At 46.8% G+C, this 43,488-nt stretch carries 36 protein-coding genes and 1 riboswitch; of the genes, 18 read left to right on the top strand and 18 right to left on the bottom strand.

Going from position 1 to position 43,488, the window contains the following annotated elements; all coding sequences use genetic code 11:
- Positions 1-271: 271 nt before the first annotated feature.
- Positions 272-1,357, bottom strand: coding sequence for a 3-isopropylmalate dehydrogenase (gene leuB / locus QUB37_RS23265; protein WP_333145250.1), 1,086 nt, complete (start codon positions 1,355-1,357; stop codon positions 272-274).
- A 119-nt stretch (positions 1,358-1,476) separates the two neighbouring features.
- Between leuB and QUB37_RS23260 the strand changes: the two genes are divergently transcribed.
- The 3 genes from QUB37_RS23260 to QUB37_RS23250 all read left to right on the top strand — a co-directional run bounded on the left by QUB37_RS23260 (position 1,477) and on the right by QUB37_RS23250 (position 4,500).
- A complete protein-coding gene (locus tag QUB37_RS23260) occupies positions 1,477-2,319 on the top strand; it encodes a Uma2 family endonuclease (protein WP_242716859.1) in 843 nt (280 codons plus the stop codon).
- A 126-nt stretch (positions 2,320-2,445) separates the two neighbouring features.
- Positions 2,446-3,651: a DUF4336 domain-containing protein gene (locus QUB37_RS23255; protein WP_333166628.1), complete on the top strand. Its 1,206-nt coding sequence runs from the start codon at positions 2,446-2,448 to the stop codon at positions 3,649-3,651.
- A gap of 198 nt (positions 3,652-3,849) precedes the next feature.
- Positions 3,850-4,500, top strand: coding sequence for a hypothetical protein (locus tag QUB37_RS23250; protein WP_333166626.1), 651 nt, complete (start codon positions 3,850-3,852; stop codon positions 4,498-4,500).
- Between the two features lie 148 nt (positions 4,501-4,648).
- On the opposite strand, the gene QUB37_RS23245 is transcribed toward QUB37_RS23250, so the two are convergent.
- Complete coding sequence (locus QUB37_RS23245; RefSeq protein WP_333166624.1) at positions 4,649-4,804, bottom strand: transposase; 156 nt, start codon at positions 4,802-4,804, stop codon at positions 4,649-4,651.
- Positions 4,805-5,009: 205 nt separating this feature from the next.
- Complete coding sequence (locus tag QUB37_RS23240) at positions 5,010-6,803, bottom strand: metallophosphoesterase family protein (RefSeq protein WP_333166621.1); 1,794 nt, start codon at positions 6,801-6,803, stop codon at positions 5,010-5,012.
- Positions 6,804-7,127: 324 nt separating this feature from the next.
- On the opposite strand from QUB37_RS23240, the gene QUB37_RS23235 reads away from it, so the two are divergent.
- Positions 7,128-8,105 carry an acetamidase/formamidase family protein gene (locus tag QUB37_RS23235; protein WP_333166619.1) on the top strand — a complete coding sequence of 326 codons (978 nt, stop codon included), beginning with the start codon at positions 7,128-7,130 and terminating at the stop codon, positions 8,103-8,105.
- A gap of 156 nt (positions 8,106-8,261) precedes the next feature.
- Positions 8,262-8,546, top strand: a complete 285-nt coding sequence (locus QUB37_RS23230; protein WP_333166617.1) for a hypothetical protein — start codon at positions 8,262-8,264, stop codon at positions 8,544-8,546.
- A 253-nt stretch (positions 8,547-8,799) separates the two neighbouring features.
- Here the strand turns inward: QUB37_RS23230 and galT are convergent, their stop codons facing one another.
- Together galT and QUB37_RS23220 are read right to left on the bottom strand one after the other, a co-directional pair.
- A complete protein-coding gene (galT, locus tag QUB37_RS23225) occupies positions 8,800-9,846 on the bottom strand; it encodes a galactose-1-phosphate uridylyltransferase (RefSeq protein WP_333166615.1) in 1,047 nt (348 codons plus the stop codon).
- Between the two features lie 243 nt (positions 9,847-10,089).
- Positions 10,090-10,749, bottom strand: coding sequence for a restriction endonuclease subunit R (locus tag QUB37_RS23220; protein ID WP_333166612.1), 660 nt, complete (start codon positions 10,747-10,749; stop codon positions 10,090-10,092).
- 284 nt (positions 10,750-11,033) lie between these two features.
- On the opposite strand from QUB37_RS23220, the gene acs reads away from it, so the two are divergent.
- Positions 11,034-13,004: an acetate--CoA ligase gene (gene acs, locus QUB37_RS23215; RefSeq protein WP_333166610.1), complete on the top strand. Its 1,971-nt coding sequence runs from the start codon at positions 11,034-11,036 to the stop codon at positions 13,002-13,004.
- A gap of 110 nt (positions 13,005-13,114) precedes the next feature.
- Here the strand turns inward: acs and QUB37_RS23210 are convergent, their stop codons facing one another.
- Entirely contained in the window at positions 13,115-13,402 is a 288-nt protein-coding gene (locus QUB37_RS23210) for a hypothetical protein (protein ID WP_333145265.1), read from the bottom strand.
- A 43-nt stretch (positions 13,403-13,445) separates the two neighbouring features.
- On the opposite strand from QUB37_RS23210, the gene QUB37_RS23205 reads away from it, so the two are divergent.
- The 3 genes from QUB37_RS23205 (at position 13,446) to QUB37_RS23195 (ending at position 16,099) form a co-directional block, all read left to right on the top strand.
- A complete protein-coding gene (locus QUB37_RS23205) occupies positions 13,446-14,024 on the top strand; it encodes an ACP phosphodiesterase (RefSeq protein ID WP_333166608.1) in 579 nt (192 codons plus the stop codon).
- Between the two features lie 96 nt (positions 14,025-14,120).
- Positions 14,121-15,017 (top strand): thermonuclease family protein, encoded by an 897-nt coding sequence (locus QUB37_RS23200; RefSeq protein ID WP_333166606.1) that lies wholly within the window; start codon positions 14,121-14,123, stop codon positions 15,015-15,017.
- Positions 15,018-15,310: 293 nt separating this feature from the next.
- Positions 15,311-16,099 carry a class II glutamine amidotransferase gene (locus QUB37_RS23195; protein WP_333166604.1) on the top strand — a complete coding sequence of 263 codons (789 nt, stop codon included), beginning with the start codon at positions 15,311-15,313 and terminating at the stop codon, positions 16,097-16,099.
- Positions 16,100-16,143: 44 nt separating this feature from the next.
- Here QUB37_RS23195 and QUB37_RS23190 read toward each other — a convergent pair whose 3' ends face one another.
- The 7 genes from QUB37_RS23190 to QUB37_RS23160 form a co-directional block, all read right to left on the bottom strand.
- The gene (locus QUB37_RS23190) at positions 16,144-16,257 is read right to left on the bottom strand and encodes a WG repeat-containing protein (RefSeq protein ID WP_333166602.1); all 114 of its coding nucleotides are present in this window, start codon (positions 16,255-16,257) and stop codon (positions 16,144-16,146) included.
- Between the two features lie 224 nt (positions 16,258-16,481).
- Complete coding sequence (uca, locus tag QUB37_RS23185; RefSeq protein WP_333166600.1) at positions 16,482-20,099, bottom strand: urea carboxylase; 3,618 nt, start codon at positions 20,097-20,099, stop codon at positions 16,482-16,484.
- Positions 20,100-20,383: 284 nt separating this feature from the next.
- Complete coding sequence (locus tag QUB37_RS23180) at positions 20,384-21,025, bottom strand: urea amidolyase associated protein UAAP2 (protein WP_333100284.1); 642 nt, start codon at positions 21,023-21,025, stop codon at positions 20,384-20,386.
- 77 nt (positions 21,026-21,102) lie between these two features.
- Complete coding sequence (locus QUB37_RS23175) at positions 21,103-21,834, bottom strand: urea amidolyase associated protein UAAP1 (RefSeq protein WP_333100286.1); 732 nt, start codon at positions 21,832-21,834, stop codon at positions 21,103-21,105.
- Positions 21,835-22,277: 443 nt separating this feature from the next.
- Positions 22,278-23,054: an ABC transporter ATP-binding protein gene (locus QUB37_RS23170; RefSeq protein WP_006630934.1), complete on the bottom strand. Its 777-nt coding sequence runs from the start codon at positions 23,052-23,054 to the stop codon at positions 22,278-22,280.
- A 59-nt stretch (positions 23,055-23,113) separates the two neighbouring features.
- Positions 23,114-23,965, bottom strand: coding sequence for an ABC transporter permease (locus QUB37_RS23165; RefSeq protein WP_333100287.1), 852 nt, complete (start codon positions 23,963-23,965; stop codon positions 23,114-23,116).
- Positions 23,966-24,341: 376 nt separating this feature from the next.
- A complete protein-coding gene (locus QUB37_RS23160) occupies positions 24,342-25,409 on the bottom strand; it encodes an ABC transporter substrate-binding protein (protein ID WP_333166596.1) in 1,068 nt (355 codons plus the stop codon).
- 144 nt (positions 25,410-25,553) lie between these two features.
- Positions 25,554-25,708: riboswitch (guanidine-I (ykkC/yxkD leader) on the bottom strand.
- Positions 25,709-26,276: 568 nt separating this feature from the next.
- Between QUB37_RS23160 and atzF the strand changes: the two genes are divergently transcribed.
- From atzF to QUB37_RS23130, 6 genes are all read left to right on the top strand, one after another.
- Positions 26,277-28,091, top strand: coding sequence for an allophanate hydrolase (gene atzF, locus QUB37_RS23155; RefSeq protein WP_333166594.1), 1,815 nt, complete (start codon positions 26,277-26,279; stop codon positions 28,089-28,091).
- A 40-nt stretch (positions 28,092-28,131) separates the two neighbouring features.
- Positions 28,132-28,878, top strand: coding sequence for a calcium-binding protein (locus tag QUB37_RS23150; protein ID WP_333166590.1), 747 nt, complete (start codon positions 28,132-28,134; stop codon positions 28,876-28,878).
- A gap of 366 nt (positions 28,879-29,244) precedes the next feature.
- A complete protein-coding gene (gene truB / locus QUB37_RS23145) occupies positions 29,245-30,186 on the top strand; it encodes a tRNA pseudouridine(55) synthase TruB (RefSeq protein WP_333166587.1) in 942 nt (313 codons plus the stop codon).
- A gap of 149 nt (positions 30,187-30,335) precedes the next feature.
- On the top strand, positions 30,336-30,566 hold the full coding sequence (yidD, locus tag QUB37_RS23140; RefSeq protein WP_190732478.1) for a membrane protein insertion efficiency factor YidD: 231 nt from the start codon (positions 30,336-30,338) through the stop codon (positions 30,564-30,566).
- Positions 30,567-30,782: 216 nt separating this feature from the next.
- Positions 30,783-31,997, top strand: coding sequence for a response regulator (locus QUB37_RS23135; RefSeq protein ID WP_333166583.1), 1,215 nt, complete (start codon positions 30,783-30,785; stop codon positions 31,995-31,997).
- A gap of 333 nt (positions 31,998-32,330) precedes the next feature.
- Complete coding sequence (locus QUB37_RS23130; RefSeq protein ID WP_333166582.1) at positions 32,331-33,317, top strand: glycosyltransferase; 987 nt, start codon at positions 32,331-32,333, stop codon at positions 33,315-33,317.
- A gap of 133 nt (positions 33,318-33,450) precedes the next feature.
- On the opposite strand, the gene QUB37_RS23125 is transcribed toward QUB37_RS23130, so the two are convergent.
- From QUB37_RS23125 to QUB37_RS23105, 5 genes are all read right to left on the bottom strand, one after another.
- Entirely contained in the window at positions 33,451-34,023 is a 573-nt protein-coding gene (locus QUB37_RS23125) for a Uma2 family endonuclease (protein ID WP_333166633.1), read from the bottom strand.
- Between the two features lie 8 nt (positions 34,024-34,031).
- On the bottom strand, positions 34,032-34,361 hold the full coding sequence (locus QUB37_RS23120; protein ID WP_333166580.1) for an iron-sulfur cluster assembly accessory protein: 330 nt from the start codon (positions 34,359-34,361) through the stop codon (positions 34,032-34,034).
- Positions 34,362-34,508: 147 nt separating this feature from the next.
- Positions 34,509-34,928 carry a cupin domain-containing protein gene (locus QUB37_RS23115; RefSeq protein WP_333075032.1) on the bottom strand — a complete coding sequence of 140 codons (420 nt, stop codon included), beginning with the start codon at positions 34,926-34,928 and terminating at the stop codon, positions 34,509-34,511.
- Between the two features lie 429 nt (positions 34,929-35,357).
- On the bottom strand, positions 35,358-35,615 hold the full coding sequence (locus tag QUB37_RS23110; RefSeq protein WP_333166578.1) for a hypothetical protein: 258 nt from the start codon (positions 35,613-35,615) through the stop codon (positions 35,358-35,360).
- Between the two features lie 66 nt (positions 35,616-35,681).
- Entirely contained in the window at positions 35,682-35,900 is a 219-nt protein-coding gene (locus QUB37_RS23105; protein WP_333166575.1) for a DUF433 domain-containing protein, read from the bottom strand.
- 202 nt (positions 35,901-36,102) lie between these two features.
- Between QUB37_RS23105 and gltB the strand changes: the two genes are divergently transcribed.
- The 3 genes from gltB to QUB37_RS23090 all read left to right on the top strand — a co-directional run bounded on the left by gltB (position 36,103) and on the right by QUB37_RS23090 (position 43,171).
- On the top strand, positions 36,103-40,689 hold the full coding sequence (gltB, locus tag QUB37_RS23100; protein ID WP_333166573.1) for a glutamate synthase large subunit: 4,587 nt from the start codon (positions 36,103-36,105) through the stop codon (positions 40,687-40,689).
- Between the two features lie 131 nt (positions 40,690-40,820).
- Positions 40,821-42,164, top strand: a complete 1,344-nt coding sequence (locus QUB37_RS23095) for a hypothetical protein (protein WP_333166570.1) — start codon at positions 40,821-40,823, stop codon at positions 42,162-42,164.
- Positions 42,161-43,171, top strand: coding sequence for a DNA-processing protein DprA (locus tag QUB37_RS23090; protein WP_333166568.1), 1,011 nt, complete (start codon positions 42,161-42,163; stop codon positions 43,169-43,171). Before QUB37_RS23095 ends, QUB37_RS23090 begins: the two co-directional genes overlap by 4 nt.
- Positions 43,172-43,488 lie beyond the last annotated feature (317 nt).

Here is a 43,488-nt window from a genome sequence, read left to right as displayed (position 1 = left end):
CGACTGATTGTCGGTATGATCGAATCAATGACGTGGCAATCGCCTGACTCACTCTTTTAAGATACAAGGGGCGGGTTTTACCAACCATAATCGCCAAAAATTAATAATCTTATAAACCCGCCCTCACCCAACGGTAAGCCTCAATGTACATTTTTTTCCTGCGATCAAAGTCAAGGTTGATATAGGTTATTAGTTGTGTGGGGGCGGGTTTATGAGGTTGTATGCGTGCGTCGAATATTATTCGTAAAACCCGCCCCTACCAGACCATTGCTCAACCTTGCAAAACTTCAATTAAAGCATCGCCCATTGCCCGACAGCCGACGAGTTTCATGCCTTCCGACATGATATCACCAGTACGATAACCCCGATCCAAAACTTCTACAACTGCTTGCTCAATTTTATTAGCAGCTTCCGGTTGATTTAAGGCGTAGCGCAGCATCATTGCCGCACTCAAAACTTGGGCGATGGGATTGGCTTTATCTTGTCCGGCGATGTCCGGTGCGGAACCATGCACGGGTTCAAAAACTCCCGGCCCGCTTGCTCCCAAACTAGCAGAAGGCAGCATCCCAATGCTACCAGTTAGCATCGCCGCCGCATCGGAAAGAATGTCGCCGAATAAATTGCCCGTGACAATTGTATCGAACTGTTTCGGCCAGCGAATTAACTGCATGGCGGCGTTGTCAACGTAGAGGTGAGAAAGTTCGACATCAGGGTATTCTGAAGAAAGGGCAATAATACGATCGCGCCACAGTTGCGAAACATCCAAAACATTCGCTTTATCAACGGAACACAGCCTTTTTCCCCGCTTCCTGGCTGTTTCAAAAGCGACTCGCCCGATTCTATCAATTTCCGACTCGGTGTAAGCCATCGTATTGACACCGCGTTTTTCGCCTGTTTCCGTCTCAAAAATACCTTTCGGTTTGCCGAAATAAATGCCGCCTGTGAGTTCGCGGATGACCATAATATCCACGCCTTCGACAACTTCCCGTTTCAAACTAGAAGCATCAACCAATTGCGGTAAAATAGTCGCAGGACGCAAATTGGCAAACAATCCCAATCCGGCGCGCAGTCCTAATAATCCAGTTTCCGGGCGCTGTTCGCGGGGCAAATTATCCCACTTGTAACCGCCAATTGCTGCTAACAATACTGCATCGCAGTTGCGGCATTTTTCCAGTGTTTCTTCTGGCAGCGGATTGCCTGTTGCATCAATAGCAGCGCCGCCCATTAAAGCTTCTTGAAATTCAAAGCCGATGTCCAATTGTTGACCGACAAGTTTCAGGACATCTACCGCCACAGCGATAATTTCAGGGCCGATGCCGTCTCCTGGTAAAAGAGTGATGCGGTAGTTTTGAGTCATATCGATTTTGGAGGTTTGATTTGAGATTTGAGATTGAGAGTTAATGGGAATTCTTTGGAAATGCAAGACATTCTCACAAGGCTATAATCATATCAGGATAAGCAACCTCAGAATTCATTATGACATTCCCGACTTACCCGCCTGCTCAAGCTGAACCGCCTTTAGACCCCCGGCAGAGTTTGCCAACAATGTATGATTTACCTAGCGAAGACCCAAAGGAGCCCGGTTTGCCCGATACATTTCATTTAGATCAGCCGCAACTCTTGGAATTCACCTTTTTGCCGCCGGGATGGGATGCGGAACAAGTCTTTACAGCCAGTGACCTAAATTTGTATTACGATGCAACACAACCGCGCTGGCATAAACGCCCGGATTGGTTTGCTGCGGTGGGTGTGCCAAGGCTTTATCAAGGGCGCGATATGCGTTTGAGTTATGTAGTTTGGCAAGAACGGGTAAATCCGTTTGTGGTGGTGGAATTGCTATCGCCGGGCACTGAAGATGAAGATTTAGGGCGGACTGTTCAGCAAGCTGGGGAACCGCCGACTAAGTGGCAAGTTTATGAACAAATTTTGCGGATTCCTTACTATTTTATTTTCAGTCGCTACACGGATGAATTGCGAGCTTTTCATCTTGTAGGAGGCCACTATGAACCGGCAGAATTAATTGATGGGCGGTTATTTATTCCTGAGTTGCAGTTGAGTTTAGGTTGGTGGCAAGGCACTTATAAGAGTATGAATCGGTTGTGGTTGCGGTGGTTTACGGCCCAAGGAGGGTTGATTTTGAGTCCGGGTGAAAGGGCGACGGCGGCGGAACGGCAACTGATTGAATCTCAACAGCAAGTAATTGAAGCTCAACAGCAACTGACAGAATCTCAACAGCAACTGACAGAATCTCAACAGCGAGAGGAAAGACTAGCGGCGCGGTTGCGGGAACTAGGCATTGATCCTGAACAGTTGGTTTAATAGTTCTCGCACCCAGGCCTGGTGAAACCCGTTTTCAACTCCTCGAATCCGCGCAACAGGAGTGAAATAAGATAAAAACAGTTCGATCGCACGCACGTACAAAAAAATCGGCAAGGAGTCGCACCAGTGGCAGAGGGCGAAGGCATACCAACATCAGCACAGATTGATTATCGGGACTATTCTTGGGCATTTTGGCCAGTTGTCCCCCTCTATCCCTACAGCAAGCGGCGCACCATCCGCAAGGAAATAGTCAAGGACACAATCTGGACTTTTGACCAGCTACAAGGCATTTTTTACGTGATCGTCCCGATTCGGATGACAGTAATTAAACTAGAACCCGAAGGCCTTCTCGTCTACGCCCCGGTTGCACCGACTCCTGAGTGCATCCGCTTGGTAAAAGAGTTAGTAGCAGAGCACGGCGAGGTGAAGTACATCCTGCTGACAACGGTTTCGGGCATCGAGCACAAAGTTTTTGTCGGCCCCTTTGCGAGGTGTTTTCCCGAAGCGCAGGTGTTTGTCGCCCCGCAGCAGTGGAGTTTCCCGGTGAATTTGCCGCTGAGTTGGCTGGGTTTGCCGGCGAAACGCACCTCTGTACTGCCGTTTGACAGCAGCAACACGCCGTTAGCGGATCAATTTGACTGGGCAATTCTCGGCCCCCTCGACCTCGGTTTGGGCAGATTTGCCGAAGTTGCGTTATTTCACAGACGATCGCGCACGCTGATGTTAACAGATTCCATAGTTTCGATTCCCGAAAATCCGCCCGCGATCGTCCAACTCGACTCTTACCCGCTGCTGTTTCACGCCAAAGAAAGCGCCTCGGACATTGTGGCAGACACCCACGAAAATCGGCGCAAAGGGTGGCAGAGAATCGCCTTATTTGCCATGTATTTTAGCCCCAGCGTGCTGGAAGTGCCACCGTGGTCGGAGGTATTTGCCAGCGCACGCAAAGCGCCAGAACGCTCTAGGAAAGCTTATTTCGGGTTGTATCCGTTCAAGTGGAAAAGAGATTGGGTGCGATCGTTTGAGGCTTTGCGGGGAGGAGGGCGGTTGTTTGTGGCGCCGATTTTGCAGACTTTGATTCTCAACCGCGCGCCGAGGGAAACTCTTGATTGGGTGGATCAAGTGGCGAGTTGGGACTTTCAAAGGATTGTACCTTGTCACTTCGATGGTGCGATCGACTCCCGGCCGCGTGAATTTCGCCAAGCATTCTCGTTTCTGGAAAAGCACTCGCCTGTTAATTCCTTACCCGAAGACGATTTTAAATTGCTCAGGCAGATTGATGCGGGTTTGAATAAAACTGGTTTGGTTCCGCCTGCGAAAGACAAGATTTAATCTTACATCTTCCACCTTTGTTAAGCACAGGCAAGATGCCTGTTCCACACAACTCAATTTTCTTGTGGAACGGGCCGGAGAGCCCGTTGCTAAACAGGTAATTAAAAAGGGTGCAACATCTCAGTTTCATCTTATACCAAGTTGCGTTCAGACGTACAATCATAAGTGATACCAAATTGGGGTATAAACCGTAATTCCATGAATAAGAAAAACTTTTTGCTGGTACTCTGTCTGTTGCTACCAAGCCTAGTCATAGGCTGCAAGCAGCCACAAACCTCTCAACAAACATCAAGTCCCTTTGTCCCCACACAAACCACGACCATCCCAGGTTGGAAAAAATTTGAGGGACGCGGTGTACAATTGCAGTTACCGGAGAGTTATAGCGGCGGAGATCTCAGCCAATATCTGGACGTGGTGGTTCAGAAGCTGGAATCTTTGGGGCCCTACTATCAGCAGGTAGCTCAGTCACTCAAACAGAATCCATCCGCATTCGTCATCTGGGCTTTTGACTCGAAGGTTAGTAAAGCAGGTTTTCTGAGTAATGTCGCTATTGCTATAGAGTCAGTTGGACCTACAGTGACAATAGATACATACTTGGATCTGATTCCTAAACAATTACCCAGCGAATTTCGTGTCGTGGAGCAGAAGAAAGTGTCGCTTGACCGCTATCAGGCAGGTCAGATCGTGATAGAAGCAACAATTTCCGGTGTAACTGCCAAACAGATAATCTACACGATTAAGCAAGGGAGCAATATGTGGATTGTTGCATTCTCTACCACTGCTGAGGAATTTGAACAGCGCAGGCCAACGTTTGAACAAAGTATTAACACGTTTTCAGTGAGCGATTAGCTCGACTTTTTTTCCAGCGAACATTGTAGGTCTGTTGTATAAGCTGATACTAAGTTGCTTTCAAAGAGCTTATTCTAAAATGTGGGAAATAAGTCATTGAGCGCAAGCGTTCCGGATTAGATGCTAGATTGACAAGTCCATGACAAAGTTAATCGACTACCTTAGACATTGACTTGAATATTCGGTTATTAAAGTAGTTTTCTCGTAAATCTTCCCACAGATGTTCAACGGGCATTAATTTGGGGCTATAAGACGGTTGAGTCAACAGCCGAATATTTTCGGAAATTTCCAAATTATTTGACATTTATCACCCTCAACTAGATTCTACATCACAATGCAACTTGGTATTACATCTTGCAGCATTCTTAAGAACAGGCAAGAGGCCTGTTCCACAAAACTCAATGTTATTGTGGAACGGGCTCTCCGGCCCGTTGCTAAACAGCTAATTGAGAATAGTGCAACATCTCAGTTGACTCAGATATCTGTAGGGACACGGCAACGCCGTGCCCTTACCTTTCGCACTTAAACTCATCAAACTTCACCACTTCAGACTCCGGTTTCCGCGTATCAAAATAGTAGCTGCTAACCGTACCATCGCCCGTATCAAAAATAGTAAAAGCCGTAATATCATTGCTATCAATATACGGCAGCGGCCGCCCATCTTCTGCCAACAATGGTGCAACAGTCGGCACCACAGGTTCCAATCCGTTCGGGTCTCCAATAGCGCTGTAATCTTCCCGATATCCCGGCGGCACAAATCGGCGCTTTTCCCCCGCAAAAGCACCGTAACTGTTGCCCACATTAGAAGTCTCCAAAAAGTGCATTCCGCTGGAACTGACAAACCGATTCCACAAGTGCGAATGTCCGTAGAATACCAACTGCACCCCCGCTGTTTCTAGTAGTGGCACTACATCCCGAATCAGATAATCTTGCTGTTTCGGATACTCGTAACGCACCATTTTAATCTCGCCATCGAGAGCGCGATCGACTATTTGCACTGGATCAGTATAAGCAGGTACAATATTGTCACCCAGAGAATGCGGCGGGTAGTGAAACATCACAATTTTATATTTTGCCTGCTGGAATTCCGCACTTTTTAACTCTTGTTGCAGCCAATTATATTGAGCGCTACCCTTGACAATCGGCTCAAAAATATGCTGTCCGTATCCCCATTTTTCGGGATTATTAAAATCTTCGTCCCGTTCGCGATACCTGCCTCTGGCACCCGGATCTAAATTCGGAGTCCGCCAGATATTCGCAACGTACAAAGTCACTAACCGCACGTCGCCAAAAGTCACAGCATAGTAATTTTTGCCTCCCGGTAAATTGAAAATCTCGTCATAGGTATCGCTATTAAAAGTATTGTTTTTTAGCCATATTTCGCGCACTGAAGGGTCATTATTGGGATTCAAAGATGCAGGACGTTGAGCGTATATTTTCTCGGCAGCGGCGCGGGGAAAAGGATCGTTAAATTGGTCATCGAGTTTGCTGTGGGTTGCAAAGCGACCCATGATTTCGTGATTGCCAATGGCGGGGAATAAAGGCGCGTGTTGGATCAGTTCGCCGCCGCTGTAAACGGTTTTGATGCCGTTTTTGTCGAGTTCGGAAAATGCGCGACCTTGCAGAGAGGGAAAAAAGGCGCGGCCTCGGTCGTCGTCAAACCATTCGGAAGCGCGATCGGGTATATTAACTAAATCCCCTGCCATAAAAACCGCGTCAACTCTCCCAATTGTTTCGGCTACTTTCTGGAGATTTGCTGCTGTCATAGGCATCAATTGATGGTCGGAAGTTAGGAGAATTTTGAGCGCACTTCCTGCTGCTGGTGTGGGAGAAAGAGTGAATATTTTGCTGGTGACAGATGCGCCGTCTTTCCTTTCGCTGGTGACTCGATAAGGAATGCGAACACCGGGCATTAAATTGGGGACTTCTGCTTCGTGGCGCCAGATGTCGCGGACAATTGGATTGCTGTCAATTATGCTTTGTTTGATTTCATCGGAGATGCGCGAGTCTTTGTCTTCGCGAGTGTGGCTTAGCTTGGTAGTATTTGCCGTCACAACTTGATTCAAATTTTCGCCGTAAGCAACAGTGTTGCGAGTACCAGCAAACTCGGTGAACCAGACAACTCGCACCGAGTTTGCTGTTGGAAGTTGCAAAAACGGATCGGTTAAAAGCTGAGGTTTGTTAAGGTAAGATTGCATCATGAAACCTAGCAATAGGACAATCAAAATCAAAACACCAAAAAACCAGGGATTGCGAGAATAACCTTGAGAAATTTCTACTTTATTGGGCAATGGTGTCAACATAAGTCATTAGCCATTATTTTGTAGGGGCGCGTTTCAGAAGCCAAACAGAACTCCCCTCCCAAATACATATAAACTCGCTCCGCCAACTTTAAATTTTAAACTACCAACATTATCAAAAAGTTAAGAAATTAGTAAAATATCTCACATCTAACAAACTTCAACCATTTTTTCACATCTTCTGATCTCTCAATTCTCTTTCTCTGCGCCCTCTGCGCCCTCTGCGGTTCCTTAAAAAAAATTATCAAAAATGATTGAGACTTACGATATAACATTCTTAACACCCTTCCTTCAATCTAAAATCTAAAATCTAAAATCTAAAATCCCATGACCCGCCACCTTCTCAAAGCTAACTGCAAAACCGTACACTTGGGCGGTTTTTCTCCGAATATCGAACCTGCTTTAAGAGTGGATTCGGGCGATCGCATCGATATCGAAACCTATTCAGGATATTATGTTGCTGACAAAGCGCCGCCCGAATTTCTCACCCCCGAATTTTTAGATATTTGTCAGAATTTGCCTCCCAACCGCAAAGTTGGCCCTGGGCCCCACTTGCTGACAGGCCCCATTTATGTTAACAATGCCGAACCGGGAGACGTTTTAGAAATTCACATTGAGGATGTTTACCCGATTTTATCAGTAGGATTTAATGCAATTCGCGCGGGATGGGGAGCTTTACCAGAGTATTTCTCAGAACCTAAATTGCGGTTTATTCCGCTAGATTTAGAGCAAAAAAATGCTGAATTTCCTGCAGGTAGCGGCATTCGGATTCCCCTGCATCCTTTTTTTGGAATTATCGGCGTTGCCAATGCAGAAATCAACCGTTCTTCTATTCCTCCAGCGCGCTACGGCGGCAATATGGACAATCAGGAACTCCAAGCAGGAACGCGGTTATTTTTACCTGTTTTTATGCGGGGCGGTTTACTGTCCATCGGCGACGGACATTCGGCACAAGGAGATGGTGAAGTTGACGGTACTGCTATAGAAACTTCGATGAATGGGACTATTCAAATCATCTTACGCAAGGATTTATTTCTGATATTTCCGTTTGCAGAAACGCCCACTCATATTGTGATTATGGGATTTGGTAGAACATTAGATGAAGCGTTTGAGATGGCGGTAAAACAGACGGTTTATTGGCTGCAAAAGTTTGCAGGTTTCCAAGAGGAAGATGCTTATGTTTTGTGTTCCCTCGCGGTAAATTTTCGGATTACGCAGGCTGTCAACAATCCTCAAAAAGGAGTTCACGGAATGATGCCCAAGTGTATTTTACCAGAGGTGAAAATTATTGGTCACGGAGTGTGAGGTAGTATAATAACACGCGATCGACCAAAAAATTAGGATCGCGATCGCACAAACTACACAAATTTGTCACTGCTGTGGTCGATCGGGAGCGCGATTCTGTTGACAATTAAGGTTAAAATGGGATAAGTTACAAAATCTACCTAAATCGAACTCAACATGAAAAACCAGACTGACGATGTTGCCAAAAAAGATTTAGTCGATCGAGCTTTTGGGAGTGCAGAAATACCCGATCCGACAGCGTGGGTGCACGAACATTATTTTCTGGCTAATTTCGCCGATACTCTGGCCCACATCCAAGAACATATGTCTGAAGACAGTTGCGACATCGGCGAGAATTGTGACTCCGGTGAGGGGATATTATCGATCGATGCCAAAATTAGAGATATGTTGAGAGCTACTTTTAGCGACGACGGCTGGCAGTATGTCGAAAGTTTATTGTGAGTTTGGTACAATCCCTAAGTATTTGTACCTTCATAAGTTGACCTCGTAAATGATACCACTTTCACAAAAGAATGCAACTGTAGCCGGGTGATCTAAACCCTTAGATCATTCTTGATCCCCAATTTTTTAATCTCAAATATCAAATCTCAAATAATATCACTTTCCTCCCCCAAGACAGACTCGCAATTCAGACTGCCTGCGTGCATTTCCACCTCAATTTGAAGTAAATTTGACTGTTGTGATGTAGGATACTTTAGATGGGGGGGAAATTACTGTCGCTAGGAATTTCGATCGATCGCAAAAACGCCGCACTTTCTTCTGGCAAAGCAGTATTGATAAACATCCCGCTGCCCAACTCAAACCCAGCTTGCTTGGTGACTCTGGGAATAATTGCAATGTACCAGTGAAAGTATTTTGTTGCCCGTTGGGCGATCGGCACAGATCGAATATTATAGTTGTAATCGGGATTGTTCAATCCGTAATAAAACTTAGCCAGTACAGTTTTCAAAGTATCAGCAAGATCCGTAATTTCCGCATCAGTAATTTCATCAAACGAAGAGGAATGCCGGCGCGGAAAAATCCAAGTGTGAAACGGTGAAAGTGCAGCGTAAGGGATAAAAGCCACAAAATGTTCACTCTCACAAATCACTCTTTCCTTCGCCGCTAATTCATCTTCCAAAGTCCGGCAAAACAGACATTCTCCGGTGTCATCAAAATATCTAATAGCTTCGTCGATGCGGCTACGAAATTGGCTGGGTACAACTGGCGTCGCTGCTATCTGCGAGTGGGGGTGTTCCAGAGAAGTTCCGGCAGTTTCGCCGTGATTTTTGAAGATAATAATTGTTTCAATGTAAGAATTTTTTCTAATTTCTACATAGCGCTGGCGGTATACTAAAAGTATGTTGGCAACTTCTTCCACACTCAACAAAGCTGTCGTCAAATCGTGTCGCGGATGTTCTACAATTACCTCGTGAATGCCGATTCCCGCCATCGTGCGGTGAATGCCCGATGATATCCTCATCCATTCTGCTGTCGGGGAGAGGGCGGGATATTTGTTGCGAATTGCCCTGACTTTCCAGCCAGTGCGTGAAGCGAAGCTATCCCGTAGGGAATCGCCCAAACGGCAAGTTTCTAAGGTTCCATCTTCCTCATTTCCCACGCAAAACGGGCAATCGGCACGGTGCGGTGGCACTAATATTTCGCACTTTTTTTTGTTAGCGAATTGATCCGGTCTTGTCGCCCTTTCGGTGGCGATGATAACCCAATCTCTGGTAATTAAATTTTGTCTAAGTTCAGACATTTTCTTACCTTCAGTTTCCGGGTCAAATTCTATCTTATTTTAGAGAACAAATTGTAGTTTGTCACTCAAGAGAGCAAACTTTTAACAAATCTTAATTTATTATTAAAGCGGCAGTTTCTAAACAGAAGTTAACAACATTTGGAGCCAGCGATAGAGGGCGATTAGCGACTAAAGGTGTTTCCCCCGATGTTACAGAATATCTGTCTAAGCAGTAGGGGTAAGCACAGATTTTAACCGCAGAGATTAAGCCAACTGCAACTGCACATTCTGCAATTTGCAAATCGCTTTCAACACTTGCGCCAACAAGAGCGATCGCTCCCTGTCAGTCAAACTCAAGTCTGGTAAAATCTGATAAGTACAAGGATTGCCGCGCGTCAGATACACAAACTGATAGTTACGTCCATTCGTCGTCAATCCCCAAACAGACGATTGCTGCTGCAAACTTTTATAAGCATAAGTCAGCAATTGCGGCAAACCGGCCCAAGGATCGATCGCACTATTTTTCGCCTCGACTACCAAAATCCAAAACTGTGCCGCCGCGAGCTCTGCATCCGGCTGATTTACCGCTAAAATATCCAAGCGCCCTTTAATTAAAGTATCCCCATCCTCAACCTCGATCGGGATGCTATCTTCCATTGTCAGCACCACAGGAACTTTAAAAAATCCCGTTAATCTCATTAACGGTGAAAGTGCTAAAAACTTAACCAATTCTTCAGACACTTTACCTGCTTCTAGATACCGCCAAAAGTCATTGCTGATTTCCCACAGTTGCTGCTGTTCAAAATCCGTCAGAGGTTCCAGAGAGAAAAAATCAGTAAAACCTCCTCCTGTTTGTCTTTCCAATTTGAGAAGGCGGCGAACGTCGTTTAGCGAAAGTTGGCTTGCTTCTAAATTTTGGGTCATAGCTTTAATTTAATTAAATTTTACTAACTACCTAATTATAGCTGATATAACTTACCAAAAAGTATAAAAAATGTAGCACAATAATTAGTAACAATAATCAAGCATTAAATAGGCTAAAAAATCCTCTTCATCGGCGTTAAGCGGCCTTCATCGGCGAGAAAAAAAAGAACAACCTCTCAACCTATTACAAAATTTCCCAAAGTCTTAAGGAAAATAAACATACTTTTGCCCCAACTTATGCAAAGAATAGTTAAAAAGACTAACCGAAGTTAAAGTTAAAATCAATGTCACAAGATACCATCGAATCAATTCTTCATGAAAAACGCCTATTTCACCCGGCCGCTGAATTCTCCGAAAAAGCACACATCAAAAGCTTAGAAGAGTACCAAGCCCTCTACGATAAAGCCAAAGCTGACCCCCAAGCATTCTGGGCAGAACTTGCCGCCCAAGAATTGCACTGGTTCCAAAACTGGGATACCGTGCTCGACTGGCAGCCGCCTTTTGCTAAATGGTTTGTCAACGGCAAAATGAACATTTCTTACAATTGTCTCGATCGCCACTTAACCACTTGGCGCAAAAATAAAGCCGCCCTGATTTGGGAAGGCGAACCCGGAGACTCGCGCACCCTCACCTACGCGCAACTTCACCGCGAAGTCTGCCAAATGGCGAACGTCATCAAACAATTGGGAGTCCAAAAGGGCGATCGCGTCGGCATTTATATGCCCATGATTCCCGAAGCTGCGATCGCCATGCTAGCCTGCGCCAGAATCGGTGCAGTACACAGCGTTGTTTTTGGCGGTTTTAGTGCAGAAGCTTTGCGCGATCGGCTAAACGACGGCGAAGCAAAACTCGTCATCACCGCTGACGGTGGCTTCCGCAAAGATACCGCCGTCGGCCTCAAAACACAAGTAGACAAAGCATTAGCAAATAATGCCGTACCCAGCGTTACCAACGTTCTGGTAGTTCAGCGTACCAAACAGCAAATTGACATGGAACCGGGGCGCGATCTTTGGTGGCACGACTTGCAAAAAGACGCCTCCGCCGACTGCCCCGCCGAACCGATGGACAGCGAAGATATGCTGTTCGTACTCTACACTTCGGGAAGTACCGGCAAACCGAAAGGTGTCGTCCATACAACAGGTGGTTATAACCTTTATACCCACATGACAACCAAATGGATATTCGACCTCCAAGATACCGATGTTTACTGGTGTACTGCTGATGTCGGCTGGATTACTGGACACAGTTATATTGTCTACGGGCCGCTGTCCAACGGTGCGACAACTTTAATGTATGAAGGTGCTCCTCGCCCTTCAAATCCTGGCTGTTTTTGGGATGTAATTGAAAAATACGGCGTCACCGTTTTCTACACTGCACCCACCGCCATCAGAACATTCATGAAAATGGGCGAACACTTGCCCAACGCGCGCAATTTGTCCTCTTTACGATTGTTAGGAACCGTCGGCGAACCGATCAATCCCGAAGCTTGGATGTGGTATCAACGAGTAATTGGCAACTCGAATTGTCCGATCGTCGATACTTGGTGGCAAACAGAAACCGGGGGAATTATGATTACCGCTTTGCCCGGTGCAATTCCTACAAAACCCGGTTCTGCAACCCTACCGTTCCCCGGAATTTTGGTCGATGTTGTTGACCAAGAGGGCGAACCAGTAACTAACGAAAGCGGCGGTTATTTAGTGGTGAAACATCCTTGGCCGGGAATGATGCGGACGCTTTACAACGATCCCGATCGTTTTCGCCGCACCTATTGGGAATATTTGCACCCGAAAGATGGCGAATTCGTGTACTTTGCTGGAGACGGCGCGCACAAGGACAAAGACGGTTATTTCTGGGTAATGGGCCGCGTTGACGATGTAATTAATGTGGCCGGACACCGACTCGGAACAATGGAAGTCGAGTCAGCTTTGGTATCGCATCCAGCGGTGGCGGAAGCTGCGGTTGTTGGCAAACCGGATGAGATTAAAGGTGAGGATATTGTGGCTTTTGTCACGCTGGACAACTCCCAGCAACCTAGCGATGAATTGGCTAAGGAATTGAAGCAGCACGTTGTTAAGGAAATTGGGGCGATCGCCCGTCCCGGCGAAATTCGATTTACTGATGCTTTACCGAAAACGCGAAGCGGTAAAATTATGCGGCGGTTGCTGCGTTCTTTAGCTGCGGGAGAAGAGGTTTCTGGGGATACTTCGACTTTGGAAGACCGGACGGTTTTAGATAAGTTGCGGGGAGGTTCGTAGGGGTATGCAACCGCAGATTTTAGCTGATTAACGCGGATGAACGCAGATGAATTTCCCATCAGATCATCTGCGTTTATCTGCGTTTATCTGTGGTTTAATTGTTAATTGGTTTATTTACCGCGCCACAAATGAACCGCATCGGGGTTTATTTCCGATCTTACTTGCAGCCACTCCTCTAACAAGTAGTCATCATCGACTGCTTCTGAATGCTGTTCGTCTTTGAGAATTGCCAAGACGTGAACTCCAGACGGATAGTTGACATGACGGATTTCTGGGTCATATCCTAAGTCTTGAATTTTTGCTAAAATGCGATCGACAGCACCGGCAACAGTAAGATCAACGGCAAGAATAATTTGACCGAGTTTAGCACCCGGTTTTACACATTCCAGAACCGCCATTATTGTTTCTCCTTATGCTATCTTAGATATTTTTACTGTAGCAATGAATTATTTGGCTCATCTATTCTTATCAAAAGGCACGCCAGAATCCCTGATTGGCAACCTCTTAGGAGATTTTGTCAAAGGAACGGCTGTCAACCTTTATTCCGATGAAATTAGAAAAGGCATCGATTTGCACCGCAAAGTAGATACCTACACGGACTCTCACCCAATAGTGCGATCGAGTAAAAGCCTTGTTTGTGCCGAGAGACGCAGGTTTGCGGGAGTTTTGATTGACGTGTTTTACGACCACTTTTTGGCTAAAAATTGGCTGGAATATTCAGAAATTCCGCTTCCCGATTTTTCTCGCCATGTCTATAAAATCCTGCAAGACAACCGCGATATATTGCCTGAATCTCTCCAGCGGGTGCTGCCAACAATAATTTCCCGCGACTTGCTTTCATCTTATCAGGAAATTGCCGAAATCGGCATCACTCTTACAAGAATGTCGGCCCGAGTCAAGCGGACAAATAACTTGGCAAGCGGCATAGAAGATTTGACAGCTAACTATCAGCGCTTAGAATCAGATTTTCGATATTTTTTCCCCGACTTAATAAAATACGCCACAGTTGACAAATATTAATACAAACAACAAAAATTACAGTTGCTATTGATAGCGAACTCGTGTATGATTCAACCGATATGTGCATGAAATCTTAAGTGCAACAGGGTTGAAAATATGGCAACCAGAATTCCGAGCCTGCAAATAACTAAAGTAGTTGATGGCGACAGCATCAAAATTTCTCTCAACGGCAAAACCGAGTCTCTGCGGCTGATTTGCGTCGATACAGAAGAAAGTCATCCGGGAGGCTCCAAACCTGTAACTGCGGCGGGGAAAGCAGGTACGGAAATGGCTAAAAAATACTTCGCCACAGCAGATGGCGGACTTGCTCAAATTGACATAGAATTTGATACAGACGATGCGGTTGAAGTGGCTCTACAAAAACACCGCGACAACTACGGGCGTCTCCTCTGTTACGTACATAAAAATGGAGAAAATTACAATCTTAAACTGATTGAAGAAGGCTGGAGTCCCTACTTTGTCAAATACGGGCGCTCCAGATTGTATCACCGCCAAATGACTGAAGCAGAATCGGCAGCAAAAGCTTACAATCTGATGATTTGGAATCCGATTATTAATGCCAAAATTCCTTCTCGCAACTATGCTAATTTACTGCCTTGGTGGTCGATGCGAGGCTCGATTGTTGAAGAGTTTCGGTTGTCGGAAGCAACGGCAGGAGCGCTTTCTTTGAGGTTGCACTACCCGAAAATATTAGCTGCTTCTGAGAAAGCTAAATCTATTACTATTTTCTGCGATTTGCAGGCGGGAATTACTAAATGGATCGGCGGCAGCGCTCTGATTTATGCTGGCTCAGTTTATCATAAATTAGATTTGTGGATACCGGATGCTGAAACTGATGAAAGAGCTCCATTGAAGCGGCTAATCGAGAAGCGTTATGCGGGTCTGGGACGGGGATATGTGTATGTCAGTGGGAAGGTAGAACAGTACAAAGGGAAGCCTCAAATAGTTTTGAAGGATATCAAACAACTTTCAGATTTTCCCCCAGAAAATTGAATCTTACATGAATTTAATTAAAAAAATTGCAGCACAAAGGGAACGATGAAGACTGTTCTGCGGGGAACGCGATTGAATTTTGGGCGATTCCCTACCGCAACGGGCTCGCACGCGCGTTCGGGATAGCTTGGCTTCACGCATTTTTTAAAATTTAAGTAGCATTATGGTTGAAAATCCAAAATTATTGTGTTTTTTTTATAAGGCTAAATCAATTCATACTATAATAGTATAATCGCAAGTCTGTAGCTGCCAATAGCTGCGACATCCATTCAAACTCCAGAGATTTAAAAGCTATGTGCCAATTACTGGGAATGAACTGCAATGTTCCAACAGATATTTGCTTTTCTTTTGAGGGTTTTTCTGCAAGAGGTGGCAGAACAGACGTTCATCAAGACGGTTGGGGAATTGCTTTCTTTGAAGGTTTAGGATGTCGCCTTTTTATAGACTCAAAACCTGCGATTGCTTCTCCGGTTGCTGAAGTAGTGCGCCGCTATCCCATTCATTCAACTAACGTCATTGCTCACATCCGCAAAGCTACGCAAGGCGCAGTTGCTTTGGAAAACTGCCACCCTTTTATTCGGGAACTTTGGGGACGTTATTGGGTGTTTGCTCACAACGGCAATCTCGAAAACTTTTATCCAGAATGTGCCGGAGTTTACAAACCGGTTGGTAAAACTGACAGCGAAAAAGCATTCTGTTTGATATTAGAAAAGCTGCGCTCCTCTTTTCCTCAAAGTAAGCCTGCTGTAGCGGAAATTTACCCGGTTTTGGAGGAAATTACTAAAAGTTTGGCAGAACACGGAATTTTTAATTATTTACTTTCCGATGGAGAACACTTGTTCACCCATTGTTCTACTAATCTGCATTATATTGTGCGACAAGCACCTTTTGCTAGCGCTCACTCGATCGACGAAGATGTAACTGTCGATTTCCGGGAATTGACCAAGGAGGACGATCGCGTGGCTGTTATTGCGACTTTTCCGCTGACAGATAACGAAGTTTGGACGCAAATTCAGCCGGGAGAATTGCTGGTATTTCAGGATGGTTTGCCCGTCAATTCTGGGCTGCTGGAGTTAAGTTAACGAGATTTAAACAAATTTAAAGCCTAAACAGAGCATCGAACCTGCTAAATAACCAGCTTTCCAGCTTGATTGATGAAGCCAGATTTGCTATCGCGCTTGACAGCGGCTAAGCCTTCTGAAAAACTGCCGACAGCGGAAACTTGGGGGCGATCGCCCACTAGCCTGTTTGATTGATGTATCCGCACCCTTTTGAAGCCCTAACTGCTGCTAAACCTTCATTAATTGAGCCGGGGTTGCACAATTTGATGATGATGCTTGTGGGGTGTCCCGCCTTCAGTGAAAATATACCTGACTGGCTACGATATCCCATGCCACAAAACAATCAAAATCATCCCCCAATTATCCAACGGCTTCTACGGTTCCCGAAGTGACAACAGAGGGATTAATTCGGTTGAACAGCCGCTAAAATTTGTCCTGCTGTCACCGTTTGTCCCTTTTCACAAAACAACTCGGCAACAGTGCCGGCAACATCAGCAGTAATAGCAATTTCCATTTTCATCGCTTCCAAAATTAACAGGCGATCGCCCTCTGCAACCGCATCTCCAACATTAACCAGCACCTGCCAAACATTGGCCGAAACGTGAGCGACAACAGCCTCACAACCGATCGGCAAAGTAACCTCCGCCGCTGTTTCAGAAGCCACATCCGCCGAGGATTCTGCTGCTGATTCAGCTTCAAATTCCCCGGATGCGGCCCAGCGATCGCGCTCTGCATTAAATGCGGCCTGCTGCTGCGCTTTAAATTCAGCCACACTGCCCGCAATAGAATGCAAAAACTCATTGTATTCTCTCAAATTAAAAGTAATTTCCTCAACCTTTAATTTAAACTTCCCTTCGATAAATGCTTCCCGACAGCGGTGCAATTCCTCATGGGAAACCGGATAAAATCGGATTTGGTCAAAAAAGCGCAAAAGCCAAGGTTTACCAGACTGGAAATCCGCCGTTTGTTTGAACCGATTCCACATTTGCACCGTGCGGCCGACAAATTGATAACCTCCGGGCCCTTCCATCCCGTAAACGCACAAATACGCGCCGCCAATGCCAACTGCATTTTCAGGAGTCCAGGTGCGGGCGGGATTGTATTTAGTTGTAACCAAACGGTGGCGCGGATCGAGGGGAGTTGCGACGGGCGCGCCTAAATAAACGTCTCCCAAACCCATCACTAAATAGCTAGCATTAAATACAATTTCTCTGACTTGTTCGATGCTGTCAAGCCCGTTTATGCGGCGAATAAACTCAATATTGCTGGGACACCAAGGTGCATCCGATCGCACAGACTGCATATATTTTTCAATGGCCAACAGCGTCGATTCATCTTCCCAAGATAAAGGCAAGTGCACAATTCGCGCCGGAACTTCCAAATCCTCGATCGCCGGAAGTTCCGCCTCCGCCGCAATCAGCGCCTGCATTAGCTGCTGTTGCGAAATCTGGCGGCCCTCAAAGTGAATTTGGAGCGATCGCATTCCCGGCACTAATTCGATAACACCAGGCAACGGATTTGCTTTCAACTGTTCCATCAATGCGTGCGCCCGAAAACGCAAATTTAAATCCAGCACCAACGGGCCGTATTCAACTAGAATATATTTATCCCCAGCTTGACGGTAAGTAACAGCAACCTGTCCCGGAGATTCGGGAATTTCGTGCAAAATTGGAGAAGCGAGAACTGCGGGCAATTCCTCCGCATTTTCCCCAAAAACAGGCAAGCAAAAAGTAGCAATTTGCCTATCTTGTGCTAATTCCCGCTGCAAAGCTTCAGCAAAACTCAAACAGTGAAAGCGAATGCTGTCCCCCGGTTTCAGTTGCCCGATTTTCCACAATTCCGACTGCACAATAGTAGCAGGACAGACAAAACCTCCCAAACTCGGGCCGTCAAGACCGAGAATTACAGGCATATCGCCCGTAAAATCGATCGTGCCGATCGCGTAAGCATTATCGTGAATGTTAGACGGGTGCAAACCCGCTTCCCCGCCGTCTTGACGCGCCCAGGTGGGCTTCGGGCCGATCAGCCGAATGCCCGTCCGCGTCGAGTTGTAATGCACCTGCCATTCTGTAGAGAAAAACATTTCGATGTCTGACTCAGTAAAGAAATCCGGCGCGCCGTGAGGCCCGTACAAAACGCCTATTTCCCAATTATTGCTGTAGGTGGGAATTAGTTCCGGAGGCAAAGATAATTCCGCTTCCAGAGTTGCAGTTTGAAGCAGTTTAAGCACATCTCCCGGACGCAGCGTCCGCCCCGCGTGTCCGCCAAATTTGCCCAGTACAAAAGTTGATTTGCTGCCCAAATAATCGGGGACATTAAAGCCGTGTTTGACCGCTAAATAAGCGCGGTAGCCGCCGCCTTGAATGGCTTTTAACTTGAGAATGCTGCCAGCTTTTACGGGAATAGCTGTCCAAAACGGCACCGATTCGCCGTTTAGCGTTCCCTTCATAGTTGCACCAGTCAAACTAATAACTGTATCGGCATTAAAGCGCAGAGTTGGGCCTGTCGCTGTGAATTCCAATCCTGCTGTCGATTCGGGATTTCCTACTAAACGATTTGCCGATCGAAATGCCAGATGATCCATCGGCCCAGAAGGCGGCACGCCAACATCCCAATAGCCGATCCGCCCCGGATAATCCTGAATGCTGCTGTAGGTTCCCCCATCCAATACATCGATCGTTAAAGGTGCGTATTCAAAAGAGTTTAAAAAGCGCGTGCTCAGTTCGCCCCGGCTGAATCGGGAATCGTCCAAAATCTGGCGGAGGTAATCTAAATTAGTTTCAATTCCCGCTATTTCACTGGCATCTAAAGCAGCTTTGAGTTGAGCTATCGCCTGGGTTCGATTATCCCCGCAAACGATTACTTTGGCTAGCAGCGGATCGTAAAAAGGAGTAATCTCTGTGCCTGTTTCTATCCAACTGTCGCAGCGGACGTTTTCGGGAAACGCCACTTGATTCAGCAACCCGGAACTAGGCTGAAAATTCTTGCCGGCATCTTCCGCATAAATTCGCACCTCAATTGAGTGTCCCTGCGGTCGATAGCGGTACTCTTCCAGGGGGAACAAATCTCCAGAAGCCTGTTTTATCATCCACTCAACGAGGTCGATGTTGTTGACAGCTTCAGTAACGCCGTGCTCAACTTGCAAGCGCGTGTTGACTTCCAAAAAATAAAACTGTTTCGCCTCGACATCAAAGACAAATTCAACAGTACCGGCTGACTGGTAATTGACCGCTTTTCCCAACCGCACTGCTGCACTGTACAACTGATTTCGCTGTTCGTCGCTAATAGCAGGGGCGGGGGTTTCTTCAATTACTTTTTGATTGCGCCGCTGCACCGAACAATCTCGCTCGCCCAAGGCTATGACATTTCCTTTGCCATCTCCAAAGATTTGGACTTCTATGTGCCTAGCTGTTTGAATGTATTTCTCTAAAAAAACACCGCTTTGTTTAAAATTGCTTTGACTCAAACGCTGTACTTTTTCAAATGCTTCTGCCAAATCTCGATCGCCAAAACAAGCCTGCAAACCAATGCCGCCGCCGCCTGCGGTACTTTTGAGCATCACCGGATAGCCGATCGCCCCAGCCGCTTTTTCCGCATCCTCCAAACTTGCTAAAAGTTCGCTTCCGGGAGTTAGCGGCACTTGATTTGCAGCGGCTATTTCCCGCGCGGTGTGCTTCAATCCAAAGCAGCGCAACTGACTCGGAGTCGGGCCGATAAATGCAATATTTTCGCTTGCACAAGCTTCGGCAAATTCAGCATTTTCGCTCAAAAAGCCGTAACCTGGATGGATAGCTTGAGCTTTAGTTTGGCGCGCAACTTCGAGAATGCGATCGAACCGCAAATAACTCTCGGCTGCGGCGGCTGCACCGATACAAACGGCTTCGCTGGCGGCGAAAACGTGCTTGGCGCGGGCGTCGGCTTCAGAATATACTGCTACCGAAGCAATTCCGAGGCGATCGAGCGTGCGGATAATTCGGCAGGCAATTTCACCGCGATTTGCAATTAGAACTTTCTTAAACATTTGGGTAATTGTATAAATCTTTGATTGATAAGTCAACCGCAGATGTAAGGGAGATGAACGCAGATAAACGCAGATAATTTCCAGATAGGAAAGCTTGGGAATGCTATAGCAATCGTAAATGAGTTGTAAATTTTTGACCCCACCCCTGCCCTCCCCTTAGTAAGGGGAGGGAGCAAGAAATTCACAAATGATTTAGGATGGCTATATGCAAGTCTTTTGGGGCAATTGGGAAGGACGGTAACAATAGTGCTAGCGTCCCCCTCTCTGCGGGCATACTAATTAGATTACACGGAATCCCAAACAATCAACTGAATCGGGGTAGGATTGTAAGCATTGCAAGGATTGTTCATTTGCGGGCAGTTTGAAATAGCAACTAGCGCGTTCATTTCGGCTCGCAAATCAACTGTACTTCCCGGATCGGAGATGCCGTCAACAATTTCTAGGGTGCCGTCTTCGCTAACGGGAACATTCATAAAGAAGTTGATGTTGCTGACTAAATCTCGTTTGCCCAAACCGTAGGGAAGAATTGCGGCGAGGAAATTTTCAACGCAGGCGTGCTGGTATTTTTTATCTAGTCCAAACCGCACTGAGTTGCTTTCGCAGCTACAGGCGCCGCCGGAGGTATCGTGCCGCCCGCAGGAGTCAGCAATTATGGTCATCATGGCTCGCCCTTCGTTGGAAATGAGTTGGCTGTTTGTAGTGACAAAGATGTTGCCTTGATTGACGATCGTATCGGGGGCGCTGTAGCGTTCGGAAGGGTCATCGGCATTGTAAACTAAAAAATCTACTGCTTGATTTCCGCCTAAATCTACAATGCGGAGAATCTGTCCTTTTTTGATGACGCGAGACCAGGGATGTCTGGCGGGTAAGACTTCGTTGTAAATTGCTGTTTCTGGATCGAGAGTTTGTTGGGTGGTTGCAGTCATGGTTCACTTTTTGTGATGGAATTGCAGATTTTTTTACCGCCGATTGGTGCGGACAAAGTTGAGTTGTGGAATCGGGTTTATTGTAGGAACAAAGCATCGGTGTTGATGAACCCGCGCACGGCTTCTGGGTTGGCGGTGCGGCACAAGTCGTCTGGTGCGGGTGCGGGGGTTTTCACAATCTGAATTTGGATGGGTTTGGGATCGTAAGTTGAACCCGGATGCAGGATGTGGGGGCAGTTAGAGATAATTGTCAATACGTTCATTTCGGCTCGCAAATCGATAAAACTTCCCGGTTTTTCGCAGCCTTCGCGAAACTCCATCGTGCCGTCTGGTTTGACGGCAATGCGAGTAAATAAGTTGAGGTTTGGCATGATATCTTTTTTGCCCAATCCCCACCGACTTAGGGCTTTGAGAAAGTTGTCGCGGGAGTTTTTCCAGTCTCCTTCGCCGTATTTTTTGGCATTGCTAATGGCGTTGCTGCATCCTCCTAGCAAATCGTGACAGCCGGAGGTGTCTTGGGTGATGGAAAATAGGATGCGTCCCATGTCTGTGTAGATCGCCATGCCTTGTTTGAGAAAGGCGTTGAATTGAATTTTGGCGGTGTCTGCTGCGTTGAAACGTTCGATCGCATTGTCGGCGTTGTAGCACAGCATGGAAACGCCGCGAGAGCCTTCTAAATCGGTGATTCGCAGGGTGTTTCCCCGCTTGATGACTCCCGACCAGTACGAGCCGCCCGGTACGGTTTCTTCGATTAATACGAGGCCAGAATCAATTTGTGAGTTTGTGTCGATCGATGATAGTTGCACCATAAGTTCCTCTTGATGTATTTGGGTAGGTCAGCGAAATAAAACAATAGTATTTTGTAGCGGCAAAACCCGCCCTCTCCCAAAGTAATATTTATTTCCACTGATATCTTGGATCATTCTCAAGAACGGGCTCTTCGGCCCGTTCCACAAAACTCAATTTTATTGTGGAACGGGCCGAAGAACCCGTTCCTGAATAGGTAATTGACAATGGTGCAAGATGTTAAGTTTCCACTTACTTAGGTTGGCAGTTAAAGTCTTGGCGCGGGTGCAAAAAGTGCAAATACAAACCTATTTCTATTTAAGCAGCCATTGCAACTGCTTTCTGTCCGTTTACATCTTGCACTATTCTCAAGAACGGGCTCTTCGGCCCGTTCCACAAAAAGTGAGTTTTCTTGTGGGGTGGGCATCCTGCCCGCCCAAAAGTGCAAATACAAACCTGTTTCTATTTAAGCAGCCATTGCAACTGCTTCCTGTCCGTGTTTCCGCATCAAATCCATGAGTTCGTCGCGGTAATCGTGGAATTTGGCGTGGCGTTTAATGCTGGGAGTGCGATCGGGCAAATTAATCGACATTTCCTTTCTCACTGTACCGGGACGAGCGCCCAAAGCATAAATCCGATTGGAAAGAAACACCGCTTCTTCGACATCGTGGGTAATCATAAAGATTGTAATCTGAGTGCGGCGCCACAAATCGAGCATGAATTCGTGCATCGATTCTTTAGTGTGGATATCCAAGGCGCCGAAAGGTTCGTCCATTAATAACACTTTAGGTTCAGAAGCGAGGGCGCGGGCGATCGCCACCCGCTGTTTCATCCCGCCCGACAATTCCTTCGGTAGCGACGAAGCAAACTGCGTCAATCCTACCACACTCAAATAATAGCTGGCTTGTTCGCGCCGCTTTTTCTTGGAAACGCCTTGAAGTTTGAGGCCAAACTCGGCATTTTCCTGCACGTTCATCCAAGGATAAAGAGTGTAATGCTGAAATACCATACCTCGATCCGGCCCAGGCGAAACAACTTCTTTGCCATCAATTTTCACTTCCCCTGTTGTCGGCTTGTCCAATCCCGCAATCTGCCTCAACAGAGTAGATTTGCCCGAACCGGATGCGCCTACCGCGCAGATAAATTCGCCTTGCTTGATGCTCATATTGATGTCCTTGAGGACAACTAATTTACCGTTTTTCGTTTCAAAGTTTTTGTGGAGGTTGTTGATTTGTAGAAACATGAGTTTATCCTCTGTATTGTAAGTAAAAAAATGACACCATTCTGCCTCTTAACATCTGCTTACTGTTTCTGACTTGACCATTTACAAGAAACCCGCAGCAGATATTGAAAAAGCAAGTCAAAAGTCAGTCCGATCGCCCCAATGACAATCAGCCCCACAAAAATTTCATCGGTTCGGAGAAATCGACCTGCGACGCTGATCCGGCGGCCTAAGCCTTCGGTTGCCGCAATCAATTCCGAGACGATTACCAATTGCCAAGCCGCAGCTAGGTTGATGCGGCTAGCATCAAGAATTCCCGGCAAAACGTGGGGAAAAATAACTTGAGTTAGGATTTCCCAGCGATTCCCGCCCAACATATAAGTAGATTCGATCAAGTCTTTTGGAACAAACTTAACTGTATCCATCACCATCAGCGAATTGAAGAAAAAGACGCCGATAAATATCAGCATTATTTTTGGTTCTTCGCCGATTCCCAAGTAGAGAATTAACAAGGGAATGAATGCTGGTGCGGGCATATATCGCATCAAGCCGAACATGGGTTCAAGCAAGGCACGAATACTGGAAAAACTGCCCATCAGCACGCCAATTGGTATGGAAAAAACTAAGGCGAATAGAAAGCCCACTCCCACCCGCCACAAACTCGCTACCGTGTCTTTCAAAAGTTCGCGAGTGTTCCACAGCCTGCCAAATGCCTCTAAAACTTTGCCAGGGGAAGGCAAAAATTTGGGGTCTACGTTGGCGAAAGTTGTTACTAGCCACCACAGCAGCAGCGGTAGTGCGATCGATGTTACCGTTAACCCAATATTGAGGGGCTGTGGTATCTCTTCCGCAATCCGCCAGAAAACGGTGGGATTTAGGCTTTTTTGCTTGAGGTGGGATTGGATTGATCGCGGATCGGGATTTGGTGGCATGATTTAATTACTGAATAGTTTATCGAGTAATTTCGGTGATTTTTGGCAATTTTAAAAACCAATATTTGTGACAGGTATTAGCAGAGGTAGGACACAGCGCCGTGCCATTCTTCGTGTCAACTTAAGACGGAAACCCTTCAGAAATCTCGCTTGTCGTCGAGTCTAGATCCCCCTAAATCCCCCTTAAGAAGGGGGACTTTGAGAACACTCTTATCCCCCCCTTATTAAGGGGGGTTAGGGGGGATCTGGGCTTAATCGTCAGACAGCAGACCGGTCTTAGGTTTGAGCTGGTTGTTGACACCAATGGACTTTGCCTAAGTCCCTAGGGCGATCGGGGTGTACTCGATAAACATGAAATCTGCTGTAATTTTGCATTCTAGCTTTTACCTTCGGCATAAGCTTTGATAAAGCGATCGTCAAATAATGTGCTGATATCGGGTTGGGTTTTTGCTAAATTTACATCGACGAGAAACTTGGTCATTTCTCCCGCCGCAAACTGCAATGATGTCATGTCATTTCCCGGTTGAAAGGCTTTTAAGTTTTCCTCGATCGTAAATATCTTAGTGCCGTTTTCATATTCTTTGTATTCCTCGACGCTGACTCCGGCGCGGTTGGCTAGAATCTCGTAAGATTTGTCTTTATTTGATTTCATGTATTCCAATGTTGCAAACCATGAATTGACCATGGCTTGCACTCGATCGGGGTGTTCGCCGATAAACTTTCGGGTGAATACCAAATGGTCGGAAATCGCCCCCGGAAAATCTTTGGAACTAAACAGTTCCTTGCTGTTCGATCGTTTTAATGCCTGCGTGGTAAACGGCGCAAATACTGCCACCGCATCGACTTTCCCTCCGACGAAAGCCGCCGCAGCTTTGCCCGTTTCCAACGGTACAAATTGAATATCTTGTACTGATAAACCTGCTTTTCTCAGCCCTAACAGCAATAGAAAATGATCGACTGTACCTTCCTCTGCGGCTACTTTTTTACCTTTCAAATCGGCAACGGAATTGATGCCTTCGGCGACAATCACTTTGTCATTTCCCGTCGAGTTGTCGTTGACTAAAACAATTACTTGGTCGGCGCCGCCGGATATAGAGTTTACTGTATCGCCGAGGGTTTGGCTGTTAGCATTTATCTGTCCTGCAGTGAGGGTGCTGATCGATTCTAAGTAGCCGTCAAACCATTTTAAGTCTACAGCAACATTGTTGGCTTCAAATATCTTTTGTTCTTTGGCAATTTGCCAAGGAAACCAGCCGGGCCACGCGCTGAATCCGAGGCTAACTGCATCAGCACTTACTGAAGAAGCTGCTTCGCTTTCAGTCGTGGTTTTGATATAAATTGCCGGGTTGACGCAGCCGACAGCGAAAAACAAGGTGATAAAAAATAAGGCGCAGTAGGATAAGGGCGATCGCGTTATTTTTGGGGAGCAATATCGGATATCCATAGCAGATTCTGGTTGCTGGTTAGAGGTGAATATGTCGATCGAGCTTTTGCACCTTCTTTGGCTTCCTTAGCTGCCGCAAACCCCCTTGATATACAAGGATAAAGCCCGAGAGCTAACGAACCGAGTCTTGCTGACCGATCGCGTTTCTCCCGGGCTTTTATCCCGCCGTGTAACTGGCTAGTGTTTCCCTCAAATTAATCAAATATTGGGCTGACCAGTCTGCTTCTCTCGGACCAGCACTTGAACTGTCTAAGCTGAGTTAGACACTGATTCAAATCGGAACCCTAGAAGCGGTTAAATTTTTCGTTTTTTGTCTGTATAAGTCCTGTTTGCAACCCAAGGAGTTATTCGAGACTGTTGGTAACAGCAATGCACTTAGCTTTTTGAAAGGTAAGCATACTGTAGCGTGGAATTTTACTATATTGCTACGTCTCAAACGGTAACAGCAAACTTAATGAGAAAATGTGTAAGATGTTACAAAAAATGTTTTTTTTGGGAGTAGTTAATTAAAATTTTTGGAAGATTAAAGCGGGCGATGAGAGGGGGCGATGGGAAATCGCGAAGTTTACCTGTACACAAAGACGAAACCCGCAAGGTCATGGTTGAATATTTCTTGAGAAATACTTCGATCGCCCGCTAACTGGATGCGAGTACGATCGCCAATGCGGTAAACTAACATCCTATTTGTAATAACGATCGGCAAACACAGCCTGTGAAGTCAAATCCGTTAGCATTGGAATTATTCATCTCTCTCCGATCTCCCTCTGCGTTCTCTGCGCTCTCTGCGGTTAAATCATCCTCATATAACCAGAAATGATATGAAGTCAAATCTTCAATCTAAAATCTAAAATCGACTGACCGTGCACTATGGAAAAATTTAACTACAGCAACAGTCTCGACATTCATTCGCTCCTCGATCGCTATCGCACCGGCTCGATCGCGCCTGCAGATGCGATCGCCAGCGTGTACGATCGGATCGAACGCTATGCAGATCCGGCAGTATGGATTTATTTAGCACCGCTGGCGGAAACCCTCGAACGCGCCAAAGCCTTGGAAAACCTAGATCCGCAGCAGCTACCGCTCTACGGAATACCTTTTGCGATCAAAGATAATCTCGATTGGGCGGGCGTTCCGACTACGGCGGGATGTCCTGCGTTTGGTAGCACTCCAGCGCGATCGTCCGCAGTCGTAGAGCGCCTGTGCGCGGCCGGTGCGATCGCGATCGGCAAAACAAACATGGATCAATTTGCCACAGGATTAGTGGGAACCCGCACGCCCTATGGAGTTTGTCGCAATCCGTTCGATCGGCGCTACATTCCGGGCGGATCGAGTTCCGGTTCCGCAGCAGCAGTCTCCGCCGGATTGGTGAGTTTTGCTCTAGGTACCGATACCGCAGGCTCAGGGCGGGTTCCCGCTGCTTTTACCAACATTGTCGGGCTGAAGCCAAGTTGCGGATCGATCAGCACTAGCGGCCTGCTGCCGGCAGTGCGATCGCTCGATTGCGTTTCTGTGTTCGCTCTCACCTGTGCGGATGCGGCCTCCGTGCTGCAAGTAGCCAGCGGTTTTGACGCTGAGGATGCGTTTTCTCGCCACCCTGAAACGAAAGTTTTGCCGGATTTATCCCGCTTGCGGGTGGGAGTTCCCGCAGACGGCGAACTCGAATTTTTCGGGAATGCAGAAGCCGAACAGCGCTACAGAGAAGCGATCGCGCGCTTGCAATCATTGGGCTGCACGATCGCACCTATTGACTTCAAACCCTTTGCGGATGCTGCCCAACTGCTCTACGGCGGGCCTTGGGTAGCAGAAAGGTTGGCCGCGATCAGCGATTTCCTCGACGCGCACCCAGAGGATATCGATCCGATCGTCTACGAAATTATCAGCGGCGGCAAACGCTACGATGCCGTCTCTGCCTACCGCGCGTCATACCAGTTAGCCGAACTCCGCCAGCTTGCAGAAATTCAGTGGCAGTCAATGGATGTGTTGGCGGTACCCACGACAGGCACAATTTATACTGTCGCAGAAGTTGCAGCCGAGCCGATCGCGCTCAACACCAATCTCGGGCGCTACACAAACTTTGCGAATTTGCTCGATTTGTGCGCGATCGCAGTTCCCAGCGGGTTTCAAAGCAGCGGATTGCCCGCAGGATTGACACTGATGGCTCCTGCGTGGCACGATTTATCGCTCTGCCGCCTGGGATCTGCTTTCCACGATCGCTTGGGGGGAACTTTGGGCGCAACTGGCCAGCCGCTACCAAGCCTCCCGGAACCAGCCATTGCCCCCAAATCTGACTCAGAAGAACGAGTCAAAATAGCCGTGGTTGGCGCTCATTTGAGCGGTGAGCCGCTGAATTATCAACTAATCGAGCTCGGAGGAATTTTGGTTCGCGCCTGCCGTACCAGCCCGATTTACAAGCTGTACGCTTTGACGGGTACTGCTCTGGGCAAGCCGGGATTGGTGCGTCAGATAGAGGGCGGTAGCGCGATCGAGGTGGAAGTTTGGGAGTTGTCGATCTCCGCTTTCGGCGGATTTGTCGCTAAAATTCCCCCGCCCTTGGGAATTGGTACGCTGGTGTTGGAGGACGGCTCGACGGTGCAGGGCTTTTTGTGCGAACCTTATGCTGTGGCGGATGCGATCGATATTTCTGATCTGGGCGGTTGGCGAGCGTATAACTTCCGGTTTTAAGTTAAGTTAGAATTGCAAATTTCTACCCATCTTCAGAATCATGCCATCAGCAGTGCCAATTCGACCAATTCCCGTCACAACCCCAACCCCCACCGGCGGCGGTACCAGTCCCGGAGGGGCACCTGGTGGCACTCGCGGCACCAGCGGCCCCGACTCCCTCAGAGGTACTGCGGGCGCTAACTTGATATTTGGTTTGGGTGGCCCTGACAGCATTTTGGGCTTAGGCGCAGACGATTCCCTCTACGGCGGCGACGGCGATGACTCACTGCTGGGCGACATTGGCGATGACAGACTGTTCGGCGGTGCTGGCCGTGACAGCGTTTTGGGCGGCGCCGGCGACGATACTTTCTACGGCGGCAAAGGTTCTGACTCTATGCTGGGCGACGTTGGCAATGATTTGCTGTTTGGCAACCAAGACACCGATACTTTGTTGGGCGGCGCGGGTAATGACACGTTTTTTGGGGGGGCCGGCGATGACTCGCTGTTTGGTGGCATCGGCGATGACTGTTTATCGGGCGATCGCGGCCGAGATACTTTAACTGGCGGCGCCGGAAACGATACTTTTGCGCTCGGGCGTCAGGCAGATGCTGATGTCATTACAGATTTTACTGATGGTACGGATCAAATTCGCTTGGCTGCCGGCCTCACCTTTGGCGAACTCACCATTGCCGCTGGGGTAGGAACTTCGCCGAGTACAATTATTCAGCTTACAAGCACCAAGGAAACTCTGGCTACTTTATTCGGAGTTGCCCGCGCTTCTATCAGTCAGGCAGACTTTATTCTTTAATTGGGAATTGTTGACGGTTGACGGTTGACTGTTGACGGTTGACTGATACAAAATCCGGGTTGGCTAACCATTTTATGAGACTCGGTGCTTGAAACCGCTTTTGACCTCAAACTACACAAACGAAGTCTGCCTTCGCAGACTAAGATAGAGAAAGTTATTTAAGCAGGATTTGGTATGACAAATAACAAATAACAAATAATATCATTTCCGGTTACACCGGAATGATGTTGACTGTTGACTGTTGACGGTTGACTGTTCACGGCGTCAACAGTCAACCGTCAACAGTGAACTCGAATTTACTATTCCGATGCTAACGGATTTGATATAACAACTGACTACTGACTACTGACTACTGACTAATGACTAATGACTAATGACGGTTTTCTCAATCTCAACAAACCTGCGGGCATGACTTCTCACGACTGCGTGGGGCGAGTGCGCCGGCTATTGAAACTCAAGCGAGTCGGACACGGAGGAACCCTCGATCCTGCTGTGACTGGCGTTTTGCCGATCGCCCTGGGCAAAGCAACCAGACTGCTGCAATTTCTCCAACACAATAAAGCTTACCGAGGCACGATTCGGTTTGGCTTAACTACTGCTACTGACGATTTAGAAGGAGAAATTATCCATTCTCAACCGGTGCCGGAGTTGAGTTTGGAAAAAGTGCAAGCTGCACTGCCCAAATTTACAGGAAAAATCGAGCAATTTCCACCGAGTTTTAGTGCGGTGCAGGTGGGAGGAAAACGCCTTTATGAGTTAGCTAGAAAAGGCGAAACTGTGGAAGTTGCTGCTAGAAATGTTGAGGTTTTTCGGCTGGAAATATTGGATTGGCGGCCGGGGGATTTTCCTGAATTGGATTTGTCGATCGCCTGCGGGGCGGGTACTTACATTCGGGCGATCGCACGGGATTTGGGCGCTATGTTGAATGCAGGCGGTACTTTGGCTTGTTTGACTCGCACCGAAAGTAGCGGTTTCTCGATCGACCAAAGTCTAACTTTTGAACAATTGGAACTGCAATTGCAGGAGAATAAATTCTGCCCGATTTTGCCATCGGCGGTTTTGGGACATTTAGGTGCGATCGTCCTTTCCCCTGAATATACCAAACGCTGGTTTCAAGGACAGCGCCTCCCGATTCCCGAAACGCCGATCGGGCCAGAGGAGGAAAGTAGCAACAATTCCCCCCACAACCCAATACCCGAACCTCCCTATCCCTTGCAGGTGTACGATCGAGACGGTAATTTTTTAGGTATCGGTCAAGTAGCCAACTCAGAGACAAGTACCATATTATCTCCTCAAATTGTGATTTAAGTATCTAAAATAAAAATGAAAAAAGGTATAATTGGTACTGGAAAAGTTGGCGCAACTCTAACCGCTGTGAATGCTCTCGATGCACCTAGCTTACAGCGGTACGGGACGAGATTGGCCTATTAATCTAATCAATCGCTGAGGTAAAAATTGTGAAAATATTGCTGATCGGATTAATCCGAGGCTACAAAATGGGGATTTCTCCTTACCTGCCTAACGCCTGTAGATTTCAGCCAACTTGTTCGCAATACGCGATCGAAGCAATAGAAAGATTTGGGCCGGCCCGCGGCAGCTCAATGGCAGTTAAGCGAATTTTACGCTGTCATCCTTTTCATCCAGGGGGTTACGATCCAGTACCTCCCACAGATAGCGAAGGCAATTAGTTATTAGTGAGAATCCCGATTTTAATGATTAGTTAATAGTGCAAATAGGCGTTGTATCCTCATGGCTAAAACTACCGAGGGGAATCACTCCCTAAGAGGGTTAAATTCTCACAATTAGTGGTGTTTTTTAACCTAAATTCAGTAATTTTACTGTTATCTTTCAAAACTCAGCAGCTATATAATGGTACAAACAGAGTACAGGGGATGCGAGTTGATATGTCTGCTACCGCAATCGGATACAAAATGTTGTCCCATACTCTGGCTGTACTCAGCCAGAAACAAGCAACGGGGAAACTGCTGTTAGAGCAAGGCGAACAACAGTGGCAACTTTACTTTTTTCAGGGTAGTTTGGTTTATGCCACTGGAGGAGCGCACAGATCGAGGCGCTGGTACAGGGCGATCGGGCAACACTGTCGAAACTTTCAAGTGGATCTCAGAAACCTCGATGCTGGAGAACTGTGGGAATATCAACTGCTTCAGCGAGGGATAGCAGCCAGCGAAATGAGTCTGGAACAAGCTAGGGCGATCGTCCACACCAGCCTTTCCGAAGTGTTATTTGCTCTGATCGGTCAATCGGGTTTGCGCCGGGAGTGGCGTCCGTCCCAGAAATATTTTTCTACCATTACCTCTTCTTTGCTGCTGTCTTTAACAGAAGTAGAGAAAGTTCTGTGTTGTACCGAAGAAATTTGGCAGAAGTGGAAAGCAATGGGTTTGTGGCTGGTAGATCCCGAACAAGCACCACTTTTAAAAGCATCGGCTCAGTTGCAGCAAAATCGATTTAGTTCTAATTCTTTGATCGCTTTGGGTAACGTATTTAACGGCGAGAATACTCTTTGGGATATTGCATTTAAGAAAAAGCAGTGCGTGACAGTGGCAACTCGCGCTTTAGTTAATTACATCAAGCAAGGTTTAGTAAATTTCCGAACAGTACCAGACTTGCCGTCGCCTATAGAACAGTGGCGCCTTGCCTCAGCGATGGCAGGGCCGGGTCGCCCTTTGATTGCTTGTATCGATGACAGTCCGACAGTTTGCGAATTTTTAGAGCAAATTTTATTGCCGGAGGGGTATCGAGTCCTAAAAATTCAAGACCCCATGCAGGGAGTGGGCCTCCTCGCCAAACAAAAGCCTGCTTTAATTTTTATGGACGTGGTGATGCCGAAGACAAGTGGCTTTGCTTTGTGCAATTTTTTGCGAAAAACACCTGCTTTTCGGGAAACTCCGATCGTATTTTTGACCGGTCAAGATAGTATAATTGACCGCACGCGGGCGAAATTGACAGGTGCTTCCGATTTTTTGAGCAAGCCAGCCAATCCCGAACAGGTTGTGCAAATAGTTGATAAGTATTTGAAGGTAAAAGGCGATCGCCACCCTTCAGCAATCCGCCCCCAAGATATACTTAATCCACGACAACTTACCCTGGCAAATTCTTGAACCCAAATTATGCTGATCAAGCGTCACTTATCGGGCGCGTGAGCCTCCTGGGCACCCGATAAGTATTGTAAAATAAAGACGCCACCGGATTTTACCAATAAATCTTGTAGGGGCGGTTGCATGGTTTTTCTTACTTTCAAAGCCCGCATTTCCATAAACCAGCTCAACGCGTATTGATTCTAATACCAGTTCCAACCATTTGACAAAAAGAATGCAACTGTAGGCAAGTTCCCAGCCAGACGCTCATCAATCATTTCCAGTTTTTTAATCTAAAATCTAAAATCTAAAATCTAAAATCTAAAATGGTATAATCCATAAAACTTGATATTAATTATGAGCGATCGCACCCCGCAGGTGAGTGTAGTAATTCCGGCTTACAACTGCGCTGCTTACGTCGGCCAAGCCGTAGATAGCGTTCTGCACCAAACCTATGCTAACTGGGAAATTATTGTCGTAGACGACGGCTCCAGAGACGATACCAAGTTAGTTTTAGAGAAATATGGCGATCGAATTCGCTACATTTACCAACAAAATCAAGGAGTTTCGATTGCCAGAAATCACGGCATCGAGCTAGCCCGAGGAGAATTTATCGCTTTTCTTGATGCTGACGACTACTTTTTACCAGACAAATTAGCAGCACAAATGGCTGTATTTGCAGCGCGACCAAATCTAGGAATAGTTCACAGTGGCTGGCGTCTAGTTAATAGTATAGGCGAACCGCTAAAAGATGTCAAACTCTGGCAAAATGTCCCTAAATTAGACTTAGAAATGTGGCTGCGGTGGAAACCAGTCTTACCCAGCGCGATGGTATTTCGCCGTCAGTGGTTAGAGCGCGCCGGCGGATTTGATCCTCGATTTCCCCCGGCGGAAGATACAGATTTAGTGCTGCGTTTAGCCTTAATGGGATGCGAAGCAGAGTGGTTGCAGCAAGTAACTGTTTGCTACCGCCAGCACGAACAAAGCGCCATGTACAAAGGTTTACCGCAGGCTAAATCCCTCGCCGCAGTCATGGACAATTTTTTTGCCCGCCCCGAGTTGCCGGATAAAATACGTTTGTTGGAAAGGCAAATTAAGTACAGTACCTTAGTTTGGATTGCTTGGTATTTGTACCGCACCGGTCATTCTGTTGAGATGGTAGAGTTTTTGCAGCGTTCTTGGAATTATACGCCTTATTTGCCTGTGGAAACAGTAATTAATTGGGCGGAAGCTTTCGCTGAGTTTTCGCAGGATGCGGGAAATGAATTCGATGCAGATTTATTAGCTCAATCTCCCGAGTGGCAGCAGTTAATGCAGTGGATGATTCTCGGTACACCAGCTTGATTGAAAGCTTTTCCATTGCACTGATATCGTTTACGGTTGCATAGGAATTATTTAACCGCAGAGAGCGCAGAGGACACAGAGGAAGAGAAGAGAGGCTTTTCGCATTCCTGGCTATGTAAAACCTGCATAAACTTTAGGCTTCAGTTTGAGTTTCTGCTTCAGTAAAAATTGGCGGCCACAGTTCAGCAATTGGCAATTCCCAGCCAGGAAAAAGTTCGGGGACAGTCAAAATATCTTCATTTCCCAACACAATTGGTTCACATTCCTGACGATAAACTGTAACAGTTTCTTCGTCCGGGTCAATCAGAATTCCCACTTGTGCTCCGAGTTCTAGGAAATTATGAATCTTTTTTTCTAGCGGTTTAATGCGATCGCTCTGTGATTTAATTTCTACTACCAAGTCGGGGACTAATTCTCCGAAATAACGGGGACTTTGCCTGAGACGTGCGGCTCGGACAAAAGAAACATCAGGTGCTGTAAGGTTAGCATCAGGTAAAATAAAGCCGCCTGCGGAGTCAAAAACTCGACCCAAACGGCGGGGATTCACCCAAACGAAGAGAAAGGCACTCAAGCGAATGCCAATTTCACTAGATACAATGTCTGACGGGCCCACAATGATAATTCTCCCGCTTTCTAGTTCAACTTGGTAGTCTTGACCGGCTTCTTTGAAGGTTTTTTGGACTTTTTCTAAGTCTTTGAGTGTCATCATATTGATTATTCCTTGGCAGAAAAGGAGTTGCCGCAGCTACAGCTTTGGGCGGCATTGGGATTGTGAAATCGGAAACCTCCCCCCATCAAGTCTTCTGAATAATCCAAGGTGAGCTCATTGAGATATTTTAAGTGCTGGGGGTCGATCGCAACTTCAATTCCCTCCGACTCGCATATAGCGTCTTCTGGGGCTGGCGCATCGTCAAATGCCATTGTATAAGACAAACCGGAGCAGCCGCTCGATTCCACGCCCAGGCGAAATAAAGCATTGGGGTTCGGATGCTTCGACTTGAGGCGCGTTACTTCTGTTGCTGCTGTTTTGCTCAGATGAATCATTATGAGTAATTGGTAATTTGTAATTGGTAATTTGGTAAGTAATGTTGAGTTTTGAAAATATAGAGTGTGCCTAGCCGTGTACATTACCCAGAGAATGTAAAGTGCGCCGGGCCGCGCACCTTACCCCTATATTTTTAGCAACTGGAGTTACTTAGCCTTTTCATTACGAGCATAATCGTCTTGAAAGCGGATAATATCATCTTCTCCGAGATATTCGCCATTTTGCACCTCAATTAAAACCAGGGGGATAACTCCCGGATTTTCCAGGCGGTGAGAAGTGCACTGAGGAACGTAAGTAGACTGATTTGTAAACAGAACTTGTTCAGTTTCGCCACAAGTAACTTTTGCAGTACCAGAAACCACAATCCAGTGTTCGCTGCGGTGGTGGTGCATTTGCAGGCTGAGGCGGTGTCCAGACTTAACTTCGATCCGCTTAATTTTATATCCTGGGCCTTCTTCTAGAGTCGTAAATGAACCCCAAGGCCGCAATTCCGTAGCGGCTATTGCGTTGGGTGCTGCAGGTGCGTGCAGGGTAGATACTTGAGAAATTTCTTGAATCTGAACCATGATTTTCACTCCTTGAGGATTGCTTGCTGAATCCTTCGGTAAACGACGTTGTTTTTTGAGATTAACTAATCTATAGTTAAAACCGAAGCCCACCTGCGGGGACTGGTTAGCCGACTGTAGAGTTTTGCAAGAGTTGTGCTCAGCCCGATCGACTTGCCTTAACAACCATAGCAAAACCAACATAGCTGTTGTCACCTGTTATTCGCTCGATCGCCCCAATCTACATCAAATCTTCATAGAAAGGGCGCTGGTTCTTGAATATTCATTAAATGTGAATCCTAATCTAGCTCTTGAGACTGCTGCTGCCAAACTTCTAGCATCTATTGATACAAATGCAGCCATTGACCCAGGCTATCGCTGGCGGTTGCTAGGAGTTGTGAATTTGTTTAATTTCTCATTCACGGATCTCGGTGAGCGTATTTCTTAAAGCTATGCACTGACAATCATAACTTGTCCTCTAGTTGCCATAGCTAAAATAGCTAAAACTTTTGGAGCTAAAGGCTTCAAATCTGCCAAGCGATTGGATGGTGCTTGCAGAACAATTACCGCAATATCGAACTGTGGCAAATTCTGTTGAAACGACAAGTTGCGATCGACTGTGATCAAAAGATCAAACTCTGCTTCTGCAAGGGCAAGAAGTTGACCATTTTTTACACCTGCCCATCCCATTTGTGGAACCGTTTTCATCTCATGGTCAACAAATTATATGGCCAATTTGCGATCGATGCACTCATCCAAAAGAAGCTTCATTCGTTAGGCGACCATGCCAACAAGCTGTTTTTCTGCCTCTTCCAGCAAGGCGATGACTTGCTCTTTAGTCACAGTTGGGAATCCATCTAAAAAATCATCAATAGATTCTCCTGCTTTCAGATAGTCCAGAAGTGTTTGTACCGGAACCCTAGTAAAAGCAAAGACTGGAGTGCCACCCATAATTTCAGGAGATACGCTAATAATTAGAGATTTTTTCTGCATAAATATTTAGACCTTCCGGTTTCATAGTTAACTCATCACCTTTAACTATTTTTTCACGCTCGCTCGATCGCATCAGCTTTGATTTTTTCGTGCATCTGCCCAATGCAGTAAATCTATATATAATACATCATACTAGATCGATCGGCTTCCCGCCTTCTACTCTAGATCAACATCTTTTCGCCACTTTGACAGGAGCATCAAAATGAACAGCAACGGACTGCCACAAAAGCAAGGCTTGTACGATCCGCAGTTCGAGCACGACGCTTGCGGAGTCGGATTCATCGTACACATGAAGGGTAACAAATCCCACGAAATTGTCGAGCAGGCACTGACAATCCTCTTAAACCTCGACCACCGAGGCGCGTGCGGCTGCGAACCCAACACCGGAGACGGGGCGGGGATTTTGATGCAGCTACCCCACAAGTTTCTCAAGAAAGTAACGGCGGCCCTAAACATCGAACTTCCCGAAGCCGGCGAGTACGGCGTTGGCGCGATTTACTCGTCGCCAAATCAAACTGAACGCGAAAACGGCAAGCGCATTTTTGAGGAAATCGCGGCAGAAGAAGGCCAGGAAGTGCTCGGCTGGCGCGATGTTCCCACGGACAACTCGTCCCTCGGCGACACCGCCAAATCTAGCGAACCCTTCATGCAGCAAGTGTTCCTCCGGCGGGCCGCAGGTATTGACGAGGCGGCTTTCGAGCGGAAACTGTACGTGATCCGCAAACGCGCTCACAATGCCATCCGCAGGACTAACACAGACCCCTACTGGTACAATTCCACTCTCTCGTGCCGGACGATCGTCTACAAGGGTATGTTAATGCCGGTGCAAGTCGGCGATTACTATCCCGACCTGCACGACCCAGACATGGAAAGCGCTCTAGCCCTGGTTCACTCGCGCTTCAGCACGAATACTTTTCCGAGCTGGGAACGATCGCACCCTTACCGCTACATCGCTCACAACGGCGAAATTAACACGATGCGCGGCAACATTAACTGGATGCACGCGCGACAATCGCTGTTTGAGTCGGAACTATTCGGCGATGACTTAAAGAAAATCCCCAATTTAATCAATATCGAAGGCAGCGACTCGACGATTTTTGACAATGCTTTGGAATTGCTGACTTTGGCTGGGCGTTCTTTGCCGCACGCTGTAATGATGATGATTCCCGAACCTTGGACAGCCCACGAGTCGATGAGTGACGAGAAAAAGGCTTTCTACGAATACCATTCTTGCTTGATGGAACCTTGGGACGGCCCAGCTTCGATCGCATTTACCGATGGTACTTCGATCGGGGCCGTACTCGATCGCAACGGTTTGCGTCCTTCCCGCTACTGCGTCACCAAAGATGACTTGGTAATTATGGCATCGGAGGCCGGAGTTTTGCCGATCGCCCCAGAACGAATTGTATCAAAAGGTCGCTTGCAACCAGGGCGGATGTTCTTGGTAAATACCGAGGAAGGCCGCATCGTCTCTGACGAGGAAATTAAAACCAAAATCGCCACAGAACACCCGTACCGCCAGTGGATCGACCAGCACATGGTCGAAATTGCCAAACTGAAAGATGCGCCTGCAGTAGCAGAATCTCATCCCGAAACATTATTGCAGCGGCAAATGGCTTTTGGGTACACCTTTGAAGAACTGCGGTTGCTGTTAGCACCGATGGCAAAAGATGGCGTGGAAGCTGTCGGCGCGATGGGTGCGGATACGCCGCTGGCGGTGCTTTCCAACCGCCCAAAACTGCTTTACGAATACTTCCAGCAGTTGTTTGCTCAAGTTACCAATCCGCCGATCGATTCTATCCGCGAAGAAATTGTAACTTCTGCCGAAACTACGATCGGCGCTGAACGCAATTTGCTCAAACCAGAACCCGAAAGCTGTCATTTGATTGAACTGAAAACGCCAATTCTCAGCAATGAAGAATTAGCTAAGCTCAAACACGTAAATGAGGGCAATTTCCGGTCGATTACACTACCGATTTTGTTTGACCCCAAAAGCGGGGTAAAAGGTCTTGAACAGGCTTTAGAAGAGGTTTTTGCCACAGCAGACAGCGCGATCGCCTCCGGGGTGAATATCATCATTTTGAGCGATCGGGGTATCAGTCCCGACAAAGCCCCAATTCCAGCGCTGCTGGCAGTTGCAGGCCTGCACCACCACTTGATCCGTAAAGGTACGCGCACGCGGGCGGGACTCGTGCTCGAATCCGGCGAACCGAGGGAAGTGCATCACTTTGCGACACTTATTGGATATGGTTGCGGCGCGATTAATCCGTATTTGGCCTTTGAGACGATCGCCGATTCGATCCGCGAAGGATTGCTGCTAAATGTCGAGTACAAAACAGCTTGCAAAAACTACGTCAAAGCCGCTACTAAAGGTGTGACGAAAGTTGCCTCGAAAATAGGGATTTCGACAATTCAAAGTTATCGCGGCGCGCAGATTTTTGAGGCGATCGGCTTAAACAAATCCGTAGTCGATAAATACTTTGCTTGGACAGCATCGCGGATTGAAGGCGTAGACCTCGAAGTCATCGCCCAAGAAGCAATTTTACGCCATACTCACGCATTCCCAGACCGCCCATCCAGCGGACATACTCTCGATGTTGGCGGCGAATATCAGTGGCGGAAAGAAGGCGAGGCGCATTTGTTTAGTCCGCAGACAATTCATGCGCTGCAAAAGTCGGTGCGCGAGGGCAGTTATACGCTTTTCAAACAGTATTCAGGGCTGGTTAACGAACAAAACCAGCAGCATTTTACCTTGCGCGGTTTGTTGCAATTCAAACAGCGGGAATCGATACCGATTGAGGAAGTTGAGCCGATCGAATCTATTCTCAAACGCTTTAAAACTGGGGCGATGAGTTATGGTTCGATTTCTAAAGAAGCCCACGAATCGCTAGCAGTAGCGATGAACCGCATTGGTGGCAAATCGAACACCGGTGAAGGTGGCGAAGATCCCGATCGCTACACTTGGACGAACGATCGCGGCGACTCGAAAAACAGCGCGATCAAACAAGTTGCTTCCGGGCGTTTCGGCGTTACCAGCTTGTACCTTTCCCAAGCGCGGGAACTGCAAATCAAGATGGCGCAAGGCGCGAAACCCGGTGAAGGCGGACAGTTGCCCGGTAAAAAAGTATACCCGTGGATTGCCAAGGTGCGGAACTCGACTCCGGGTGTGGGTTTGATTTCGCCTCCTCCTCACCACGACATTTATTCGATCGAAGATTTGGCCGAATTGATTCACGACTTGAAAAATTCCAACCGAGAAGCGCGGATTAGCGTCAAACTCGTGTCGGAAGTGGGAGTCGGGACGATCGCGGCCGGTGTTGCGAAAGCCCACGCCGATGTCGTGTTGATTTCCGGCTATGACGGCGGTACCGGCGCTTCGCCCCAGACTTCGATCAAACACGCGGGATTACCTTGGGAATTGGGACTGGCTGAAACTCACCAAACTTTGGTGCTCAACAATCTCCGCAGCCGGATTGTCGTGGAAACTGACGGTCAAATGAAAACCGGCCGCGATGTAGTAATTGCTGCACTGCTTGGCGCTGAGGAATTCGGTTTTGCTACCGCGCCGCTGGTGACATTGGGCTGCATTATGATGCGCGTTTGCCACCTGAACACTTGCCCGGTGGGCGTGGCGACGCAAGACCCGCTATTGCGGAAAAACTTTACCGGCGACCCCGATCACACGGTAAACTTTATGACTTTCATCGCGCAGGAAGTCCGGGAAATTATGGCGCAGTTGGGCTTCCGCACGCTGAATGAAATGGTGGGGCGGACTGATGTTTTGGAACCTCAGCAAGCTGTGGAACACTGGAAGGCTAAGGGTTTGGATTTCTCGAAAATCCTTTATCAGCCGGAGGTTGGGGCGGATGTCGGGCGCTATTGTCAGATGGCGCAGGATCACGGTTTGGAAAAGTCTCTCGACATGACTGTGTTGTTGGATTTGTGCAAAGGTGCGATCGAAAACGGTGAAAAAGTCCACGCCAAACTGCCGATTACCAATGTCAACCGCGTTGTCGGCACAATTCTCGGCAACGAAATCACCAAACGCAACTGGGAAGGTTTGCCGGATGACACGGTGCACCTGCACTTCCAAGGCAGCGCCGGGCAAAGCTTTGGGGCTTTTGTGCCCAAGGGAGTCACCCTGGAGCTCGAAGGCGAAGCTAACGACTATTTGGGCAAGGGGCTCAGCGGCGGCAAGATTATCTTGTATCCGTCGCCAGCTTCTACCTTTGTCGCGGAGGAAAACGTGATTGTCGGTAACGTAGTGCTTTACGGCGCGACAGCCGGCGAGGTTTTCATCCGAGGAATGGCGGGCGAACGTTTTGGGGTGCGTAACTCCGGCGTGAATGCAGTAGTTGAAGGTGTGGGCGATCACGGTTGCGAGTACATGACTGGCGGCAAAGTTGTAGTTTTGGGCGAAACCGGGCGCAATTTTGCAGCGGGTATGAGTGGTGGTGTTGCTTACATTTTGGATGAGGCGGGGGATTTTGCTACTCGCTGCAATATGTCGATGGTGGATTTGGAAAAATTGGAGGATGTTGAGGAAATTAGCGATTTGCGGCAGTTAATTCAGACTCACTTTGATTTGACTGGAAGTGCGAAGGCATCGAAGGTTCTGGCTGCGTGGGATGAGATGGTGCCGGTTTTTGTGAAGGTGATGCCGAGGGATTATAAGCGGGTGTTGCAGGCTATTGAAAGGGCGATCGCATCGGGTTTAAGCGGTGATGATGCGCTGACGGCTGCGTTTGAAGAAAACGCTCGCGATGTCGCTCGGATTGGTGGCAGCTAGGGTTTAAAATGAAGTCTAAAAAGGGGTTGAAGCCCCTTTTTAGACTCACACTACCTATGCCGCGTATTCGGTTTTTATAGGTTTAGTGCAATACACTCACTGGTAATAGTACGAGCAACTTTGAGAATTCCATGATTAGAATTCCCAGCAACAACAGGGTATTAGCCGAGCGTAAAATTTTGTTAATAGACTTGGATGGAACTTTAACAAATACCGCAGATATCGCATTGAAACCCATGAAAGATGGGCAGAAGCAAACAGATTTATCACGGATTAAAACCTTTGAGGGTGCTAGAGAATTTATTTCGGAAGCAACAGGTCTGGGCTTTCAGTGTATTATTGTCTCTGATTCGCATCCCAAATATGTCAATACAATTGTCAAAGAGTATTTTAGTGATGTTTCTGCACTGTCCCTTGCAGATAAACCTAATACCTTAAAGACTCTTGATTTTTTGCGTTTGCAAAACATAGAAATTTCAGATAGCGATTGTTACGTGCTTGGTGACTCTTGGTTAGATATTGAACTGGGTCGAGGACTAGGAGTACCAACAGTCTTAACTGCATTTTATGAAGCAACAAATTTAGAGATTAGAGACGGGATTGGTGATTATGTTAAAAACATTAAGAGCGGTTCTACATACTACGCTGAGAGTTATGATGAGATCCTAAATATTCTGAGGAATCCTTTGCAGAATTTGCTGTGCTTGGAAGCTGGTTGCAGGAGTGCGGTAAGTTACTTAGCAAGGAAACCGCGTCGTGATGAATTTCTGCTAGGGAGCTTGACTGCTCACAGAATTTTGGGTAGGCAGTCTCAGGGTGAGTGCGATAAATACCATACTACGGAGAAATACTTCGAGTTCAATCGGGCGGATAGAAGCAAAGAGTTATTATATACACTTCGGGATTCTGTCATAACTTATGTAGACCGTATCCTAGAGCAAAGATTCTTTTTATGGGATATATTTACCTATGTGCCGGACAAGCAGACAACGCAACCAGCGAATAAAATGGGGGAATTGTTTGACCTCATTGTTGAACTTGTTGGACAGAGGACACCCTCGTTGAACTGCCTCAGTATATTTGAGTGGAATGAGGGCGTAGATTCTTCAACTCGCAGACAACCTTCAGCAGGCGATCGGCGGAGGTTCGTGCGTAGTAACCTTATCTTGCAGGAGGGAGTGAATGTCAATGGCAAGAATGTCATAATAATTGATGATCAGTACACTACTGGAGCTACAGCAGATGCTCTGACAGAGAACCTACGTGCTAGAGGAGCAAAGAATATTCTATTTATTGCTTTGTTTCATCTGATAACACCTGTGAACAGTAGTAAACTCTGTCCTAAGTGTGTAGTAAATGGCCTGAATAAACAACTACAAGTAAAGATAAATAGGCAAACTGGTAGTAAGTTTTACTCCTGCGTTTTGCCTAGATATGGTGGCGATGGATGTGGATACACGGAGAACATAGGGTGAAACTAAATTTGGAACTAAGCTTGATTATTCTCGCATTCTCTCTTCTCAAGGGAGTCGGGGCTGTATTTGTCAAGAAAAGTCTGGTAACTATACAAAATAGTTACCATTATTGGTCAAGTGCAAATGCTAATGATAGCCTTACTAAACTTGTAGCATTGGTGGGAAAAAAGTATTCAGCTTTAGAAATCGAAAAAGCTATTTCTAAAGCTGAGGATATACTAGCTGAATGTGAATCTCATGAAATTGGTTTCACTTCTGTTGTAGATGCAAACTATCCTAAGAAGCTTTTGGATTTAAAAGATCCTCCACCGATACTTTTTTTTAGGGGAAACCTATCTTTACTAGATAAAGATGTAATTACTCTCGTTGGCACAAGGAAGCCAAATGAAAATGGCAAAATAATTGCCGAACGAGTTGGTAAATATTTTTCATCAAGAGGTTGGGTGCTCTGTAATGGTTTAGCTGATGGCATAGACACTTTTTCAATTCTAGATCGTGACAACAATTGCTTTGCAGAGGTAATCGGAGTGGTAGGCAGTGGATTAGCTAAACCCTCTTTCCGATCTTTGCCAAAGCAGTCGGAAATTAATATTGAACGCATCTTGACAAATGGTGGGCTTGTTGTCTCTGAAATTCCTCCTTTGAAGAAGCAAGATACTTTCTCGGTTGTGAAATCTTGTCGAATTCAAGCAGGGCTTGGAGCAGGTTTGATTCTTATCCAAAGTTCTATTGACGGAGGCTCACGTTTCACTGTGAAAGCTTCTGTTGAGTCTAACAGACCCTTGGGAATCATACATCCTGTGGAAACAGATATGCACCGGGATGATTATAGTGCTAATATAAAAATCATTAAATATGGGATTCAAGGGTTAAATGAGTTTGTAGAGTTAAAAAACAGCAAAAACTCCAGCTCTAAAATTGTGGTTTTATTAACTAAACAGTCATATCCCGTGCTTGAATCCGCTCTAAAAGAGGAGAAGATGTCAAACTTATTGCTCACTATGTAGAAGTAATTTTCAACTAATGCGGTTAACTTCGGAGAAACAATTAAACAAATATTCCGAGATAGAATATAGGATCTATTAATCGGGATCATCCCACTTTTGCAGTCAGTATAAATACTCAGACAATTGTCTGGCTAAGCTGATGGCATAATAGAAAGCAGATAAATTACCATAATCCAAGTTCGCATGACCCCAGAAGAACATCAGAAGCTCAAAATAAATCTCCAAGAAATAGCAGAGATCCTTTATAAGAATACCCCAGTAGACAATCTACAAAGCTTTGAATCCGTAGAACTGAGTGTGAGGGAACATTTAATTGA

The sequence above is a fragment of the Microcoleus sp. AT3-A2 genome, from assembly GCF_036705685.1.
Classification (GTDB): domain Bacteria; phylum Cyanobacteriota; class Cyanobacteriia; order Cyanobacteriales; family Microcoleaceae; genus Microcoleus.
The sequence above is the reverse complement of the archived record's forward strand: the minus strand, read 5'-3'. Positions and strand labels throughout refer to the sequence as shown.

Excerpts from the sequence above, each read along its gene's own strand:
- QUB37_RS23150 (WP_333166590.1), top strand. The coding sequence starts at position 28,132 with ATGCCATCAGCAGTGCCAATTCGACCAATTCCCGTCACAACCCCAACC.
- QUB37_RS23200 (WP_333166606.1), top strand. The coding sequence starts at position 14,121 with ATGGCAACCAGAATTCCGAGCCTGCAAATAACTAAAGTAGTTGATGGC.
- gltB (WP_333166573.1), top strand. The coding sequence starts at position 36,103 with ATGAACAGCAACGGACTGCCACAAAAGCAAGGCTTGTACGATCCGCAG.
- QUB37_RS23210 (WP_333145265.1), bottom strand. The coding sequence starts at position 13,402 with ATGGCGGTTCTGGAATGTGTAAAACCGGGTGCTAAACTCGGTCAAATT.
- QUB37_RS23245 (WP_333166624.1), bottom strand. The coding sequence starts at position 4,804 with ATGTCAAATAATTTGGAAATTTCCGAAAATATTCGGCTGTTGACTCAA.
- QUB37_RS23205 (WP_333166608.1), top strand. The coding sequence starts at position 13,446 with ATGAATTATTTGGCTCATCTATTCTTATCAAAAGGCACGCCAGAATCC.
- QUB37_RS23230 (WP_333166617.1), top strand. The coding sequence starts at position 8,262 with ATGAAAAACCAGACTGACGATGTTGCCAAAAAAGATTTAGTCGATCGA.
- truB (WP_333166587.1), top strand. The coding sequence starts at position 29,245 with ATGACTAATGACGGTTTTCTCAATCTCAACAAACCTGCGGGCATGACT.
- QUB37_RS23110 (WP_333166578.1), bottom strand. The coding sequence starts at position 35,615 with ATGAAAACGGTTCCACAAATGGGATGGGCAGGTGTAAAAAATGGTCAA.
- atzF (WP_333166594.1), top strand. The coding sequence starts at position 26,277 with ATGGAAAAATTTAACTACAGCAACAGTCTCGACATTCATTCGCTCCTC.
- uca (WP_333166600.1), bottom strand. The coding sequence starts at position 20,099 with ATGTTTAAGAAAGTTCTAATTGCAAATCGCGGTGAAATTGCCTGCCGA.
- QUB37_RS23180 (WP_333100284.1), bottom strand. The coding sequence starts at position 21,025 with ATGACTGCAACCACCCAACAAACTCTCGATCCAGAAACAGCAATTTAC.
- QUB37_RS23260 (WP_242716859.1), top strand. The coding sequence starts at position 1,477 with ATGACATTCCCGACTTACCCGCCTGCTCAAGCTGAACCGCCTTTAGAC.
- QUB37_RS23250 (WP_333166626.1), top strand. The coding sequence starts at position 3,850 with ATGAATAAGAAAAACTTTTTGCTGGTACTCTGTCTGTTGCTACCAAGC.
- QUB37_RS23130 (WP_333166582.1), top strand. The coding sequence starts at position 32,331 with ATGAGCGATCGCACCCCGCAGGTGAGTGTAGTAATTCCGGCTTACAAC.
- QUB37_RS23195 (WP_333166604.1), top strand. The coding sequence starts at position 15,311 with ATGTGCCAATTACTGGGAATGAACTGCAATGTTCCAACAGATATTTGC.
- acs (WP_333166610.1), top strand. The coding sequence starts at position 11,034 with ATGTCACAAGATACCATCGAATCAATTCTTCATGAAAAACGCCTATTT.
- QUB37_RS23240 (WP_333166621.1), bottom strand. The coding sequence starts at position 6,803 with ATGTTGACACCATTGCCCAATAAAGTAGAAATTTCTCAAGGTTATTCT.
- QUB37_RS23220 (WP_333166612.1), bottom strand. The coding sequence starts at position 10,749 with ATGACCCAAAATTTAGAAGCAAGCCAACTTTCGCTAAACGACGTTCGC.
- QUB37_RS23105 (WP_333166575.1), bottom strand. The coding sequence starts at position 35,900 with ATGCAGAAAAAATCTCTAATTATTAGCGTATCTCCTGAAATTATGGGT.
- QUB37_RS23165 (WP_333100287.1), bottom strand. The coding sequence starts at position 23,965 with ATGCCACCAAATCCCGATCCGCGATCAATCCAATCCCACCTCAAGCAA.
- QUB37_RS23175 (WP_333100286.1), bottom strand. The coding sequence starts at position 21,834 with ATGGTGCAACTATCATCGATCGACACAAACTCACAAATTGATTCTGGC.
- QUB37_RS23120 (WP_333166580.1), bottom strand. The coding sequence starts at position 34,361 with ATGATTCATCTGAGCAAAACAGCAGCAACAGAAGTAACGCGCCTCAAG.
- QUB37_RS23115 (WP_333075032.1), bottom strand. The coding sequence starts at position 34,928 with ATGGTTCAGATTCAAGAAATTTCTCAAGTATCTACCCTGCACGCACCT.
- QUB37_RS23125 (WP_333166633.1), bottom strand. The coding sequence starts at position 34,023 with ATGACACTCAAAGACTTAGAAAAAGTCCAAAAAACCTTCAAAGAAGCC.
- galT (WP_333166615.1), bottom strand. The coding sequence starts at position 9,846 with ATGTCTGAACTTAGACAAAATTTAATTACCAGAGATTGGGTTATCATC.
- QUB37_RS23170 (WP_006630934.1), bottom strand. The coding sequence starts at position 23,054 with ATGTTTCTACAAATCAACAACCTCCACAAAAACTTTGAAACGAAAAAC.
- leuB (WP_333145250.1), bottom strand. The coding sequence starts at position 1,357 with ATGACTCAAAACTACCGCATCACTCTTTTACCAGGAGACGGCATCGGC.
- QUB37_RS23160 (WP_333166596.1), bottom strand. The coding sequence starts at position 25,409 with ATGGATATCCGATATTGCTCCCCAAAAATAACGCGATCGCCCTTATCC.
- QUB37_RS23135 (WP_333166583.1), top strand. The coding sequence starts at position 30,783 with ATGTCTGCTACCGCAATCGGATACAAAATGTTGTCCCATACTCTGGCT.
- QUB37_RS23235 (WP_333166619.1), top strand. The coding sequence starts at position 7,128 with ATGACCCGCCACCTTCTCAAAGCTAACTGCAAAACCGTACACTTGGGC.
- QUB37_RS23095 (WP_333166570.1), top strand. The coding sequence starts at position 40,821 with ATGATTAGAATTCCCAGCAACAACAGGGTATTAGCCGAGCGTAAAATT.